The organism is Haemophilus sp. SZY H53, assembly GCF_054332375.1.
Window position 1 is genome coordinate 1 of sequence record NZ_JBTGNV010000012.1, and the last position, 57,671, is coordinate 57,671.

The 57,671-nt window shown below is 40.7% G+C and carries 43 protein-coding genes (1 of these 43 running past the window's edge); 23 read left to right on the plus strand and 20 right to left on the minus strand.

What is annotated here, in order from left to right; translation table 11 throughout:
* The 5 genes from ACXVWB_RS10035 to ACXVWB_RS10055 all read left to right on the plus strand — a co-directional run.
* On the plus strand, positions 1 to 4,626 hold a 4,626-nt coding region (locus ACXVWB_RS10035; RefSeq protein WP_458485349.1), incomplete at its 5' end, for an Ig-like domain-containing protein.
* A 215-nt stretch (positions 4,627 to 4,841) separates the two neighbouring features.
* On the plus strand, positions 4,842 to 5,171 hold the full coding sequence (locus tag ACXVWB_RS10040) for a DMT family transporter (RefSeq protein ID WP_014064309.1): 330 nt from the start codon (positions 4,842 to 4,844) through the stop codon (positions 5,169 to 5,171).
* A 131-nt stretch (positions 5,172 to 5,302) separates the two neighbouring features.
* Positions 5,303 to 6,967 (plus strand): bifunctional metallophosphatase/5'-nucleotidase, encoded by a 1,665-nt coding sequence (locus ACXVWB_RS10045; protein ID WP_289902507.1) that lies wholly within the window; start codon positions 5,303 to 5,305, stop codon positions 6,965 to 6,967.
* A 163-nt stretch (positions 6,968 to 7,130) separates the two neighbouring features.
* Positions 7,131 to 7,802, plus strand: coding sequence for a ribulose-phosphate 3-epimerase (gene rpe / locus ACXVWB_RS10050; RefSeq protein ID WP_289902506.1), 672 nt, complete (start codon positions 7,131 to 7,133; stop codon positions 7,800 to 7,802).
* 12 nt (positions 7,803 to 7,814) lie between these two features.
* Positions 7,815 to 8,489, plus strand: coding sequence for a phosphoglycolate phosphatase (locus ACXVWB_RS10055; RefSeq protein WP_126469826.1), 675 nt, complete (start codon positions 7,815 to 7,817; stop codon positions 8,487 to 8,489).
* A gap of 79 nt (positions 8,490 to 8,568) precedes the next feature.
* On the opposite strand, the gene ACXVWB_RS10060 is transcribed toward ACXVWB_RS10055, so the two are convergent.
* Both ACXVWB_RS10060 and ACXVWB_RS10065 read right to left on the minus strand, forming a co-directional pair.
* A complete protein-coding gene (locus tag ACXVWB_RS10060; RefSeq protein WP_458473277.1) occupies positions 8,569 to 9,591 on the minus strand; it encodes a transferrin-binding protein-like solute binding protein in 1,023 nt (340 codons plus the stop codon).
* A 243-nt stretch (positions 9,592 to 9,834) separates the two neighbouring features.
* Positions 9,835 to 10,632, minus strand: a complete 798-nt coding sequence (locus ACXVWB_RS10065; protein ID WP_289902504.1) for an SAM-dependent methyltransferase — start codon at positions 10,630 to 10,632, stop codon at positions 9,835 to 9,837.
* A 174-nt stretch (positions 10,633 to 10,806) separates the two neighbouring features.
* Here ACXVWB_RS10065 and purL point away from each other — a divergent pair, with 174 nt between their 5' ends.
* The 3 genes from purL to ACXVWB_RS10080 all read left to right on the plus strand — a co-directional run bounded on the left by purL (position 10,807) and on the right by ACXVWB_RS10080 (position 16,678).
* Positions 10,807 to 14,700, plus strand: coding sequence for a phosphoribosylformylglycinamidine synthase (gene purL / locus ACXVWB_RS10070; RefSeq protein ID WP_289902503.1), 3,894 nt, complete (start codon positions 10,807 to 10,809; stop codon positions 14,698 to 14,700).
* A gap of 187 nt (positions 14,701 to 14,887) precedes the next feature.
* Complete coding sequence (locus ACXVWB_RS10075; protein ID WP_005639071.1) at positions 14,888 to 15,517, plus strand: YkgB family protein; 630 nt, start codon at positions 14,888 to 14,890, stop codon at positions 15,515 to 15,517.
* Positions 15,518 to 15,787: 270 nt separating this feature from the next.
* Positions 15,788 to 16,678: a hypothetical protein gene (locus tag ACXVWB_RS10080; protein WP_289902502.1), complete on the plus strand. Its 891-nt coding sequence runs from the start codon at positions 15,788 to 15,790 to the stop codon at positions 16,676 to 16,678.
* 113 nt (positions 16,679 to 16,791) lie between these two features.
* On the opposite strand, the gene glpQ is transcribed toward ACXVWB_RS10080, so the two are convergent.
* Positions 16,792 to 17,877, minus strand: a complete 1,086-nt coding sequence (gene glpQ / locus ACXVWB_RS10085; protein ID WP_289902501.1) for a glycerophosphodiester phosphodiesterase — start codon at positions 17,875 to 17,877, stop codon at positions 16,792 to 16,794.
* Positions 17,878 to 17,971: 94 nt separating this feature from the next.
* Positions 17,972 to 19,411 (minus strand): glycerol-3-phosphate transporter, encoded by a 1,440-nt coding sequence (gene glpT / locus ACXVWB_RS10090; protein WP_297568287.1) that lies wholly within the window; start codon positions 19,409 to 19,411, stop codon positions 17,972 to 17,974.
* Between the two features lie 291 nt (positions 19,412 to 19,702).
* Here glpT and glpA point away from each other — a divergent pair, with 291 nt between their 5' ends.
* The 4 genes from glpA (at position 19,703) to ACXVWB_RS10110 (ending at position 25,124) form a co-directional block, all read left to right on the plus strand.
* Complete coding sequence (gene glpA / locus ACXVWB_RS10095; RefSeq protein ID WP_458485350.1) at positions 19,703 to 21,394, plus strand: anaerobic glycerol-3-phosphate dehydrogenase subunit A; 1,692 nt, start codon at positions 19,703 to 19,705, stop codon at positions 21,392 to 21,394.
* Entirely contained in the window at positions 21,384 to 22,673 is a 1,290-nt protein-coding gene (glpB, locus tag ACXVWB_RS10100) for a glycerol-3-phosphate dehydrogenase subunit GlpB (protein ID WP_329505822.1), read from the plus strand. The genes glpA and glpB overlap by 11 nt, the downstream gene beginning before the upstream one ends.
* Before the next feature lie 9 nt (positions 22,674 to 22,682).
* The gene (glpC, locus tag ACXVWB_RS10105) at positions 22,683 to 23,960 is read left to right on the plus strand and encodes an anaerobic glycerol-3-phosphate dehydrogenase subunit GlpC (RefSeq protein ID WP_458485351.1); all 1,278 of its coding nucleotides are present in this window, start codon (positions 22,683 to 22,685) and stop codon (positions 23,958 to 23,960) included.
* A gap of 72 nt (positions 23,961 to 24,032) precedes the next feature.
* Complete coding sequence (locus ACXVWB_RS10110) at positions 24,033 to 25,124, plus strand: ElyC/SanA/YdcF family protein (RefSeq protein ID WP_289902496.1); 1,092 nt, start codon at positions 24,033 to 24,035, stop codon at positions 25,122 to 25,124.
* A gap of 137 nt (positions 25,125 to 25,261) precedes the next feature.
* Here ACXVWB_RS10110 and ACXVWB_RS10115 read toward each other — a convergent pair whose 3' ends face one another.
* Complete coding sequence (locus tag ACXVWB_RS10115; protein ID WP_128786807.1) at positions 25,262 to 25,645, minus strand: hypothetical protein; 384 nt, start codon at positions 25,643 to 25,645, stop codon at positions 25,262 to 25,264.
* A gap of 99 nt (positions 25,646 to 25,744) precedes the next feature.
* A complete protein-coding gene (locus tag ACXVWB_RS10120) occupies positions 25,745 to 28,057 on the minus strand; it encodes a Tex family protein (RefSeq protein WP_289902495.1) in 2,313 nt (770 codons plus the stop codon).
* 106 nt (positions 28,058 to 28,163) lie between these two features.
* Here ACXVWB_RS10120 and greB point away from each other — a divergent pair, with 106 nt between their 5' ends.
* Entirely contained in the window at positions 28,164 to 28,640 is a 477-nt protein-coding gene (greB, locus tag ACXVWB_RS10125; RefSeq protein WP_289902494.1) for a transcription elongation factor GreB, read from the plus strand.
* Positions 28,641 to 28,709: 69 nt separating this feature from the next.
* On the opposite strand, the gene deoD is transcribed toward greB, so the two are convergent.
* The 5 genes from deoD to trpS form a co-directional block, all read right to left on the minus strand.
* A complete protein-coding gene (gene deoD, locus ACXVWB_RS10130; RefSeq protein ID WP_049362431.1) occupies positions 28,710 to 29,426 on the minus strand; it encodes a purine-nucleoside phosphorylase in 717 nt (238 codons plus the stop codon).
* Positions 29,427 to 29,554: 128 nt separating this feature from the next.
* Complete coding sequence (locus tag ACXVWB_RS10135; protein WP_289902493.1) at positions 29,555 to 30,802, minus strand: NupC/NupG family nucleoside CNT transporter; 1,248 nt, start codon at positions 30,800 to 30,802, stop codon at positions 29,555 to 29,557.
* 105 nt (positions 30,803 to 30,907) lie between these two features.
* Positions 30,908 to 31,696, minus strand: a complete 789-nt coding sequence (locus ACXVWB_RS10140; protein ID WP_289902492.1) for a 4Fe-4S cluster-binding domain-containing protein — start codon at positions 31,694 to 31,696, stop codon at positions 30,908 to 30,910.
* A gap of 32 nt (positions 31,697 to 31,728) precedes the next feature.
* Positions 31,729 to 32,019 (minus strand): YfcZ/YiiS family protein, encoded by a 291-nt coding sequence (locus ACXVWB_RS10145; protein WP_065243613.1) that lies wholly within the window; start codon positions 32,017 to 32,019, stop codon positions 31,729 to 31,731.
* Positions 32,020 to 32,074: 55 nt separating this feature from the next.
* On the minus strand, positions 32,075 to 33,079 hold the full coding sequence (trpS, locus tag ACXVWB_RS10150; RefSeq protein ID WP_369866741.1) for a tryptophan--tRNA ligase: 1,005 nt from the start codon (positions 33,077 to 33,079) through the stop codon (positions 32,075 to 32,077).
* A gap of 140 nt (positions 33,080 to 33,219) precedes the next feature.
* On the opposite strand from trpS, the gene hflD reads away from it, so the two are divergent.
* Positions 33,220 to 33,843 (plus strand): high frequency lysogenization protein HflD, encoded by a 624-nt coding sequence (gene hflD / locus ACXVWB_RS10155; RefSeq protein WP_289902490.1) that lies wholly within the window; start codon positions 33,220 to 33,222, stop codon positions 33,841 to 33,843.
* A 16-nt stretch (positions 33,844 to 33,859) separates the two neighbouring features.
* Positions 33,860 to 35,227, plus strand: coding sequence for an adenylosuccinate lyase (purB, locus tag ACXVWB_RS10160; protein WP_369866740.1), 1,368 nt, complete (start codon positions 33,860 to 33,862; stop codon positions 35,225 to 35,227).
* 78 nt (positions 35,228 to 35,305) lie between these two features.
* Here the strand turns inward: purB and ACXVWB_RS10165 are convergent, their stop codons facing one another.
* The 4 genes from ACXVWB_RS10165 to murJ form a co-directional block, all read right to left on the minus strand.
* On the minus strand, positions 35,306 to 35,380 hold the full coding sequence (locus ACXVWB_RS10165) for an IS3 family transposase (RefSeq protein ID WP_354669545.1): 75 nt from the start codon (positions 35,378 to 35,380) through the stop codon (positions 35,306 to 35,308).
* 294 nt (positions 35,381 to 35,674) lie between these two features.
* Positions 35,675 to 38,500: an isoleucine--tRNA ligase gene (gene ileS / locus ACXVWB_RS10170; protein ID WP_369866739.1), complete on the minus strand. Its 2,826-nt coding sequence runs from the start codon at positions 38,498 to 38,500 to the stop codon at positions 35,675 to 35,677.
* A gap of 32 nt (positions 38,501 to 38,532) precedes the next feature.
* On the minus strand, positions 38,533 to 39,459 hold the full coding sequence (gene ribF / locus ACXVWB_RS10175; protein WP_289902487.1) for a bifunctional riboflavin kinase/FAD synthetase: 927 nt from the start codon (positions 39,457 to 39,459) through the stop codon (positions 38,533 to 38,535).
* A gap of 50 nt (positions 39,460 to 39,509) precedes the next feature.
* Positions 39,510 to 41,084 carry a murein biosynthesis integral membrane protein MurJ gene (gene murJ / locus ACXVWB_RS10180; protein WP_289902486.1) on the minus strand — a complete coding sequence of 525 codons (1,575 nt, stop codon included), beginning with the start codon at positions 41,082 to 41,084 and terminating at the stop codon, positions 39,510 to 39,512.
* Positions 41,085 to 41,350: 266 nt separating this feature from the next.
* On the opposite strand from murJ, the gene rpsT reads away from it, so the two are divergent.
* The 3 genes from rpsT to rlmB all read left to right on the plus strand — a co-directional run bounded on the left by rpsT (position 41,351) and on the right by rlmB (position 44,943).
* Positions 41,351 to 41,614, plus strand: coding sequence for a 30S ribosomal protein S20 (rpsT, locus tag ACXVWB_RS10185; protein ID WP_005695217.1), 264 nt, complete (start codon positions 41,351 to 41,353; stop codon positions 41,612 to 41,614).
* A gap of 163 nt (positions 41,615 to 41,777) precedes the next feature.
* Positions 41,778 to 44,123, plus strand: coding sequence for a ribonuclease R (rnr, locus tag ACXVWB_RS10190; protein WP_289902485.1), 2,346 nt, complete (start codon positions 41,778 to 41,780; stop codon positions 44,121 to 44,123).
* Between the two features lie 79 nt (positions 44,124 to 44,202).
* Positions 44,203 to 44,943, plus strand: coding sequence for a 23S rRNA (guanosine(2251)-2'-O)-methyltransferase RlmB (gene rlmB, locus ACXVWB_RS10195; RefSeq protein WP_289902509.1), 741 nt, complete (start codon positions 44,203 to 44,205; stop codon positions 44,941 to 44,943).
* A 66-nt stretch (positions 44,944 to 45,009) separates the two neighbouring features.
* Here rlmB and brnQ read toward each other — a convergent pair whose 3' ends face one another.
* Positions 45,010 to 46,311 carry a branched-chain amino acid transport system II carrier protein gene (gene brnQ / locus ACXVWB_RS10200; RefSeq protein WP_289902484.1) on the minus strand — a complete coding sequence of 434 codons (1,302 nt, stop codon included), beginning with the start codon at positions 46,309 to 46,311 and terminating at the stop codon, positions 45,010 to 45,012.
* Between the two features lie 211 nt (positions 46,312 to 46,522).
* On the opposite strand from brnQ, the gene nhaA reads away from it, so the two are divergent.
* Positions 46,523 to 47,707, plus strand: coding sequence for a Na+/H+ antiporter NhaA (gene nhaA, locus ACXVWB_RS10205; protein ID WP_458485352.1), 1,185 nt, complete (start codon positions 46,523 to 46,525; stop codon positions 47,705 to 47,707).
* Between the two features lie 59 nt (positions 47,708 to 47,766).
* Here the strand turns inward: nhaA and ACXVWB_RS10210 are convergent, their stop codons facing one another.
* Entirely contained in the window at positions 47,767 to 48,225 is a 459-nt protein-coding gene (locus ACXVWB_RS10210) for an Lrp/AsnC family transcriptional regulator (RefSeq protein WP_126469775.1), read from the minus strand.
* A 123-nt stretch (positions 48,226 to 48,348) separates the two neighbouring features.
* Here ACXVWB_RS10210 and rarD point away from each other — a divergent pair, with 123 nt between their 5' ends.
* From rarD to ACXVWB_RS10225, 3 genes are all read left to right on the plus strand, one after another.
* A complete protein-coding gene (gene rarD, locus ACXVWB_RS10215; protein ID WP_289902482.1) occupies positions 48,349 to 49,233 on the plus strand; it encodes an EamA family transporter RarD in 885 nt (294 codons plus the stop codon).
* A gap of 134 nt (positions 49,234 to 49,367) precedes the next feature.
* The gene (locus ACXVWB_RS10220) at positions 49,368 to 50,537 is read left to right on the plus strand and encodes an EmrA/EmrK family multidrug efflux transporter periplasmic adaptor subunit (protein ID WP_289902481.1); all 1,170 of its coding nucleotides are present in this window, start codon (positions 49,368 to 49,370) and stop codon (positions 50,535 to 50,537) included.
* A gap of 8 nt (positions 50,538 to 50,545) precedes the next feature.
* Positions 50,546 to 52,072, plus strand: coding sequence for a DHA2 family efflux MFS transporter permease subunit (locus tag ACXVWB_RS10225; RefSeq protein WP_289902480.1), 1,527 nt, complete (start codon positions 50,546 to 50,548; stop codon positions 52,070 to 52,072).
* A 55-nt stretch (positions 52,073 to 52,127) separates the two neighbouring features.
* Here ACXVWB_RS10225 and uvrA read toward each other — a convergent pair whose 3' ends face one another.
* Complete coding sequence (uvrA, locus tag ACXVWB_RS10230) at positions 52,128 to 54,959, minus strand: excinuclease ABC subunit UvrA (protein WP_289902479.1); 2,832 nt, start codon at positions 54,957 to 54,959, stop codon at positions 52,128 to 52,130.
* 162 nt (positions 54,960 to 55,121) lie between these two features.
* On the opposite strand from uvrA, the gene ACXVWB_RS10235 reads away from it, so the two are divergent.
* Positions 55,122 to 55,589: a single-stranded DNA-binding protein gene (locus ACXVWB_RS10235; RefSeq protein ID WP_005698907.1), complete on the plus strand. Its 468-nt coding sequence runs from the start codon at positions 55,122 to 55,124 to the stop codon at positions 55,587 to 55,589.
* A gap of 92 nt (positions 55,590 to 55,681) precedes the next feature.
* Here ACXVWB_RS10235 and ACXVWB_RS10240 read toward each other — a convergent pair whose 3' ends face one another.
* Together ACXVWB_RS10240 and ACXVWB_RS10245 are read right to left on the minus strand one after the other, a co-directional pair.
* Positions 55,682 to 57,229: a multicopper oxidase family protein gene (locus ACXVWB_RS10240; RefSeq protein ID WP_003783725.1), complete on the minus strand. Its 1,548-nt coding sequence runs from the start codon at positions 57,227 to 57,229 to the stop codon at positions 55,682 to 55,684.
* Between the two features lie 12 nt (positions 57,230 to 57,241).
* A protein-coding gene (locus ACXVWB_RS10245) for a DUF411 domain-containing protein (protein WP_005612095.1) crosses the window boundary here: on the minus strand, positions 57,242 to 57,671 show its 3' portion. Its footprint extends 26 nt past the window's final position; only the last 430 of its 456 coding nucleotides appear in the window; its start codon lies beyond the right edge, outside the window; the stop codon is at positions 57,242 to 57,244.

The window sequence follows — 57,671 nt, forward strand, 5'->3', positions numbered from 1 at the left end:
ACCAGCGAACCGAAAAAAGTCACAGTAGACACAGGCATCCCAGGCGATGTTGATAACAACGGTGAAGCAAGTAATGGTGACACTGATAACAACACTAAAGATGGCGCACCAATCGTAACCATCACAGATGGTAACGGTGACGAGTATATCAATGCGAAAGAACTTGAAGATGGTGTTACAACAAAAGTCACTATCCCTGCAAATACCGAAGTGGGCGATGAAATTACATTAACGGTAACCGATCCAGAAGGTAATAAGTCAGAAGTTACGCATAAAGTAACTAAAGATGATATTGATAATGGCTCAGCGGAAGTTACTATTCCTAAAGATAAGGTACCGAGTGAAGGTGATTATACAGTAACAGCGAAAGTGACCGATCCAGCAGGTAACAGCAGTGCGGAAAGTACCCCAGCAGGATTTACTGTGGACAAAACTGCACCAGCAACACCAACAGTGACAGCGAATGATGATGGCTCAATGACCATTACACCGCCAGCAGATAAAGATACCAAAACGGTTGAAATTACTTATACAGACGAAGATGGTAACGAGCATCCTGCAACATTAACGAAGGGTGATGATGGTAAATGGAAATCAGATAATCCAGATGTTGTTGTCAATGAAGACACAGGTGTTGCAACTATTGATAAAAATAAAGTTCAAGATGGTTCAGATGTAACAGCAAAAGCAAAAGATAATGCAGGCAATACAAGCGATGAATCGAAAGATAGCGCAAAAGATGATGTGGAAAATCCACCTAGCATTGCGATCGCAGAAGCTGAAGATGGCTATGTTAATGCAAAAGAATTATCTGATAATGTACAATCAGTCGTAACCTTACCTGAGGGAACTGAGGCAGATGCAGTAGTTACTGTAACGATTACCTCAAAAGATGGTACACCAAGCCAAGTAACGCATACTGTTACTGCTGAAGAAGCAACAGCAGGTAAAGTAAACCTAGATTTACCGAAAGAGAACTTTGGTACTAATGGTGAATATACAGTTGGCGTAGCAATTCAACCGGCTGGTAGCACATCAAGTGTTAAAGGTAATAATGTAAACTTTACCGTAGATAAGAGCATCCCAGGCGATGTTGATAACAACGGTGAAGCAAGTAATGGCGACACTGACAACAACACCAAAGATGGCGCACCAATCGTAACTATTACAGATGGTAACGGTGACGAGTATATCAATGCGAAAGAACTTGAAGATGGTGTTACAACAAAAGTCACTATCCCTGCAAATACCGAAGTGGGCGATGAAATTACATTAACGGTAACCGATCCAGAAGGTAATAAGTCAGAAGTTACGCATAAAGTAACGAAAGATGATATTGATAATGGCTCAGCGGAAGTTACTATTCCTAAAGATAATGTACCGAGTGAAGGTGATTATACAGTAACAGCGAAAGTGACCGATCCAGCGGGTAACAGCAGTGCGGAAAGTACACCAGCAGGATTTACTGTGGACAAAACTGCACCAGCAACACCAACAGTGACAGCGAATGATGATGGCTCAATGACCATTACACCGCCAGCAGATAAAGATACCAAAACGGTTGAAATTACTTATACAGACGAAGATGGTAAAGAGCATCCTGCAACGTTAACGAAGGGTGATGATGGTAAATGGAAATCAGATAATCCAGATGTTGTTGTCAATGAAGACACAGGTGTTGCAACTATTGCCAAAGATAAAGTAAAAGATGGTTCAACTGTGACTGCAAAAGCAAAAGATAATGCAGGTAACACAGGTGATGATGCTTCAGCAGAAGCAAAACCAAATAGTGATGAACTAAGTGGTAAACCTGAGCTTACTATTGCTGAAGCGGACGATGGTAAAGTGACGGCGACTGAATTAAATGATGGTATCCAAACGGAAGTGAAATTACAGACCAATTCTAAAGCCGGGGATGTAGTTACATTAACCATCACAAATCCAGATAACACAACGAAAACCATTGAGCATACTGTAACTGAAGATGAAGCAACTGCAGGTAAAGTAGCCGTTACTATTCCTAAAGAAAATGTAACAACAGATGGTTCTTATAGCGTCTCAGTAAGTCAATCACGTGATGGTAATGCAACAGAAGGTAATAAAGAAACCTTTACTGTTGATGCTCGTGTACCTGGCGATACAAATGGCGATGGTGAAACTGATGATGCAGGTAAACCAGTTGTACATATTGAGGATAATGATGATGAAATCATCAATGCTTCTGACTTAAACGGTGAAGGTAAAGCCACAGCGACTATTACATTCCCTGAAAATGCAGGCTACAGCGCAGGTGATACGTTAACTGTCACTTATCCAGATGGACAAACTGAAGATATCGTATTAACTGAAGCTCAAATTAAGGATGGCGTAAAAGTGACATTCACTCCGCTTGCCGCGGGTGAAAGCAATGAAGTGAAAGCTATCGTTAAAGATCCACAAGGTAATAGCTCGAAAGAAGGAATCGATACAGCTAAGACTGAGGAGGCCGAAGTTCCACCAACGAAAATTGTGGTGGAAGTGAAGGATGATTTCACTGATGAATATAAAGGTGCAAAAACTCGTTCCGAAGGAACTGAAGCAAATGGTCTATTATCAGGAAATGGTGGCTTAGATAACTATGAAGGTGTAGTTGGTGCTAATGGTAAAACCATTGATGCAAGTGATGCGACGAAATTACAAGCAATCAAAACACTTGCAGATGGTTTAACAAATGATGCAACCCCAACTGTCACTTTCACGTTGGATAATAAAATTACTTCTGCACAAAATATGGTGATTTACCGCGAAACCGTAACAAAAGATGGTGACGTCTTCAATAAAGAAGTACTCACCGATAAATTTACGGTAAGTGCGGATGGTAAAACATACTCTTTCACTGATGCATTGCCAGAAACCTTTGGTACTCAATATCGCTATACTGCAGAAGTACAAAATCAAGCAACGAAGGCAGTAGAACTCACGACTCGTCAAGATATTTATTTAGATACTCAAGTTGAATCGATGGAAGTGACTGCGATGGCAAACAATAAAGAGGGTAACTTAACGTCTATTACGTTCAGCATTACAGATCGTTCAGAAGTGGATGCGGATGTTAAGATTAGCTACCCGAATACTGCAGGTACAACATCAACCACTACAGCAGTGAATAATGGAGATGGCACTTACACCGTTAATTTTGCTGACAACTTTAACCGCTATTCAACTGACGGTATGCAAGTCACAGTGATTGATGCAGCAGGTAATATTGCTTCAACGAAAACCATGTATATTCGTAACCTATTTAGCAATATGAATACTGAAATGGGGCCAGATCCATCGCAAGCACGTAAATTTAACGTTGGGTTAATTACAGATATTATTAACCGTCAAGCAACGAATGAAAATGGCTTGAAATTCACGGATGATAATGATCACCTCGTGGTTGGTTTAGATGAATATGCACGTAGCTCGGGTGTAAATGGTAACATGGCGTCCATGGTTGGTGGCGGAGAATTGAATGTGGATACCGGTGCGGGTGATGACCATATTCAATTACGTGGCAATTTACAGTCATGGCGAGGTGGCTCGTTAAAAATGGGTGAAGGTAACGATAAACTGACCTTCGATACAGCAGAAATTGCAACTGGAGGCCAATATAATATTGACTTTGGTAATGGTAACGACCGCTTAGTGATTAATGGTGCGGTTAATACCCAAACAACGATGAATGTCTCCTTTGGTGAAGGTAATGACAGTATGTATGTGAAGAGCAACCTTGATGGCTCAGGCAGCGGACGTTATGACTTTGGCAACGGCGACAATAGCCTAGAAGTGGGTGGTTATGTCACAAAATCACAAACATTCCTCTTCGGTAATGGGTCAGATTCATTCGTAGTTGCAGGACACGTTGACTATGCGACAGTAAGCATGGGTGCAGGTAACGACGTGTTTAAAGTAGGTAGTAACTTACGTCATGGTGCAAACGTTAATATGGGGGAAGGCGACGATGTACTCGTAGCTGGCGGTATTAATAATGCTCTTGACGCTCAAACAGTCACTGTTGATATGGCTGAGGGTAATGATACTGCAACATTTACCAGCATTAATGGTGGTAAAGTTGACATGGGTACGGGCGATGACGTATTAAATATCTCTACCCTTTCAGGTGGTACAATTAATCTTGGTGCAGGCGATGATATTGTTAACTTCAGTGATCGTGTAACTGGTGGTACAGTTGATGGTGGCGAAGGTAATGATATTGCCGTATTAAAAGAAGTCGGTCATAGCTATGAAATGTCTAACTTCAAAAATGTTGAAATCTTTGATTTAACAGCAGATGGTCGTCAAGACATTAACATTAGATTATCAGACTTACAACAAGATGGTGATACGCTTGCGAAGGTCTACATCCGTGGTACATCATTAGATACTGTCGATTTAGGTAATAACAATAACTATGACGATACAGCACAAAACTTGAAAGATACCTCTAAAGGTATCGCAGGTTCAAATGTGGGTACATGGGCGAAAGGAGCCGAAGAGACTGTAGATGGTGTTACCTATGATGTGTATTCTTACACCAGCGGTAATACAGGTACGATTACGACTGAATTAGTTTATATTGAACAAGGTATTCAAGTAATCTAACTTATCTAAGATCGTTATAATCAAACACCCCTCTATGAGGGGTGTTTTTTTATGTAATAAAATGAACCTAATTCACATAATTATGTATGTGCCTCTTACCGTTATTTCTTTGAACAAACGGCACCTTATATGCAAGCCATGGCGCGCCAAATTCGGTTACATCCATCAGTCGCTTAAGGTAGAATAGTGTTTTTCTATTTTACTTTTTGATTTATATGAATCCTTGGACATTACTTGCTATCTCTATTTGCCTTGAAATCGTGGCAACGAATTTATTAAAAGTCAGCGATGGCTTTACCAAACTTTTACCTACAATTGGCTCATTAACCTTGTATGCCATTTCGTTTTATTTTGTCTCCCTTGTATTCCGTACCCTTTCCGTGGGGTTGGTTTACGCCATTTGGTCGGGTGTTGGCATTGTTTTGACGGCCATTGTGGCGTATTTCGCTTTTGGTCAGAAAATTGATACTGCTGGGCTGATTGGTATGGCATTGATTATCAGCGGTGTTTTAGTGATTAACTTGTTTTCTCAAACAGGACATTAATCCTCCAAATGAAATGTGATCACGCTCACAAATTTTATTTTTCTTCAAAATAAAATTATGTTGGTAATCAATTCATCGCTATAATTCTCCCGCATTTTTAACCGCACTTTGTGCACTTTAAAGGAAATTTTATGAAAAAATTACTTTGCTCATTATTTGCGCTTTCTGCTGTGAGTACAGCAATGGCACAAGAAGTAAATATTAAAATATTGGGTACCTCTGATATTCACGGTCGCGTTGTACCTTGGAGCTATGGCGCAGACGTAGATGACAAATCTGGTTCTTATGCGCAAATCGCAACTTATGTGAAAGATGTGCGTAAAAACAACAAAAACGTGGTGTTAGTGGATGTGGGCGATGCGATCCAAGATAACCAAGTCGATGTGTTCGCAAAAGATAAAAAATATTACAAAGATCACCCAATTCCAAAAGTATTAAACGAAATGAAATACGATGTTTTCGTACTTGGTAACCACGAGTTTAATTTTGGGATGGAAGCATTAGATGAAATCTTAAAAGACATCAAAGCAAAAAAATTAACCGCAAACTTCTATTATAAGAAAAACGACAAACGTTATATTGATGCGACAACCATCATTGAAAAAGATGGCGTGAAACTAGGGATTATCGGTTTAAGTACCCCAATGTCAGCAAAATTTGAAGAAGACACAGGCAACTTAAAAGACATGAAATTTACTTCACCAACTGAAGAAGCACGTACACAAGTTGAGAAGTTAAAGGCGAAAGGTGTTGATGCAATTATTGTGATTGCTCACATGGGTATCGACAATGAAAACAAGATTCCAGACACCGGTATGCGTGATGTGATCAATGCAGTAGACGGCATTGATGTCGTTATCGCGGGTCACATGCACAAAGATGTACCAAGTGAAACCATTAAAAATACCCTTATCACTGAACCACACCGTTACGGTACCGTAGTATCTGAAGTGGATCTCACTTTTGATATCAACGATAAAAAAGAAGTGAAATTGGTGAAGAAAGAATCCAAAACCGTTCCAGTTAAAGCACTTGAAGCAGATAAGAAAATTGCGGAAATCTATAAACCTTACCACGAGAAATTACGTGAATTAAACAACGTGGTGATTGGTCAAACCGAAAACGAAATGGTGCCACAAGAGACTAAACACGGTGTATCAGCGGCATTCTCAAAAGATACCGGTTTATCTTCATTCATTAATGATGTTGAACAACATTACAGTGGTGCAGATGTGGTGACTTTCTCTTTTGACCACCAAAAAGCACGCATGAATAAAGGCGATATCAAGAAAAAAGACATCATCTTTAACTATCGTTATGCGGGCGGTGATGTCACCGTTTATGAACTGACCGGTAAACAATTGAAAGAATATATGGAATGGTCAGCTAACTACTTCGATACCATCCAACCAAGTGACACTGAATACCGTTACAATGCGGAACGTAAAAAATCAAAATATGTGACTTACGACATTTTTGGTGGCGTAAATTACAAAATTGACTTACGTAATCCACAAGGCAGCAAAATCGTTGATTTAACCCTTGCTGACGGTAAACCGGTAACGGATGATATGAAATTAAAAGTGGGTATGAACTCATATCGTTTCGCTCAGTTAAACGGTAAAGGTGGGATTTGGGAAGGCCAACAAATTCCGGTACTTTGGGAATCTAAAGTGGCAATGGGCCGTGAAAAAGGCACGATCCAAAATATGATGATCGATTACATCACCAACGTGAAGAAAGGCAAAATCGATGGTCAATCTCACAACCGTTGGGAAATCATTGGATTAAACTAATCGGTCTTTTTAAAATACGATAAAAAACAACCGCACTTTGAGGCAATTGAATCAAGTGCGGTTATTTTTTTCTTTGTTTTCAGCTAAAACTTGTAAATAATCAAGGTAAAATTGAGCTCAACGTAGTAAACTACAAGCACTTTGATCCTTTAGGAGATGACAAATGAAACCTTATTTAATCGCCCCTTCTATCCTTTCTGCAGATCTTGCTCGCCTTGGTGATGATGTGCAAAACGTATTGAATGCTGGTGCGGATGTCATTCATTTTGATGTAATGGATAATCACTATGTGCCGAATTTAACCTTTGGCCCAGCGGTGTGTAAAGCTTTACGTGATTATGGTATTAAAGCACCGATTGACGTGCATTTGATGGTGAAACCGGTCGATCGTATTATTCCTGATTTTGCCAAAGCCGGTGCGGATTACATTACCTTTCATCCTGAAGCCAGTGAACATATTGACCGCTCTTTACAGCTCATTCGTGATCACGGCTGTAAAGCGGGTTTAGTGTTTAATCCTGCGACACCATTAAGTTATTTGGATTATGTATTAGATAAAGTGGATGTGATTTTGTTAATGTCCGTGAATCCAGGATTTGGTGGACAATCTTTTTTACCTTCAACATTGAAAAAATTACAACAGGCACGTCATCTGATTGATGAAAGCGGTTTAGATATCCGTTTAGAAGTTGATGGTGGGGTAAAAGTGGATAATATTGCAGAAATCGCCGCAGCGGGTGCAGATATGTTTGTGGCAGGCTCAGCGATTTTTGGTAAACCAGATTATAAACAAATCATTGATCAAATGCGTACGCAATTAGCGTCTGTAAAATAAAAGGTAGTAGTAATGAAGACTCAATTTAAAGTTATCGGTTTTGATTTAGATGGTACGCTTGTGAATAGCTTGCCGGATTTAGCATTATCCGTGAATTCAGCATTAGCGGATTTTGGTTTTGCCCCTGCATCAGAAGCACAGGTTTTAACTTGGATCGGTAATGGCGCACCTGTATTAATTGCACGTGCTTTAAAATGGACTGAAGAGCAAACGGGTAAAACATTCTCTGAGGCTGAAATCGAGCAAGTGAAAGAGCGCTTTAATGTGCATTATGCTGAAAATCTTTGCAATGTGAGTCGTTTATATCCAAATGTAAAAGAAACATTGGAAACCTTAAAGGCTCGCGGTTATACCTTAGCCGTGGTAACGAACAAACCAACTCGTCACGTTCAGCCGGTATTAGCCGCATTTGGTATCGATCATTTATTCAGTGAAATGCTTGGTGGACAATCATTACCCGCGATTAAACCACATCCAGGCCCATTGTATTATTTATGTGGTAAATTCGGTGTAGAGCCTCGCCAAGTGTTGTTTGTTGGTGACTCTCGAAATGACATTCTCGCTGCACATTCAGCAGGTTGCCCGGTTGTGGGATTAACTTACGGATACAACTACAACATCCCAATTGCAGAATCAAATCCAGATTGGGTGTTTGATGACTTTGTGAAGTTATTAGAGATTCTTTAATTTATTACATTATCCATGTTTATTTTATAAAAATAAAGCAAGCACAAGGCTTGCTTTATTAATTTTAGATTAAAACTAATTATTGTTTTTGAGCGCCGAATACCCCAAGGTAAGAGGCTTTTTCATTTACATAGCTACCAGCTAACTCACTAGCGTTATTTCCGTAGAAACGACCGACAGCTTCTGTACCTTCAGCAGTTTTACCGTGGAATTGGTTACCATCAATTTTTGCAGAAAGTTTAACCTCGTTGATATTGCCAAATGCTTTTCCATCATCTGGAGTAATAGAACCTTCAAATGATTTATCAGCAAAATTTACATTAAATTTTGCGTTACTTAAGCGATACGTATCAATAGCTGAATCACTATCTGCATAACCGTGTACACCTTGTCCAACATAGGTAGCGTTACCGCTAGTTGGCATGTCGGTTGTAGGATTGATACCGTAAGAGACTAAGTAATAATTATTTAAGCCATCCTCTGTAATTAATCCCCAACGTACATTTTTATATAATGAACCGTTAACTATGCGGGTAATATTGTTTGCCGTGATTTTGAGAACCTTTCCATTCCCCATTCCGGCAGGAATTATATCAATACTTTTACCTTCAACATCTAGCACATAAAGATCTGGATTACCAGAAATGGATGCGGTGTGAATAGTTCCACCTTTTTTAGGTATGACGAAACTAGCATGTTTATCTGTGAGTGCTCGATTAGTATTACCACTTTGAGTATTAGGGGTTGATGGTTGAGCCACATTTTCAGTTGGAGTAGATTGGCTTGATGCTGTCTGATTGTTTGTAGATGTAGTAGTACTTGGTTGCTGAGTCGTATTATTGGCAGTAGTACTTGGTTGCTGAGTCGTATTATTGGCAGTAGTACTTGGTTGCTGAGTCGTGTTATTGGCAGTAGTATTTGGTTGCTGAGTTGTATTATTGGTAGTAGTACTTGGTTGCTGAGTTGTATTATTGGTAGTAGTACTTGGTTGCTGAGTCGTATTATTGGCAAGTAGTACTTGGTTGCTGAGTCGTATTATTAGCAGTAGTACTTGGCTGACTTTGCTTAGTCTGATTGGTTGAAGCTGAAACATCTGGGGCATCACTACCACCGCCGCTGCTACCACACGCAGATAATACTAAAACGGCTAATGCTGTAGTACCAAATTTTAAAACATGATTTAAAGAAAACATACTAATATTCCTTATTGAAAAAGTAGACATAAAATACCTTCAGAGGTATCAGACTGGACTGTATCATTAGAAATTTAATTTGTCTATAAGTTAGTTAATTTTATAAGGTTAAGTGTTTTAATTTAAAAGTAAATTACAATACTTATATTTTGTTAAACCTCCCACCAAATCAACGCCCATTTGCGTTGTCCGTGCTTTATCGGTTCATTATGTATTTGTTTTTGTTGATAGAATTGGGCTAAATCTTGTTTTTCTTTTTCGGTGAGATTGCCGAGAGAAAACGCCACGGAGTTTAATAAATCCTCAAAGGTTTCACCTTGGAAATAGCCCGACTCCGTTTCAATAAAACTCACATTGGCGTGAATGCCTTTTTGGTAAAGGCGATTAACTAAATAAATATAAGTTGGGAAGCCTACATCATCACGGCCAATAGCTTCAAATACGCCTTCATCGAGAAAATGGCGTTGTGTCACCGAGGTTAAAAAGACCCGCTTTTTTGCCTTACTTTGCAGCTTTTCAATCATGTCATCCAAATCATCGACAAGCGTCGAGCGAGAGGCGAGAATTACATCCGCTTGAGGTACATCATCCCAGTTATCTGACCATGATTTATGTAGAAGCGTAATATTATTCAGTTGATGCTTTTCTTTATATTGTTGCACCATCTCTAACATGCCTTGGCTGTAATCGAGGGCATACACAGCTTGGCATTGTTGGGCTAAAGGAATCACAAACGTGCCGGGGCCACAGCCGATATCTAATACAGTTTCATTGGGTTGCACATTCATGGCTTTAAGTAAGATCTCGTTATAACGGCTTGGTTTGCCCACTAAGTTCTCAGCCATTTTAGAGGCTTTTTTATCCCATTTTGTCGGTGGAAGATTATAGTGATTACAGGCTTTTAGATGTTGTTGATAGAGATCGTTGAAATTGATGTCATTGATGATCATAGTGACGCCCCAAAGTGCGGTTAGTTTTAGGATTGTTTTAAATTGCTTGATGATTATATGCTTTCTCCCATTGAAAATCATTTTAAAATGATTGACGCAAACGTTTTCGTTTTGGTGTTTTTCCTTTATAATAGCCTGCGATTTTCATCTCAAACACAACTCAAAGGTACCCGTATGTTTCAAACTTTTCGTGGCTCACCCGCCCTTTCTGAATTTCGTATCCAAGGCTTAATGCAAAAATTCCAACAAAATCAATTACCGGTAAAATCGGTTTATGCGGAATATTTGCATTTTGTGGAATTAAATCGACCGCTTGTTAGCGAGCAGGAAGCTAAGTTAAAAGCATTGTTACATTACGGCCCAACCTTGGCTGAACACGACGCCAAAGGAGAAACTTTTATCGTGATTCCACGCGTTGGCACGATTTCTTCTTGGTCTTCTAAAGCGACCGATATTGCGCATAACTGTGGTTTAAGTGAAGTGGAGCGTATTGAGCGTGGTTTGGCGTATTATTTTGAGTTAAGCCAACCGCTTGATGAAAAAACAACTGAAAAATTGACCGCACTTTTACACGATCGAATGATGGAAACCGTGGTGCGTCGTCCTGAAGATGCAGAGATCTTATTCCGTCATCAAGATCCGAAACCGTTCAAAACGGTGGATATTTTAAAAGGTGGACGCGAAGCTTTGGTGACAGCCAACGTAGAATTAGGTTTGGCACTGGCAGAAGATGAAATTGATTATTTGGTGGAAAACTTCACCCAATTAGGGCGCAATCCACACGATATTGAACTTTATATGTTCGCACAAGCCAACTCTGAACACTGCCGCCATAAAATCTTTAATGCCGATTGGATTATTGATGGCAAAAAACAGGATAAATCCCTGTTTAAAATGATTAAGAATACCTTTGAGAAAACCCCTGATTTCGTGCTTTCAGCCTATAAAGATAATGCTGCAGTAATGGAAGGCTCAAAAGTCGGCCGTTTCTTTGCGGATCAAGATGGGCAATATCGTTACCACAATGAAGATGCGCATATCTTAATGAAAGTGGAAACCCATAATCACCCGACCGCAATTTCGCCATTCCCGGGTGCCGCAACTGGTTCGGGCGGTGAGATTCGTGATGAGGGGGCAACAGGTCGTGGTGCAAAACCAAAAGCAGGTTTAACCGGTTTCTCCGTATCAAACCTTATCATTCCAAACTTTGAACAACCTTGGGAAAATCCGCTTTCTAAACCAAACCGTATTGCTTCAGCCTTAGATATTATGATTGAAGGCCCATTAGGTGGCGCAGCATTTAACAACGAGTTCGGTCGCCCTGCGTTATTAGGTTATTTCCGTACCTATGAAGAGAAAGTCAACAGCTTCAACGGCGAAGAAGTGCGTGGTTATCACAAGCCGATTATGTTAGCGGGTGGTATCGGCAATATTCGTGGCGAACATGTTCAAAAAGGCGAAATCCCCGTTGGTGCGAAATTGATCGTATTAGGTGGCCCAGCCATGAATATCGGCTTAGGTGGTGGCGCTGCTTCTTCCATGGACAGCGGGAAATCAAAAGAAGATTTAGATTTTGCTTCTGTTCAACGTGAAAACCCAGAAATGGAACGCCGTTGCCAAGAGGTGATTGACCGTTGCTGGCAATTAGGCGATGAAAACCCAATTCTCTTTATCCATGACGTGGGGGCGGGTGGTTTATCCAACGCAATGCCTGAATTGGTACACGATGGCGAACGTGGCGGTAAATTTGATTTACGCTCTATCCTTTGCGATGAAAAAGGCATGTCACCATTGGAAATTTGGTGTAACGAATCGCAAGAACGTTATGTATTAGCGGTTGCACCAGAAAAACTCGAATTATTTACCGCACTTTGTGAACGTGAGCGTGCACCGTTTGCGGTCATTGGCGAGGCAACGGAAGAGAAACATTTAACCTTACACGATAGTCATTTCGATAATAACCCAATTGATTTACCGATGAATGTGTTATTAGGCAAAACGCCGAAAATGACGCGTGAGGTTTCGTTAAAAACTGTCGAAAATCGACCGCTTGCAACGGAAAATATTCAATTAAAAGAAGCCTTCCATCGCGTATTACGCTTACCGGTGGTGGCAGAAAAAACCTTCTTAATTACCATTGGCGACCGTTCGGTAACTGGTATGGTGGCACGTGATCAAATGGTCGGCCCATGGCAAATCCCCGTGTCTGATGTGGCTGTCACAACCGCTTCATTAGACAGCTATCATGGTGAAGCCATGGCAATGGGCGAACGTGCACCCGTGGCATTATTAGACTTTGGCGCTTCTGCACGTTTAGCGGTGGCTGAATCCATTACCAACATTGCGGGCACCAATATTGGCGATATTAAACGTATCAAACTGTCTGCAAACTGGATGTCTGCAGCGGGCCATGGCGGTGAAGATGCCGGCTTATATGAAGCGGTTAAAGCAGTCGGTGAAGAGCTTTGTCCTGCATTAGGCATTACCATTCCAGTGGGTAAAGACTCTATGTCGATGAAAACCACTTGGGAAGAAAATGGCGAGAAAAAATCAGTAACAGCGCCGCTTTCTTTAGTGATTTCATCTTTTGCGCGCGTGGAAGATGTCCGCAAAACCGTGACACCTCAATTACGTACAGACAAAGGCGCAAGCCGTTTATTGTTGATTGATTTAGGCGAAAGAAAAAATCGCTTAGGCGCGACCGCACTTGCGCAAGTGTATAAACAATTAGGTGATAAACCTGCCGATGTGGTGAATGTAGCCAAACTGAAAAACTTCTTCGATGCAATGCAATCATTAGTAGCAGAACGTAAATTATTGGCTTACCACGACCGTTCAGACGGTGGTTTAATTACCACGATTGCAGAAATGGCATTTACGGGTAACTGTGGCGTGGATGTGGATATTTCAGCCTTAGGCGACAATGATTTAGCCGTGTTATTCAATGAAGAATTAGGTGCGGTGATCCAAGTCTCTGAAAACGAATTAAGCGCCGTGCGTGAGGTATTAAAAGCCCATGACTTGCTTGGCTTAACTTATGAACTCGGTTCTGTTAGCTTAGAAGATCGTTTTGAAATCACACGTGGCAGCAAAAAACTATTAAGCGAAAAACGCTCTGAATTACGCAGTATTTGGGCAGAACTCACTCACCAAATGCAACGCTTACGCGATAATCCAGAATGTGCTGACCAAGAATTTGAAGCGAAAAAAGCCACAGACAACAAAGGATTATCAGCTTACTTAACTTATGACGTGAATGAAGATATTGCTGCGCCTTACATCAGCAAAGGCGTGAAACCAAAAGTGGCAGTATTACGTGAACAAGGCGTGAATAGTCATGTTGAAATGGCAGCAGCTTTTGATCGTGCAGGCTTTGCCGCGATTGATGTTCACATGAGCGATTTAATGACAGGTCGTTACAACTTAAACGAATTCAATACGATGGTGGCCTGTGGTGGTTTCTCTTACGGTGACGTATTGGGCGCAGGTGGCGGCTGGGCGAAATCCATTTTATTCAACCCACAATTACGCGATCAATTCAGCCAATTCTTCGCCAATGAAAACACCCTTTCATTAGGCGTATGTAACGGCTGTCAATTTATCTCCACCCTGGCAGAAATCATCCCAGGTGCGGAAAATTGGCCACGTTTCGTGCGTAATAAATCAGAACGTTTTGAAGCACGTGCTGCGATGGTGAAAATCAACGACACCAACTCATTGTGGTTTAAAGGCATGGCAGGTTCCCATATGCCGATTGCGGTTTCTCATGGTGAAGGACGCGTAGAATTTAAAACACCTGAGAATTTGATCGCACTTCAAGCGCAAAACTTGATTGTGGCACAATATATCGACAGTCATTTAAACGTGACTGAAACCTATCCAGCTAACCCGAATGGCTCAGCATTAGGTATTACTGCCATTTCTAACGTCGATGGTCGTATTGCCGCGATGATGCCACACCCAGAACGTGTATTCCGTGCGGTGAGCAACTCATGGTACCCAGAAGATTGGTCTGAAGATGGTGCTTGGATGCGAATTTTTAGAAATGCGAGAGTGAATTTCAAATAATGTGAAATTGATCACGGAAAATTAATTAAAAATAAGAGATACTAAGCAATTGGTATCTCTTTTTTATTGCATAAATTTTAGTAATAAAAAATACCAACAATATTAGAGAGTAATATTGTTAATGTTTATATAAAAATTCTTGGGCATTATGCCCGTTATATCCATTGAACTATATGAGGAGTTCTTAATGAGTAGTTTAGTTACATTGCTAGCTAATATTGTTGCGCCATTGCAACGTCAATTTATTAACTTTATCCGCATTGCGATTTGTGTGGTGATGGTTTGGATTGGAGGTTTAAAAGTTTGCCAATATGAGGCCGATGGTATTGCACACTTTGTGTCAAATAGTCCTTTCTTAAGCTTCCTTTACAAAAATGGAGCGAACATGGTAGAAAATGATAAGGGTGTTTTAGTAAAAGAATATACCTTATACAAAAACCCTGAAGGCAAAATGGTCGCAAAAAATATTGAATGGCATAAAGCTAATGGCACCTATACTGCATCTTATATTATTGGTGCGATGATCGTGACCATTGGTATTTTAGTATTAGCGGGAATTTGGTCTCCAACGCTCGGTTTATTTGGAGGCTTGCTCACCTTTGGCATGTCGATAGTCACACTGTCGTTCCTGATATTTACGCCAGAAACCTGGGTGCCGAATTTAGGAGGGGACTTCCCAACACCTAATTATGGCTTCCCATATCTCTCAGGTGCCGGCCGACTCGTGATTAAAGATATTATTATGATGGCAGGCGGCTTAGTTGCTGCAGCAGAATGTGCGAAACGCTATTTAGAGAATAAAAAACAATTTGCTTAATTTTTTTATTTTAAAAGGCTTGCTGGGATAAAAGGCAAGCCTTTTTGTTACTATAAATATAGAAAGAAACTTAATAACAGAGAAGAGATTAATAGTATTTATAAGGTAATTGTCGTGATAATTTCTCCAGATCTTGTACTCAGTGTCATAACTGATGCATAGTATCTAAGATGATTGAGCTGAATATAGCGATTAAATAGTAATTTTTATGAATGCGAGTGTTGAATTTTAACGATATATGTTTTTGTATAAAATAATAGAGGTTATTTTATGTCTATAAAGGAAATTATTATTAAAGCTTTAGTAGCATCAGCTTTTAGTGCAATAGGGTTCTTTGGTGGTAGATATTTTGAGCAGAAAGACAAGCAACAAGTATTTGTAGAGCAAATATATAAGGGATTATATGATAAAAACTCTGAAGTGTTTAATAAGATACAAGATGCTTACTCGAATTATCATCAAATACTATCAGAAAAATATGGATTAACTTCTTATCAACTTAAAGAACCAACTGAAAAGTTTAAAGATGCAATAAATGATTATTCTAAATATTTTGGGGAGCTGGAACGTTTTGGTAATTCAGGTCAAATAGAGGTTGCCAAGAGCTTATATAATTGGCTAACACATATTTATTCAGAATACGAAATGCAATATTCTGTATCGGAAATGTATCAACGTAACATAAGTAACTTATTATACAGTTCCTCAGATTTAGATGATGAAGAATTAAAAAAGCAATTAAAATTATTAGATGTGGAATTAGATAGGTTAATTCAGAGTGAAAATAGGATGTATTATGAAGTTAGTTTATATGAGTATCCGATGGTTAAAGGATTAGAGCAATATTTAAACTACCAGTTTCGTGATGCGATAGGGCTAGGAATAACAAAGAATATAGAGGAATCTATAAATAATTTATCAAAAATGAAATCCTCTAAAAAAGCAAATGAGTATGTAGAGAGTGATTTACCTTTCGGACTTGCAAGAAGTAGGAGATATTCATCTCCTACGATTAAATTTGAAGGTGATTTATCAAATTTAAAGATTATAGAAGAATTAATAAAAGAAGAGATCAGGGGAAAGTTTATAATTCAAGTAATAGAAAATGATGAAAATCTAAAAAAATTATTAGAGACTAGAAAGAAACAAAACAAAAAGTGAAGCCTTATAGTAGTTACGTAGATATCTTTCATAGATAGACATTCAGAATAAGAAAAAGCGGCCAAAAATCATAACGAATTTTGACCGCTCTTTTTATTACTTTTGCTTATGTATTATTTTTGTTTTTTCAAAAATTCAACGCCTGTATCTGGGAAGTCGGTGAATACACCGGTTGCACCAGATTTATTCAATAACGCATCGTACATTTGATTTACATCAGTGAAGAATTCAGGTAACGCATCTTTACGCACAGTGTATGGGTGTAATTCCACTTTGTATTGTGCGAGTTCTTTCACTAATGGGGTGTACACGATGTTGCCTGGTTTAGATTTTTCTTTATCCACTAACATGTACCAGCCTGGACCAACGCCGTCAGCATATTTCACGACTTCAGCCATTGCACCTGGTTTGAACATCCAATCGTAATCGTAGTTCACCCATTTGCCTTTCGCATCTTTTTCTTCAGTTTCATGCCAATCGGTGTATGCCACTAATTGAACAAGTTTTAAATCCATACCCATTTTTGGTAGCAATTCGTTTTTAATACGTTTTAACTCATTGAAGTCGAAGGTTTGTAAGTAAACCATGTCAGATTTCTTGTCATAACCGTATTTTTTCAACACTTTAAGGGTTTCAACTGCAATGTCTTTGCCGTTTTGGTGGTGGAACCAAGGCGCTTTGATTTCAGGATAGATACCCACTTTTTTACCAGTCGATTTTTCTAAACCTTGGATGAATTCGATTTCATCTTCAAAAGTGTGAATTCTGAAATGTGATTTCCAAAGTGGGAAACGTCCTGGGTAAACTTGAGTTTGTTTGCCATCTTTAGTTTCAAAGTTTTCAGTCATATTTAAACTTTGAATTTCTTTTAAGGTGAAGTCGATTACATAGTAACGACCATCTTTACGATGACGATTTGGGAATTTTTGCGCAACGTCAGTTAAACCGTCTAAGAAGTGGTCATGGATAACCACTAAACGACCATCTTTTGTCATCGCTAAGTCTTGTTCTAAGTAGTCTGCATGTTGTGCGAATGCAAGCGCTTTAGACTCAAGTGTATGCTCTGGTAAGTAACCACTTGCACCACGGTGAGCAATGATAATTTTGTCTGATTTCATCGTGTCCACAGAAGAGTGTGCGCTACATCCTGCAAGTACGCCTGCAGCTAATAAAGAAAGCGCTAAAGTTTTGAGTTTCATAAGCATTTCTCCTTGAAAGTGCGGTTAAAAATTCAGTTGTTTTTTTGTAATAAAAAAGGCGACAAGCCTTCGCCTGTCGCCTTTAACTTATAGATTATTTACCGTAGGTATCGCCTAATTTCGCTTTGTGTTTGCCTTCTTCAACCATTACTATGAAGAGTAATAACACCGCTAAGACACCACCACCGATCATGACGTAGAAACCGCCGTCCCAGCCATAGTGTTGTGCTGCCCAACCGATAACAGCTGACGCTGATACAGTACCACCTAAGTAACCGAATAAACCGGTGAAACCTGCTGCTGTACCTGCTGCTTTTTTCGGTGCAAGCTCAAGCGCGTGTAAGCCGATTAACATTACAGGACCGTAGATTAAGAAGCCGATTAAGGTCATTAAGATGAAGTCAGTTAATTGATATGGGTTTTCATACCAAGCTGCATAGTTTGCAAGCTCTGCTTCAGGTGTAGCTGGGTTCATCCAGTATGCCACTACAGCTGCTGTAGTTAAGATCATGAAGATGAAACCGGTTAAACCACGTTTACCTTTGAAGACTTTATCTGATACCCAACCACATAATAATGTACCTGGAACCGCTGCTAATTCATAGATTGTGTAGGCCCATGCGGTACCTTTGATGTTGAAGTGTTTCACTTCACTTAAGTAAACCGGAGACCATTTTAATACACCGTAGCGGATTAAGTATACGAATACGTTAGCAATCGCAATGTACCATAACAATTTGTTTTTCAATACATAAGTGACGAAGATTTCTTTTGTGCTTAAATCGTTTTCGTAAGTTTTTTCGTTATAGTCATCTGGGTAGTCATTACGCCATTTTTCGATTGACGGTAAACCACAAGATTGTGGCGTGTCACGCATGACGAAGTAAACAGGAATTGCGCAGATCATTGCAGCAATACCCGGATAGTAGAGAGATTGTTGCCAAATGTCTTTTGCTTGTGCTTCAACGCCGTGAGTGCTGAAGAAGATAGCACTTGCTAATAGCACCATTGCACCTGGCATCATACCACCGATGTTATGCGCGGTATTCCAGATAGATACGATAGTACCGCGTTCTGATTTAGACCACCAGTGTACCATTGTACGACCACATGGAGGCCAACCCATACCTTGGAACCAACCATTTAAGAAGATCATTACCCACATGATGGCAATGCCTGAAGTTGCCCATGGGAATAAACCCATCATGGTCATACAAAGACCAGAAAGCAATAAACCAAATGGTAAGAATACACGAGGGTTCGAACGGTCAGACATACCTGCCATGACGAACTTAGATAAACCGTAGGCAAGACCGGCTGCTGAGCCGATAACACCTAATTCCGCTTTTGAGTACAAGCCGGCTTGAATTAAACCAGGTTGTGCTAAGTCAAAGTTTGCACGTACAAAATAGTAAGCGGCATAACCAAAGAAGATCCCTGCAAACACTTGCCAACGTAAGCGTTTATACGTGGAATCAATTTTCTCCGCAGGAAGTTCCGCAATATGCGGTGCGGGTTTAAATGGTCCAAACATAATTTTCTCCAAAATCATTTTAATTATGAGTCCACCCCCATGCTGGGGATAGCGTGCATAATAAAATAAAAATAGAAATTAAAAAGGGAAATAATTCAAAAATGTGATGAATTTCACAAAATATTTTTTGATAAATGAGCGAATTCGAAAATTGTGTGATCTATCTCACAAAACAGCTTTCTTTTTCGCTCAAAATGTTGTGAATTTAACCGCTCTCCCATACAATAACCTTAGACTTAATGTCTGTTTGTTTATTTTCCTTTTTTATTCATTTTGGGCTGGAGGGAAACAATGGGATTATCACCTAATATGTATCGCGATGTGGGCGATTTTTCACCTATCTCGACGGATGTGATTATCATTGGTGGTGGTGCAACAGGTGCGGGGATTGCTCGTGACTGCGCATTGCGTGGAATTAACTGTATTTTATTAGAGCGTCGTGATATCGCGACAGGTGCAACAGGTCGTAACCACGGTTTGTTACATAGTGGGGCGCGTTATGCCGTAAACGATCAGGAATCCGCAGAAGAATGTATTAAAGAAAATAAAATTCTGCGCAATATCGCCCGTCACTGTGTGGATGAAACAGAAGGTTTATTTATCACCTTACCTGAAGATTCCCTTGATTATCAAAAAACGTTCATCGAAAGTTGTACCAAATCCGGTATTGAAGCTGTTGCCATTGATCCTAAACTTGCCCAGATTATGGAACCATCAGTAAACCCTGATTTAGTGGGTGCAGTAGTTGTGCCAGATGGTTCAATCGATCCTTTCCGTTTAACAGCCTCAAATGTGATGGATGCTACCGAAAATGGCGCGAAAATGTTCACTTATTGCGAAGTGAAAAACTTAATTCGCGAAGGGGGCAAAGTAATCGGTGTGGATGTTTACGATCACAAAAATCGTGTAAAGCGTAAATTCTTTGCGCCATTAGTCGTCAATGCAGGTGGTATTTGGGGACAAGGCATTGCAGAATATGCCGATCTCAAAATCAAAATGTTTCCAGCCAAAGGCGCATTACTTGTCATGGGGCACCGCATCAACAAAATGGTCATTAACCGTTGTCGTAAACCAGCGGATGCGGACATTCTTGTGCCGGGTGATACCATTTGTGTTATCGGTACAACCTCTAGCCGTATTCCTTACGATCAAATTGATAATATGGAAGTGACTCCAGAAGAAGTGGATATTCTTTTCCGTGAAGGGGAAAAACTTGCGCCGAGCTTGCGTCATACTCGCGTATTACGTGCTTATGCAGGCGTGCGTCCGTTGGTGGCGACAGATGATGACCCATCTGGTCGTAACGTAAGTCGTGGTATTGTGTTACTTGACCACGCAGAACGTGACGGCTTAGACGGCTTTATCACCATCACGGGTGGTAAATTAATGACTTATCGCTTAATGGCAGAATGGGCAACGGATCTTGTTTGTAAAAAACTCAATAAGACAGCACGCTGTACAACCGCTGAGCGTCCATTACCGGGTTCAAGTGAAAGCCGTGCAGAAACCAATCAGAAAGTCATTTCTCTTCCAAGTACGATTCGTTATTCAGCGGTGTATCGTCATGGTTCTCGTGCCACTCGCTTATTAGATAAAGAACGTCTTGATCGTTCAATGGTGTGTGAATGTGAAGCGGTGACAGCAGGTGAAGTACGTTATGCCGTGGATGAATTAAATGTCAATAACTTAGTGGATTTACGTCGCCGTACTCGTGTGGGGATGGGGACTTGCCAAGCTGAGCTTTGCGCATGCCGTGCGGCGGGTTTAATGAACCGTTTTGACGTGGCAACACCTCGCCAATCTACTACACAATTAACCTCTTTCATGGAAGAGCGTTGGCGCGGTATTGAGCCTATTGCATGGGGTGAAGCGATTCGTGAAGCCGAATTTACTTCATGGATGTATGGCAGTGTGTTGGGCTTAAATGATGTTCAACCGCTTGAAACTGACAAACAGCAAGGGACGGATAACAATGAATTTTGATGTAGTGATTATTGGTGGTGGCCTTGCAGGTTTAACTTGCGGCATCGCCCTACAAGAACAAGGCAAACGTTGTGTCATTATTAATAACGGCCAAGCGGCGATTGATTTTGCATCCGGCTCATTAGATTTATTAAGCCGTTTACCAAATGGTGCGTTTGTTAAAAATATTTCTGAAAATTTGACCGCACTTTCCGCTCAATTATCACAACACCCCTATAGCATCATGGGGGCTGAACGTGTATTAGCGAAAGCACAAGATTTCGAAAAATTAGCGGAATCGTTAAATTTAGATTTAATTGGCTCAAGTGCAGAAAATCATCTTCGCGTAACGGGTTTAGGTAGCTTACGTGGTGCATGGCTTTCACCAAATAGTGTGCCAACTGTACAAGGCGAAACACCATTCCCGTATAAAAAAATTGCGGTTTTAGGCATTGAAGGCTATCACGATTTCCAACCAGAATTATTGGCGGATAACCTTACACTCAATCCACAATTTGCTCATTGTGAAGTGAAAACAGGCTTTTTAAATATTCCTGAATTGGATCAGTTACGTGCAAATTCGCGCGAATTCCGCAGTGTAAATATTGCACAAGTTTTAGAATATAAACTGAAATTTGATGATCTGGTGGCTGAAATGAAAGAAGCAGCCAAAGGCACTGAAGCAATTTTCCTACCAGCTTGTTTCGGTTTAGAAAATCAAGAGTTTATGGAATCACTTCGCAAAGCAACTGGCTTGCCATTATTTGAATTGCCAACTTTACCACCTTCTTTATTAGGTATGCGTCAACGTATTCAATTACGCCATCGTTTTGAGAAATTAGGCGGACTCATGATGAATGGTGATAGCGCATTAAAAGCACATTTTCATGGCAACAAAGTTCGTGCTATTCAAACGCGTTTGCATGAAGAGGAAGAAATCACGGCTGAGCATTTTGTCTTAGCTTCCGGCAGTTTCTTCAGTAAAGGTTTAGTTTCTGAATTCGATAAAATCTACGAGCCCGTATTCCATTCTGACATCATCGGTGTTGAAGGCTTTAACGATACCGATCGCTTTACTTGGACAGATCACCGTTTCTCAAATCCACAACCATACCAATCTGCAGGCGTGGCGATTAATGCGCAATGCCAAGTACAAAAGAGCGGTCAATTTTTAACGAATTTATATGCGGTGGGTAATGTGATTGGTGGTTTTAATGCGCTAGAACTCGGTTGTGGTTCAGGCGTGGCAGTGGTAACAGCGCTTGCTGTTGCGGATGAAATTCTTCACAACATACATTAAGGAGGCGTTATGAACATTCAACAATTAATTGAAAATGCAAAACAATCCCTTAATGCACCACAACATCATGATGCTTTTGATGAAAGTTTTGAGAGCTGCATTAAATGTACAGCTTGTACAGCGGTATGTCCGGTTTCGCGTCAAAATCCAAACTACCCAGGTCCAAAACAATCGGGGCCGGATGGTGAGCGTTTACGCCTAAAATCAGCTGAGCTTTATGATGAAGCATTGAAATACTGTACTAACTGTAAACGTTGTGAAATTGCGTGTCCATCTGATGTAAAAATTGGTGACATTATCGTTCGTGCAAGAAACAAATACCTTGCTCAACAACACAAGCCAACCGTGCAAAAATTACGTGATGCGATTTTAAGTAACACCGATATTATGGGTTCGCTTAATACACCACTTGCGCCGATTGTGAATACCATCACTGGTTTGAAAGCGACAAAATTTGTGTTGGAAAAAGCATTGAAAATTAGCCGCCATCGTACGTTACCAAAATATTCCTTTGGTACGTTCCGCAGCTGGTATATGAAAAAAATGGTGGAAAGCCAACAAAAATTTGAACGCAAAGTGGCCTATTATCACGGTTGTTATGTGAACTACAATAATCCACAATTGGGTAAAGAATTTATTCAAGTGTTCAATGCTATGAATATTGGCGTGGTGTTATTGGAAAAAGAAAAATGCTGTGGCTTGCCATTAAGCGTGAACCAATTCCCAGAACGTGCGAAGAAAATAGCGCAATTTAACACCGATTACATCAGCAAAATGGTGGATGAAAATGGCTTGGATGTGATCAGTGAAGCATCAAGTTGTACCTTAAATTTACGTGATGAATATCATCATATTTTAGGTATCGATAATGCGAAAGTTCGTCCGCATATTCACATGGTGACACCCTTCTTATATCAACTCTTTAAAGAAGGTAAAACCTTACCGCTTAAACCATTGAAATTGCGTGTGGCTTATCACACCGCATGTCACGTGGATAAAGCGGGTTGGGCACCATACACCTTGGAAGTGTTAAAACAAATTCCAGGTTTAGAAGTGGTGATGTTGCCATCACAATGTTGTGGTATCGCAGGGACATACGGTTTCAAAGCAGAAAACTACGAGGTTTCCCAATCTATCGGTAAAAACTTATTCGATAACATCAATGCAGGCGGATTTGATTACGTAATCTCTGAATGCCAAACTTGTAAATGGCAGATCGATATGTCATCTAACGTGACTTGTATCCATCCATTAACATTATTGTGTATGTCAATGAATCAAGTTTAGTGAAAAGAGCGGAAACTGATAAAAAAAAGTGACCGCTCTTTTTGTTATTCAATCCAATATGGAGAATTAATTATGCAAAAAATCTTCAAAGTTTCCTTACTTGCTGTGCTTTCATCCCTTGCGGTCAACAGCTTTGCCAGCACGGCAGAAGTGAAAGTGCTTGAGCCTCAATTAAATTACCAACAACTTCTTACTCAAAGACAGGTTGTGGATGAGTTGCTTGAACAAGCAGTGAAAATCCAAAACTCGCCGGCTCGTGTGTCAAATGCAGGTTTTACGGCGAAACTTCCTTCTAATATGGAGCGTATTGCGGATCTTTTATTGGAAGCGTATAAGCTTGAGCCTTATCGTGTGGATTTTTTGTTTGGCGCAGCGAATGCCAATATTTATAACGGTAATACAGATAAAGCCATTGAGCTTTACCAAAAAGTGCTTGATGTGGCGCCAGATGATGTGAAAGCACATACTTACTTGGCAGCATGGAATCGTTTTAAAGGCAACCAAGCGGAAGCGACAAAACATTTAGAACGCTTAAAACAACTTTCCCCAGAAAGCGCAAGCAAATTAGAAAAAGTTTTTGCCGTGATTGATAAAGCGGCTAATCAACCAATTACCGATAAACTCGAAACCAAGTTACCGGCGCAATCGGCGATTATTACATTGGGTTACGCTTTAAATCCAGATGGCAGCATGCATGATATTTTAGTGCAACGTTTAGAGAAAACCTTAGAAATTGCGAATCAAAATCCAGATGCGTTAATTATTGTGACAGGCGGTGTGCCACAAAACAATAAAACCGAAGGGGATTTGATGAAGCAATGGTTGATTGAGAAAGGCATTGATGCAAGCCGTATTTATTCGGATAACTATGCACGTTCAACAGTCGAAAATGCACTTTTCTCTCGTTACTCTTTAGCGAAACACAAAATCAAACATGCCGTGTTAATTAGCTCAGGTAGCCATGTTCGTCGTGGACAAGCGTTATTTGAAATCGCGACGCAAGAATCTGGTCCACAAGGTCTTGTGATTGAAACGGTAGCAGCATTAGATAAACCGTTAGATCAGTTACAAAAAATCACGGAGAAAGACTTACTGGGTATTTATCGTGACAGCTTAAAAACCATGGGATTGCCGATGTTTAATAGTGGACTATTACAAGATTAATCTCTCTCAAAGAACAAAAATGCGGTCAAACTATTTTCTATTTAGAACCGCACTTTTGTTGGTGCTAACGGCAATTATCACAAAATATTATTTTAATATTCTAAGTATTGAACATGTTTTAGTTTCATTTTGATCAATTAACTATATTGCTGTCGATACTTCTCTAAATTATCTTGAAAATGCTGAATGTAGTATTCGATATCTTTTTCTCGGTAGCCAAGAATTCGTCCAATTTCACGTTCCACTTTTGGATCGAAACCATTCACAATGCTTGCAGGAAGTAACACTTCCATTTGTTCAGCGAGTGCAAGAGATTGGGGTAAATAGACAATAAAATCAGTTAAGCAAACATCATTAATATGACGCTGCACCGTTTTTGAATGAAGCATTCCTTGCTCAAGATAAGGGATAAAGGCATCAGGAATACCAAGCTCCTGATTGAATAATGCCACTTGCTTTTCGCCCCTTAACATTAATTCCAGCTCCTTGCCTTCATGCGGCCCAAGAATACCTTTTTTCATAAGCATATTCCTTTTGAAATAAAAAAGGGGATTGGATGATTGACCAGATCCCCTTTATTGTACGCCTATTTGGCCACAATGTTCATCTAAATGACGAAATTATTTTTTCCAATTTTTCAACGCATCGGCAAAGGCATTACCCATTGCACTATTTCCTCTTGGATTGCGATCTTGGCGAGGTGCATTACTTCTTGGTTTGGCACTTAAAGTGCGGTCAGATTTGCCGTCATTTTTGACCGCACTTTCATCTAATCGCATTGTCAACGCAATACGTTTACGTGGCACATCCACTTCTAAGACTTTCACTTTCACGATATCGCCAGTTTTCACCACTTGATGTGGATCTTCTACGAATTTATCGCTTAATGATGAAATATGTACTAAACCGTCTTGGTGAACACCAATATCAACAAATGCGCCGAAGTTAGTCACATTGGTGACGGTACCTTCTAAAATCATACCTGGTTTTAAATCGGTGATTTCTTCCACACCTTCTGCAAATACAGCAGTTTTAAACTCACCACGCGGATCGCGCCCTGGTTTTTCCAACTCTTTGAAAATATCTTGGACGGTCGGTAAACCAAATTGCTCATCAATAAATTGTTTTGCATCAAGCTGACGTACCACACCGGCATTACCCATTAAATCTTGAATAGATTGCGCGGTGGTTTGCAATATTTTTTCGACCACAGGATAAGCTTCTGGGTGAACACCAGAGGCATCAAGTGGATTTTTACCTTCAGCAATACGCATAAAGCCCGCACATTGCTCAAAGGCTTTTGGCCCTAAACGAGGCACTTTTTTCAATTCGCTGCGGCTTTCAAAACGCCCATTTTCATCACGGTATTCCACAATGTTTTGCGCTAAGGTTTTTGTCATACCAGCTACGCGAGCGAGCAATGGCGCGGATGCCGTATTCAAATCCACACCTACTGCGTTTACACAGTCTTCCACCACCGCATCGAGTTTACGCGCAAGTTGAGTTTGGTTTACATCGTGTTGATATTGCCCTACACCAATGGCTTTCGGTTCGATTTTCACTAATTCCGCCAATGGATCTTGTAAACGGCGGGCAATAGATACTGCACCACGTAAAGATACGTCTAAATTCGGGAATTCATTTGCGGCAAATTCAGAGGCGGAATAAACCGATGCGCCCGCTTCACTCACCACAACGGTTTGCGGTTTATTTTCTTTAATTTCTTTAATCACATCTTTCGCAAAACGTTCTGTTTCACGAGAAGCGGTACCGTTACCAATGGCAATTAACGCTACGTTATGTTTGCGGATCAAGCTGAAAATCGCCACTTGCGCTTCAGCTTCACGCCCCGTGTGTGGATAAATGGTGGTGGTATCTAATAATTTACCTGTGTTATCCACCACCGCAACTTTAACACCTGTACGTAAGCCCGGGTCCAAGCCCATAGTACTTTTCGCGCCAGCGGGTGCCGCCATTAAAAGTGCGGTCAGATTTCGGGCGAAAACATCAATAGCTTCCTCTTCCGCTTTTTCACGTAAACTTGCCATTAATTCCGTTTCTAAATGCAACGAAACTTTAATTTTCCATGTCCACGCAATCACTTGCTCACGCCATTTATCCGCAGGCTGACCCGTGAAACGTACATCTAAATAATCACGAATAATCTCTTCACAATAGCTTTGGCGACTTCCCTCTTCCGCATCAGGATCAGCATTTAAGCTTAATTGTAAAATGCCCTCATTACGTCCACGGAACATGGCTAATGCACGGTGAGAAGGCACATTTTTCAATAATTCTTGGTGGTCGAAATAATCTTGGAATTTTGTCCCTTCCGTTTCTTTTCCTTCGATCACTTTCGATACAATAACCGCATTCTTCGCTAAATAATCACGGACTTTCGCTAATAAACCCGCATCTTCAGCAAAACGCTCCATTAAAATATAGCGTGCACCATCAAGCGCGACTTTGGTGTCTGTTACGCCTTTATCAGCATCAACAAAGGAAAGTGCGGTTGATTCTGGATCATTTTTTGGCTCGTTCCAAAGTAAATCAGCTAATGGCTCAAGACCGGCTTCAATCGCAATTTGCCCTTTCGTACGGCGTTTAGGTTTGTACGGCAAATACAAATCTTCTAATTCAGTTTTGCTTTGTGTCGCATGGATTTTGTCACGCAATTCATCGGTCAATTTCCCTTGATCTTCAATAGATTTCAAAATGGTTTGACGACGATCTTCTAATTCACGCAAATAAATTAAACGGGTTTCAAAATGACGAAGTTGAGTGTCATCCAAGCCACCTGTGGCTTCTTTACGATAACGGGCGATAAATGGAATGGTGTTACCATCATCTAATAATTGAATAGCCGCGAGGATTTGTTGGGGTTGAACGGTTAATTCTGCCGCAATAATTTGGCTAATTTGTTGATTTAACATTGTCATACTTCTTTGTTATTAAAGGATTCGATAAAAACGGGAATAGAATACTGGTTTTAGGCAACAGGCTCAAATATAATTCAAAAAAATTTCTTTTATTTTCATTATGGCAAAATCAAATTACATTACTCGTCAAGGCTGGCTTGCACTTGACCAAGAACTTAAATTTTTATGGAAAGAAGAACGCCCTAAAGTCACACAAGCCGTTTCAGATGCCGCCGCGCTTGGTGACCGCAGTGAAAACGCGGAATATATTTATGGCAAACGTCGCTTACGTGAAATTGATCGCCGCGTGCGTTTTCTTTCCAAACGCTTAGAAGTGCTACAAATCGTGGATTACCATCCGAAACAAGAAGGCAAAGTATTTTTCGGTGCGTGGGTTGAGCTAGAAGATGAAGAAGGCGAAGTGAAGCAATATCGCCTTGTCGGCTGCGATGAATTCGATCCTGCTAAAAACTGGATCTCCATTGATTCTCCCGTCGCGCGTGCTTTAATTGGGAAAGGCGTTGATGCTGAAATCCATGTTGAGACCCCCTCTGGCAAAGTCGTGCTCTATGTGAACCGAATTTGGTATGAGAAATAGTAAGCATAGAAAACAAAAGAGCGGTCAGATCAAACTTGACCGCACTTTTTATTCTATCAATCAGACAGATTATGCGTTATCACCAATTAATACAGATTCTAACGCAATCTCAATCATATCATTGAAGGTTAATTGACGTTCTTCTGCAGTGGTTTGCTCGTGTGTACGAATATGATCTGAAACGGTACAAATACAAAGTGCTTTTGCACCATATTCTGCAGCTACACCATAGATACCGGCTGCTTCCATTTCTACGCCTAAGATGCCGTATTTTTCCATCACATCAAACATGTCGAAATCTGGCGTGTAGAATAAGTCTGCAGAGAAGAGATTCCCTACGCGAACTTGTTTACCTTTTTCTTTTGCTGCTTGAACCGCAGCTTGTGCCATATCAAAATCAGCAATTGCAGCAAAATCGTTATCTTTGAAACGAATACGGTTTACTTTTGAATCGGTACATGCACCAAGGCCGATGATGACATCACGTACTTTAACATCCATACGTACAGCGCCACAAGAACCAACACGGATGATTTTCTTCACACCGTATTCAGTAATTAATTCTTTCGCATAAATTGAGCAAGATGGGATACCCATACCGTGACCCATAACAGAGATACGACGACCTTTATAAGTACCGGTATAACCCAACATATTGCGAACGTTAGTCACTTCTTTCGCATCTTCTAAGAATGTTTCCGCAATATATTTTGCACGAAGCGGATCGCCTGGCATTAATACAACATCTGCAAATGCGCCTTCAGGAGCGTTAATATGTGGAGTCATTGTTTTTTCCTCTTATTGATAAATAAAAAATCATTTAAGCAAACGTTTTCGCCTGCTTTAAAGTACAACACCACGAACAATTCGTGGTGTTGAGAGATAAAGTGCGGTCAAATTTCACCACAGTTTAATTACATTGCTACGCCGCTTAACTCGATGAATAAACCTGCGATAGTTGCACTCATTAAGTTAGCTAATGTACCTGCAACAACTGCTTTTAAACCTAAGCGAGCCACATCACCACGACGATTTGGTGCCATACCACCGATACCACCGATTAAGATTGCGATAGAGCTGAAGTTAGCGAAACCACATAATGCGAAAGTAATGATGGCTTTGGTTTTTTCACTTAATACTACCGCTGTATCTGGTTGTAAATATTTCGCGAACTCTAAGTAACCTACGAATTCGTTCACGGCTAATTTCATACCAATCATTTGACCCGCAATTGCAGATTCATCCCAAGATACACCGATTAAGTAGGCTAATGGTTTGAAGATCCAACCAAAGATTGATTGTAACGTTAAATCACCGTAACCGAACCAACCGCCTACGCCACCTAAGATACCATTAATTAAAGCGATTAAACCCACGAAAGCGATTAACATCGCACCTACGTTTAACGCTAATTGCATACCGGCACTCGCACCGCCTGCCATTGCTTCAAGCACGTTAGTCGGTTTTTCGCTATCATCCGTTTCAGGTTGTTTATCGGTAAATTGTTCAGTTTGTGGGAATAAAATTTTCGCAAATAATAAACCTGCTGGTGCAGCCATGAAAGAGGCGGCAATTAAGTAAGTCAACGGCACGCCCATTCCTGCATAACCCGCCATCACTGAACCCGCGATAGAAGCTGTACCACCCGCCATAATAGCGAACAATTCAGATTGGGTCATGTTTTTAATGTAAGGACGAACCACTAACGGTGCTTCAGTTTGGCCAACGAAAATATTCGCTGCTGCAGACATTGATTCTGCTTTAGATGTGCCCAATGCGGCTTGCAATGCACCGCCAATCACTTTGATGACAACTTGCATAATGCCTAAGTAATAAAGCACAGAAATTAAACCGGAGAAAAAGACGATGATTGGTAACACTTTCACCGCAAAGATAAAGCCGACATTTGAAGGATCTGCTAGTCCACCAAAGATGAAGTTAATCCCTTCATTACCATAGGCAATAACATTTGACACTCCATTTGCTGTCGCTTGTAATGCATCACGGCCAAACGGTACATACAAAATAAGGGCCGCAAATCCGATTTGGATCGCCAAAGCCCCTAATACAGTGCGTAAATTAATCGCCTTACGATTATTAGAAAATAAGACGGCAATGATCAGTAATACGACAATGCCTAAAATGCTACTTAAAATGCCCATTTTTCCCTCTAGATTGGTTCTATAAGTAAGTGAATAAAATTATCCCATTTTACTTGTTTTTCAGTAAAAAGTTGGAATATTTTTGATACTTTTCGATATGTTTGCTTATAAAATGGTCACAATTTTGGTCAAGCCACAAAATTTTGCATATTTTTCAAGCGCTTGTGTCTGTTCAACGGTTGGAACATAAGGGGTGAGTCCTTCGGCGTCTCGCGCACCTTTTGTGTGCATTCGGATAATTTTGAACAAAACATCCGGATAATTTTTCAATAAGGAAGCGACTTTTTCCACCAACTTTTCTACATCAAAAAAATTTGCCACATAAACTAATCGCACTTCTTCCACTTTATTTAATGGCAATAATTGTGCCAAGTTCTTCAAATTGCGATCTAAATTTTCTTGCTTGATATGTTGATGAGTAGGAATGATGTTTTGAGGGACAATGCCTTGGCGATTTTGTCTATCAAAGCACAAACTTTGTAAGCCAAGCCCTTCTCCTTTCAGGTCAAAGAGAAATTTGTCTGTCACATCAATTAAAGGTCGAATTGCTTCAAACTCAAAGAAACCACTGCTATCTAAATAGCAAGTTAGCCCTTCCTCACGTAGTTTTTGAAACAATGGAACGAGCTTTTTGTGGTGAATGGTGGGTTCTCCGCCTGAAACCGTCACACCACGAATGAAAGGCACAGCCTCCATCACTTGTTCATACAAATATTGTAAACTGACTTGATTAGCCCCTTCGGCATAACGAGGAATCGTTTCTGGATTATGGCAATAAAGGCAGTTTAGCTTACAGCCTTGTAAGAAAATACTGGTACGATTCCCCTGCCCTTCTACATTAGAAAAAGGAATAATACGATGCAGGGGAACATAAATATCAGAAAGTGCAGTCACAAAAAACGCTGTTTTCTAGAGTAAGTCATCACTTACGAAAGTTTCATTTGGAAAATCACTAATTCCGCTTGGCAGCAAAATGTGAAAACCGCTTTAAGCACATATCCTTCTTCAACCTGTTGAATTTCAGACTGAATTTGGCAAGGCTCACTTTCGATATCACGCGCTTTTAACGTGAAATATTCCAATGCACCTTCCGCATCTTGACGAGTGGCGTAAAACTGTTCGATAGGTAAACTACAATCGCTGTTATCAAACAATGATTTCATATCGAAAGTATTACAACCTACACATTCAATTGGTTTTTCAGTTTGAATAGCCATATTTTTCTCCTTATCTAAAAAAGCCGTGACATAACACGGCTTATTAAGTTTAAAATTATTTTACTGCAACAAAGCCTACAGCTTCGTACACTTTGTCAAGGGTTGCTTTTGCTCTTACACGGGCTTTTTCCGCACCTTGACGTAAAATTTCGTCTAAAAGTGCTTCATCGTTACGATATTGATAGAAACGTTCTTGTAAACCGGCAAGTAAGTTTGACACTTCGTCAGCCACCGCTGTTTTTAAGTGGCCGTACATTTTGCCTTCAAATTCTTTTTCAAGCTCTGCCACGGATTTATCGGTTACTGCAGAAAGAATATCTAATAAGTTAGATACGCCAGCTTTATTTTGCACATCATAACGTACAACAGGTGGCTCATCAGAATCTGTTACCGCACGTTTGATTTTTTTCGCTACCGATTTTGGATCTTCAAGCAAGGTCACCACGTTATTACGGTTATCATCTGATTTTGACATTTTTTTGTCAGGATCTTGCAAAGACATAATACGCGCGCCTGCTTTGCCTAAGAAGATTTCAGGGATCGTGAAAATATCACCGTAAAGGGCATTAAAACGAGCCGCAATATCACGGGTGATTTCTAAATGTTGTTTTTGGTCATCCCCTACCGGTACGCTTTTCGCTTGGTAAAGTAAGATATCTGCCGCCATTAAAACTGGATAATCAAATAAACCCACGTTAATATTTTCGGCATAACGTGCTGATTTATCTTTGAATTGAGTCATACGGCTCATCTCGCCGAAATAGGTATAACAGTTCAACACCCAGCTTAGTTGAGTATGCTCTGGTACATGAGATTGTACGAAGATCGTGCTTTTATTCGGATCAATGCCACAAGCCAAGTAAAGGGCAAGTACATCAAGCGTGGCTTTGCGAAGTGCTGCAGAATCTTGACGTACAGTGATGGCGTGTAAATCCACCACGCAGAAAATACACTCATAATCTTCTTGCATTTTCACCCAGTTGCGAAGTGCGCCTAAATAATTCCCGATAGTTAATTCGCCGGAAGGCTGCACGCCACTGAATACAATTGGTTTTGTCATTGGTTATCCTTTCATTCTGTAAACTGAATTGGCGCTATGATAACAAAAGATAGGGCGTTTTTTAATGATTGAGTTCAAAACAATGTGTAAAAATGCTATATTACGCCCAAAATTTCTACAGCTTACAATCTATAGTCCCAATGAAAAATTATAATGATATGGCTCTGGCACTTGCCGGTGTTTGTCAATCTGTCTTATTAATCAGTCAATTAGCACAAAAAGGCGAAGTTGATCATCAAGATGCATTCCAAACTACCATTCATTCTCTTCTCATCACTCAACCTGAAAATACATTAGCCGTATTTGGCGGTGATGTTCAACATCTTAAAGTGGGATTAAACACACTTATCGAGCAACTCACTCAATTAAACGACAAAAATTTGTTGAATTATTGGGGCAGCCTGTTAGCGTTAGAGAGCAAATTAAACAAGCAACCTGAAATCAAACAAGAACTTGGTCGCCGTATTGCTCGTTTACCAGAACAACTTTCTTATCACAACAATCAATTTGATGATGAGATGTTTTCAATCATGGCAAACATTTATGTCGATACAATTAGCCCTTTAGGCAAACGCATTCATATTATTGGTTCGGCATATCATTTACAGCAACAAAATGTGCAAGACAAAATTCGTGCGTGTTTGCTAGCCGGCATTCGCTCTGCCGTCTTGTGGCGTCAGGTCGGTGGCAGCAAATGGCAACTGTTGTTTCATCGTAAAAAATTAGTGCAAGCGGCACGACAACTCTACTCAACTTTAAATTAATCCTTGGAGAACTCTTATGCAACTTTCCGCATTAACCGCTCTTTCCCCGATTGACGGTCGTTATCAAGATAAAGCCACCGCATTACGTGGTATTTTCAGTGAATTTGGCTTGCTCAAATTCCGTGTCACCGTGGAAGTACGTTGGTTACAAAAATTGGCGGCGACCGCTGAAATCCAAGAAGTTTCTTCTTTATCTAAAGAAGCAAACGATTACCTTAATAAAATTGTGGAAGAATTCAGTCTTCAAGATGCTGAACGTATCAAAGAAATTGAGCGCACCACGAATCATGACGTAAAAGCGGTTGAGTATTTCTTAAAAGAAAAAAGTGAAGCCTTACCAGAGTTAGCCAAAGTCTCTGAATTTATTCACTTTGCTTGTACCTCTGAAGACATTAATAACCTTTCTCACGCTTTAATGTTAAAAACAGCACGTGAAGAAGTCCTCTTACCTGAATGGCAAAAACTGATTGATGAAATCACCTGTTTAGCGAACGAATACAAAACCATTCCATTACTTTCTCGTACACACGGCCAACCTGCCTCACCAAGTACTGTGGGTAAAGAAATGGCGAACGTGGTTTACCGTTTAAAACGCCAATTCAAACAACTCCAACAAAATGAAATCTTAGGGAAAATTAATGGTGCTGTGGGTAACTACAATGCGCATTTATCGGCTTATCCAAATATCAACTGGCACAAATTTAGCGAAGAGTTTGTCACCTCATTAGGTTTAGATTGGAACCCATACACCACGCAAATTGAACCTCACGATTACATTGCTGAATACTTTGATGCCGTGGTACGTTTTAATACCATCATCATCGACTTCGACCGTGATTTATGGGGCTACATTGCATTAAATCACTTTAAACAACGCACTATCGCGGGTGAAATTGGTTCATCTACCATGCCACACAAAGTGAATCCAATTGACTTCGAAAACTCAGAAGGTAACTTAGGTTTAGCCAATGCTGTGATGACTCACCTTGGTCAAAAATTACCGATTTCTCGCTGGCAACGTGATTTAACCGACTCTACTGTATTGCGTAACTTAGGTGTGGGTTTAGGTTATTGTTTAATTGCGTATGCTTCAACCCGTAAAGGTATCAGCAAATTAGAAGTGAACGAACAACATCTCCGTGATGAACTCAACCAAAACTGGGAAGTTTTAGCTGAGCCAATTCAAACGGTGATGCGTCGCTATGGTATTGAAAAACCATACGAAAAATTAAAAGAACTCACTCGTGGTAAACGCGTTGATGAAAAAGCAATGCGTGAATTCATCGAAAAACTGGATATTCCAGCTGATGAAAAAGCACGTTTACAACAACTCACCCCTGCCACCTACATCGGTGCAGCCATTGAGTTAGTAGAAAAACTTTAAGAAATAAAAGGGCGTTTTATAATGCCTTTAAAAAATCAAAGTGCGGTCATTTTGAACTGACCTCAAAAAGTTGGACTGTTATTTAAAGGATTGTTTTCGATATTGTATCGGACTCAATCCTTTTAATTTTAGTTGAATCCGTCGATGATTCAAATGATCCCTTGCTTCGGTATTAAACGTTGGATTTTCTTATAATTGATACCTGGTAAACAAGCGTAAACCCATCGGTAACCATAATTAGGGTGCTTTGCTTTAATCTGGATATTGTAAAAGGAACGGCTTCTCGAATGCTCATTTTTCCTTTTAGGATAGGTTGAAGAACCTGTAATTTAAATGCTATTGTGTTGTGTTTACCCATAAAAAATCTGCACCTCAATTGTTGGTTGTTTAGTCCAACTGTTGGGGTGCAGATCAATTTCACCGCACTTTTTCTTTATGAGATTAAGCTTATGCGAACTGACGTACTTCGCCGTTACCCGCTACGTTTTCCACACAACGTGGACAAAGTGTAGGATGTTCAGGATTCACGCCGATTTTGTCAGAATAATGCCAACAACGTGGGCATTTTTCACCGTTAGAACGTGCTACGCTTACCGCAATTCCCTCTAACTCACCCACAGCCACATCCGCAGGTTTGTCTGCTAATGCTTTCACTTCTGCTTTTGAGGTAATTAACACGAAACGTAATTCATTGCCTAATTGTTCTAACAATGCACGATATTCATCGTTAGCATAAACCGTTACTTCTGCTTCTAAACCACCACCGATCACTTTATCGTTACGCGCGATTTCTAATACACGGTTCACTTCAGAACGAACTTTAATCAGCTGTTGCCAGTAAGCATCATCTAATTTTTCATTCTCACCTAAGCCAAATAAGCCTTCATAGAATTCTTCAGTAAAGACGAATTCTGCACGTGCAGTCGCGGTTTGTGGTAAGTAACCCCAAATTTCATCTGCTGTGAATGACAGGATTGGTGCCATCCAACGCACTAAAGCTTCTGCAATGTGCCATAACGCTGTTTGGCAGCTACGACGCGCAAGGCTGTCTGCTTTGGTGGTATATTGGCGGTCTTTAATAATATCAAGGTAGAACGAGCCCATCTCCACAGAACAGAAACGCATTAAACGTTGTACTACTGTGTGGAATTGGTAGTTATCGTACGCGTCTTTAATTTCTTTTTGTGCATCTAAGGCACAAGCTACCGCCCAACGATCCAAGCTAATCATGTCTTCCGGTTTAACCGCATCACGTTGCGGATCAAAACCATTTAAGTTCGCTAATAAGAAACGTGCGGTGTTACGAATTCGACGATAGCTATCCGCTGCACGTTTTAAGATCTCATCAGAAACGGTCATTTCACCGGTATAGTCGGTAGATGCCACCCATAAACGTAAAATGTCACCACCAAATTTATCCATGACTTCTTGTGGTGTCACGATGTTACCGATAGATTTTGACATCTTACGGCCTTGACCATCCACGGTGAAACCATGGGTTAATACTTGTTTGTATGGTGCTTTGCTGTCTGTTGCCGTAGAAAGCATTAAAGAAGACATAAACCAACCACGGTGTTGATCAGAACCTTCTAAATACATATCGATATCGTGACCGTTAAATTCTGGACGATTCGCCACAACAGAAGAATAGGTTGATCCTGAGTCAAACCACACGTCAAGAGTATCAGGCACTTTTCGATAGGTTTCTGCATCCGCACCTAATAATTCTTTTTCGTCTAAATCCCACCATGCTTGAATACCGGCTTTCTCTACACGTTTCGCCACTTCTTCAAGTAACTCTAAGGTACGCGGATGAAGTTCTTCGGTTTCTTTGTGCACGAATAAGGTCATCGGCACGCCCCAAGTACGTTGACGGGAAATACACCAGTCAGGGCGGTTTTCAACCATTTTCTCGATACGTGCTTGACCCCAATCTGGAATCCAGCGAACTTGTTTGATTTCGCCTAATGCTTGTTGGCGTAAACCCTGTGTTTCCATGCCGATAAACCATTGCGGAGTCGCACGGAAAATAATCGGGGTTTTGTGACGCCAGCAGTGTGGGTAGCTGTGTTTGATTTTCTCAACTTTTAATAAGTTGCCCACTTCTTGTAATTTTTCAACAACCAATGGATTGGCTTCAAATACACCTTTGCCTGCAAAGAATTCAGTTGTTGAAATAAATTTACCGTCATTAGATACAAGACCCGCCATCGGTAAATCATATTGTTTACCCACGACAAAGTCGTCTAAACCGTGATCTGGTGCGGTATGTACTAAACCCGTACCACCATCAGTGGTCACGTGATCACCTAAAATCACTGGCACCGTGAAATCATAGAACGGATGGTTAAAGCGTACTAACTCAAGTGCTTGACCTTTTACTGAACCTAAAATTTCAACTTGTTCTACGCCCACGGCTTTCGCCACAGACTCCACTAATTCAGCGGCTAAGATCACGCGCTCATCGCCAAGCTGTACTAAGTTGTATTCTAAGTCTGCATTTACCGCAATCGCACGGTTAGATGGCATTGTCCAAGGTGTGGTTGTCCAAATCACCGCAGATAATTTGCCATAGCCTTTGCCTACTGCGTTAAATTTCTCTTCAATTTCAACCGCACTTACTGCTGGGAAACGAACATAGATAGACGGAGAAACTTTGTCTTCATATTCCACTTCTGCTTCTGCTAAAGAAGAGCCACAATCCAAACACCAGTGCACTGGTTTTGAACCTTTGTATAAGTGGCCATTCGCAATCACTTTACCGAGTGTACGGATGATGTTTGCTTCGGTGTCGAAGTTCATCGTTAAATAAGGATTATCCCAATCGCCCAACACACCTAAACGGATAAAGTCTTTTTTCTGCCCTTCTACTTGTTCTGCGGCATATTCACGACATTTTTGACGGAATTCAGCTGCCGTAATTTTCTCGTTTGGTTTGCCCACTAAACCTTCTACTTTTAATTCAATTGGCAAGCCATGACAGTCCCAACCTGGGATATAAGGCGAGTCAAAACCTAATGCAGTTTTAGATTTAACAATAATATCTTTCAGAATTTTATTAACGGCGTGACCGATATGAATATTGCCGTTCGCATACGGAGGGCCATCGTGCAAAATAAAGGATTTTTTACCTTTCGTCGCTTGGCGGATTTTTTGATACAACTGTTTGTCATACCAATTTTTTAACATTACAGGTTCGCGTTTGGCTAAATCGCCACGCATAGGGAAACCTGTTTCAGGTAAATTTAACGTGTTTTTGTAATCAACTGTCATGTTATTTTCCAATTTTATATTTCAATATAATTCTATTTTGCAAAAAATGCTTTTGCTGTTTTTACGTCTTGTTCAATTTGAGCTTTCAACGCCTCAAAAGAAGGAAACTTTATCTCATCTCGAATCTTCTGGCAGAATTCCACTTCGACCATTTGCCCATAAATATTCTGAGAAAAATCAAATAAATGGACTTCTAATAATTGTATCGTACCGTTAATGGTTGGGCGTTTTCCCATGTTAGCGACGCCGTTAAAAATCTCGCCTGATTTTAACCGCACTTTCACCGCATAAACCCCTTTTACGGGATTCACTTGGCGATGTAAGCGAACATTCGCAGTAGGAAAACCAATGGTTCGGCCTAATTTATTGCCGTGGATCACACGACCGAAAATACGATAAGGCTTGCCGAGTAAATTTTGCGCATGCTGTAAATCATCTTTAGCCAATGCTTCACGAATAGCGGTGCTACTAATACGCAACTCATCTAAACAGAAGGTGCGGCTGTCTTCTACTTCAAACCCAAACCGCTTTCCGGCTTGTTGCAACATCGCAAAATTGCCTAAACGTTTCGCACCAAATTTGAAATCATCGCCAATGCTGAGAAACTTTACATTTAATTTGCACACAAGCCAATCTTCAATAAATTGTTCTGCCGGAAGATCAGCAAAAGTGCGGTCAAATTTCGCGACGATGACCACATCCACACCCGCCTCAGCTAAATAATGCAACTTATCTCTTAATCGCATTAAGCGCGCGGGCGCTTTGTCGCCCATAAAATATTCGCGCGGTTGTGGTTCGAAAAGCATCACCGCCATAGGTAAATTCAGCGCATTCGCTTTCTGACGAAGATGACGCAAAATCGCCTGATGCCCCAAATGCACCCCATCAAAATTGCCAATGGTTAATGCGCACCCTGACAAATATGGCTGTGAATTATGAAGCCCACGAATTAATTGCATTACATCTTATTCCAAAAAACGAAAAATAATCGGTGCATTATAGCGGTAACTTAATGTTTTGTCAGTAAATGGTGTTTACGAACACCTAATAGCACCAATACGCCTAAATAAACGACCGCAGCCAGTCCAATTAACCAAACCAACCAATAGATACGCATTAAAAATGTCATGGCTGCCCATTCTTGAATCGGTGGGCAGTTATACCAAACCAAACCGCCCATGGCTAAGGCTGCACCTAAAACTTTCAGAAAAAAGACCGCACTTTTACGTGAAAAATGGTATACATCCTCTTTAGCTAAACCACGATAAAGCAAATAAGTATTTAAGGTTGCTGACATGGCAGAAGCAATCGCCAAGCCCACATAACTAAATGGAATCGCCAATACATTAAAGCCCATATTACTCACCATAGCGATGATCCCGATTTTCACGGGGGTTTTGGTGTCTTGGCGTGCGTAATAACCGTTAGCCAAGATCTTAATCAGCATAAAGCTAAGCAAACCGGCATTGAATGCCCATAAAGAATAAGAGGCTGCGTGCACATCTGTTAAGGTAAAACTACCACGCATAAACAATACCAGTAACATCGGTTGGGCTAACACGGCAATACCAATTGCAGCCGGCACACCAAGTAATAAAATCATTCGTACGCCCCAGTCCATGGTGTTGCGAAAATCAACCGCACTTTGGGAAGAATTATCTTCTCGATTCACATGATGGCGAGCAAGTGTCGGTAAAATCACCGTGGAAATTGCGATACCAAATAGCCCAAGTGGAAACTCTAATAGACGATCAGAATAATAAAGCCAACTAATAGATCCCGTCATTAAGAAACTAGCAATGACCGTATCAAGCAATAAGTTGATTTGACTCACTGAAACCCCGAACAAGGCAGGAATCATCAATCGACGGATTTTGGCTACCCCTTCATCATGCCATGCCCATTTTGGCTTGACGAGCAAGCCTGCTTTCTTCAAAAAAGGAATTTGGAATAAAAATTGTAATAAACCACCTAAGAAGATCCCGATAGCAAGGGCAAGATCGGGATTGTCTAATCTTGGTGCGAGGAAAAGTGCGGTCGCAATCATCGCGATATTGAGTAAAACAGGCGAAAACGACATCACGCCAAATTTGCCTATCGTATTTAAAATCGCCCCAGAAAGTGCCACGAAGGTGACAAACCATAAATAAGGAAAAGTAATTTTTAAGAGTAAAGACGCTTGTTCAAATTTGTGCGCATCCGGTCCGTCATTTAGCCAATCGGTAAACCAGCCCATCCCAAAGATCGCCGCCACAACAGGTGATCCCACCATAGCAAGCAAGGTGACAATACTGACTAAACCGCCTAGCGTACCTGATACTTTCGCAATAAATTCACGGGTTTTAGAAAGATCGCCCGATTTTTGATATTCAGCTAATACGGGGACGAAAGCCTGAGAAAATGCCCCTTCCGCAAATAAACGACGTAAAAAGTTTGGGATACGGTTAGCGAATAAAAACACGTCTGCCGCCGCGCCTGCACCGATCAAATGTGCTATTACCACATCGCGGACTAGACCTAACACACGGGAGACTAATGTCATCCCACTCACGATAATACCGGATTTTAAAAGTCGTTTACTCAAAATAGGGGGCTCTTCAAAAAAATTTGCCTTAATTGTATAGAATTTTTGTTTTTACGCTATATTCCAACGAAAAAAACTGATAAAATCCTGCCCACATCGTTTGTGTGAGCCAATAGAAAGCGCTTTTTTTAAATAACGATGCTTACTTTCGGTTGTGTCTCACCGAAATCAACACAAATTATTCATTGACAAAAGTATAAAAAATCGGCATATTCTACGCCCTTATTTTGTCATAATCATCTAACAGAAATTTTAGGAGTTTGACCTTGGCTAATATCAAGTCAGCAAAAAAACGCGCGGTTCAATCTGAAAAACGCCGCCAACACAACGCAAGCCAACGCTCTATGATGCGTACTTACATCAAAAAAGTATATGCTCAAGTAGCAGCAGGTGAAAAAGCAGCAGCTGAAGCAGCATTCGTTGAAATGCAAAAAGTTGTTGACCGTATGGCTTCTAAAGGCTTAATCCACGCTAACAAAGCAGCAAACCACAAAGCTAAATTAGCTGCTCAAATCAAAAAATTAGCGTAATTAAAGCATTAAAACAGCTTAAAAATAAACCGCACTTTAGTGCGGTTTTTGTTTGCCGTAAACCGTCCTGCCACAAACGCCCTATAACGAGCTTGCATTCCCCCCTTTAACCTGTAAACTACCCCACAACTTAAAAAATTAATCATAAAATAAACTATAATAAATGACCAAAAAATCTTTTAAAAAAGCGGATCCGAATTATCAAAAAGAATTAGCCAAATATGGTAATCCGATCCCAAGCAGAGACTACATTCTGCAAATTATTCGTGAAAATAATGCCCCGATGAGTCGGGAAGAAATTTTGACCGCACTTTCAATTAAAAGTGACGAACAACAAGAAACCATGCGTCGTCGCTTGCGTGCCATGGAGAATGATGGACAGTTAGTTTTCACTAAACGTAAACGCTATGCCTTGCCTGAAAAATTAGATTTATTCAAAGGCATAGTTATTGGCCATCGCGAAGGCTATGGTTTTTTACAAGTCGAAGGCAAAAAAGAGGATCTCTTTATTCCTAATCACCAAATGCAACGCGTAATGCATGGTGATTTTGTATTAGCCCAACCTGCAGGCGTGGATCGCCGTGGTCGTCGTGAAGTCCGTATTGTTCGTGTACTTGAAAGTCGTAAAAAACAAATTGTCGGCCGTTTCTTCTTAGAAAATGGTTTTAGCTATGTGGTGCCTGATGACAGTCGTATCGGACGAGATATTTTAGTCCCTAATGAACATCGCAATGGGGCCCGAATGGGGCAAGTTGTCGTGGTTGAATTGCAGGAACGCTCTGCCTCCTTTACTCAACCAGTTGGCATCATCACCGAAATTCTGGGTGACAATATGGCAAAAGGAATGGAAGTGGAGATTGCTCTTCGTAATCATGACATTCCTCACCAATTCCCAAGTGCGGTCGAAAAATACGTTAAAAAATTCACGGAAGAAGTGCCTGAAGAAGCAAAAAAAGGCCGTGTAGATTTACGCAATCTGCCACTGGTGACCATTGATGGCGAAGATGCACGCGATTTTGATGATGCCGTATATTGCGAAAAAAGTGGTAAAGGCTGGAAGCTTTGGGTAGCAATTGCCGATGTCAGCTATTATGTGCGTTTGCGTTCTGCACTAGACACAGAAGCTTATAATCGAGGTAACTCCGTTTACTTCCCAAATCGTGTCGTACCAATGCTACCGGAAATTTTATCCAACGGATTATGTTCACTGAATCCACAAGTTGATCGCTTGTGTATGGTGTGTGAAATGCACATTTCTGCCAAAGGTAAACTCACGGACTATCGTTTTTATGAAGCGGTGATGAATTCTCATGCACGTTTAACCTATACAAAAGTCGCGGCGATTTTAGACGGCGATGATGAGCTCCGCACCCGCTATCAAGGGCTAGTACCACATTTAGAAGAATTACATCATCTCTATCAAGCATTACTCAATGCCCGTAAACAACGTGGTGCGATTGATTTTGAAACCATTGAAACCAAATTTATTTTCAATGCCATGGGACGAATTGATCGCATTGAACCTGTTGTGCGAAATGATGCGCACAAAATCATTGAAGAATGCATGATTCTTGCGAATATTGCAGCGGCAAACTTTATGGAAAAACATAAAGAGCCTGCACTCTATCGTATTCATGCCACACCAAGCGAAGAAAAACTGACATCTTTCCGTGCATTCTTAAGTGAATGCGGTTTAAGCCTTGAAGGCGGCATGAAACCGACCACAAAAGATTATGCGAAATTGTTAGAACAAGTGAAAGATCGCCCGGATCACGAACTCATTCAAACTATGTTACTTCGCTCATTAAGCCAAGCGGTTTATCATGCGGATAATATCGGTCACTTTGGTTTGGCTTTAGAGGAATATGCACACTTTACTTCCCCGATTCGTCGTTATCCAGATTTAACTCTTCACCGTGGAATTAAGTATTTATTAGCAAAAGAAAAAGGCGCTAAACGTAAAACGACGGATACTGGCGGCTATCATTATTCCTTTGATGAAATGGATTTATTAGGCGATCACTGCTCGATGACAGAACGCCGTGCCGATGATGCCACTCGTGAAGTAGCAGATTGGCTGAAATGTGAATATATGCAAGATCACGTGGGTGCTGAATTTAGCGGAGTGATCTCATCTGTAACGGGCTTTGGCTTATTCGTTCGTTTAGATGATTTATTCATTGATGGCTTAGTCCATATTTCTACTTTAGATAACGACTACTATCAATTTGATGCGGCAAAACAACGTTTGATCGGTGAAAATAGTGGTATGATTTATCGCCTTGGCGATAAAGTCAAAATTCGCGTAGTCGCTGTTCATTTAGAACAAAAAATGGTGGATTTCAGTTTAGTCGAAAGTGCGAGAAAACCTCGTCGTGTGGGAAAAACAGCTAAACAAAAATCGAAAAAAGTCTTTAAGGAACTGCCACCTAAGGCGTCAAAGAAACGTAAAAGTGCGGTCAAAAATAAAGATGTTTCGAAGAAACCGACTAGAAAACGGAAGAAATAATATTTTTACCCAATCTCCCCAGGCCCCTCTTTGCTAAAGAGGGAGGATAATGACAAAAAATAATAAACAAGAGAACCCTATGTCAGAAAATATCTATGGTATCCATGCTGTAAACAGCATTTTAGCAAATAGTCCTGAACGTTTAATTGAAGTTTTTGTACTGAAAGGCCGTGAAGATAAACGCCTGCAACCCTTACTCAATGAGCTCTATGCTTTAGGTATTGCGGTGCAATTTGTAAACCGTCAAACATTAGATAAAAAATCCAACGGTGAAGTGCATCAAGGTGTGATTGCTCGTGTGCAAGAAGCAAAAGAGCTGAATGAACATGATCTGGATGAACTTCTTACTCGTAAACAAAATCCTCTTTTATTGGTGCTTGATGGTGTGACGGATCCCCATAACCTAGGAGCCTGTTTACGTACTGCGGATGCAGCTGGTGTGAGTGCTGTTATCGTACCAAAAGATAAATCCGCTCAACTCACTTCTATCGCACGTAAAGTGGCTTGTGGTGCTGCGGAGACTGTGCCATTAATTCGCGTCACTAACTTAGCGCGTACTTTGCGAGATCTACAACAAAACCATAATATTTGGGTGGTGGGTACAGCTGGCGAAGCAACAGAAACCATTTACCAAAGTAAACTCACGGGTTCTCTAGCCTTGGTGATGGGAGCCGAAGGTGAAGGGATGCGTCGTCTCACGCGTGAACATTGTGATCAACTCATTAGTATTCCAATGGTGGGTTCTGTTTCATCTCTGAATGTTTCCGTTGCGACTGGCGTATGTTTATTTGAAATTGTGAGACAACGTCTTGCCGCCTAAAAACGCGTGAAAAAATGACCGCACTTTAATATAAAAAATGCCGACAAATCATTGTCGGCATTTTTGTTATTTTGAACTCGTTTTCCCAAATATCATGGAAAGCACTAAAGTACATAATGCAGGTACAAGCCATGCGAGCCCTTGTGAATAGAGCGGGAAATGAGTCATTATTTGATGCACGCCTTCCGGGAGCATGTCTAAGTTTTTTAAACTATCAACTAAACTAAAACAAACTGTTACTAAAATAGTGACATAATAACTCAATCGGATAGAAGATAGCTTATTACGCATAAGTTGTAAAATCACCAACATAATCGCCATTGGATAAATTAACAACAATGCTGGAATTGTCACACGAAGTAATTTAGTTAAACCATACTGTGAAATAATTATCGTCATCGTTGTGAAGAAAACAATCCAGAATGGATAAGAAAAACGCGTAGAGAATTTAGAGAAGTAATCGCCACAAGCACTGGTTACACCGACTAATGTGGTTAGACTTGCTAAAGTAATAATACCCGCCATAATCCAGGTTCCCGCCGTGCCAAATAAACTGTTCACATAACGAGAGAAGATTTGGCCACCATTTGTTGCACCCTGTGCCACAGCATCAGAAGTCGCCCCTAAGTAGAATAAGGCAAAATATAGACAAGCTAATAAAATGACAGATACAAAACCCGCTAAAATCGTATATTGAACAATCTTTTGTGGATTGGTCACATTTTTTGCAGACAACGCCCGTGCAACAATGCCACCAAAGGCAATCGCAGCCAGTACATCCATGGTTTGATAACCACTAATTAATCCTGTGGTTAATGCTGAATTCTCGGCATAAGTCTGCGACGGAGCAACAATGTCAGAAAGAGGTGAAACAAAAACCGTGATCCCAACAACGAGTAATAATACCAACAATGCCGGCGTCATCACTTCACCTACTGTTGAAATAATGGTACTTGGGCGAATCATGAATCCCATGGCGATAATATTAAAGATCACAGAGAAAATAAGACGTGTCGTCGCACTATCTTCAACGAGCCCCAATGGTAACCATGCCATTTCATAAGCGACATTAGTAATTCGAGGCATTGCAAAGGTTGAACCGATGACTAAATAAAGAATAGTTAAAAAGGATACGCCTGCCCACTTGGGTAAATCCTTTGTTAGCTCTTCACCACGTCCTAATACCGATACCACAACTAAGGTGATAAATGGCATTAACACACCAGTTATTATAAACCCCATGGAGGCTGTTGCCCATTGGTTACCCGCGGTGTAACCTTCCATCGGAGGAAAAATGATATTTCCTGCGCCTAAAAATAAGGCAAAAATCATCATACCTAATACGATAATATCTTTTTTTGAAAACATAAGCAGTCTCGACGAATAAATGAATTTTGAATTCTACTCTAAATGACGATTAACTCCAAATGTGGAAGCAAAAATATGCAAAAAATCATCGTTTTAGCTAAATAAAGAGCTCGATTAACGAATATTTACGGATAGCATTTCCCAAAAATCAGTAAATTTATGATAGTATCCAAACTGTATTCGTTTTTTATTATTTTTTAGGAGAGAATAAATGCATAAACTGAGTTTGACTCAACAAATTCAGCGTTTTTTCAAATTGGAATCAGCTGGCGGAATTTTATTACTTTTATCAGCAGTGGTCGCAATGCTTTTGGCCAATTCACCACTCAATCAAACCTATAATGACTTTTTAAATTTACCTGTTAGCATTAAAGTCGGATCTTTTTCAATTGATAAAACTTTAATCCACTGGATTAATGATGGTTTTATGGCTGTATTCTTTGTTTCAGTCGGAATGGAAGTCAAAAAAGAGTTATTTGAGGGGGCTCTTTCAAGCTATCAACAAGCCATTTTCCCAGCTATTGCAGCCGTGGGAGGCATGGTTATTCCAGCATTAGTTTACGTTTTGATTACTCAACAAGATCCCACTTTAGCCGATGGTTGGGCAATTCCAATGGCAACAGACATTGCCTTTGCACTTGGTATCATGGCACTATTAAGTAAACAAGTACCGCTCCCATTAAAAATCTTTTTACTTGCTTTAGCCATTATTGATGACTTAGGTGCGATTGTCGTCATTGCACTATTTTTCTCACACGGATTGAGTGTACAGGCACTGATCTTTGCTGCGATTGCTATTGTTGTGCTTATCGCATTAAATCGCTTAAAAGTGACCGCTCTTTGCGCCTATATGGTAGTAGGAACCATCTTATGGGCTTCCGTATTAAAATCAGGCGTACACGCAACTCTTGCGGGTGTTATTATCGGATTTTGCATTCCATTGAAAGGTAAAAATGGTGAAACTCCATTACATGATTTTGAGCATATTCTTGCCCCTTGGTCATCCTTTGTTATCTTACCATTATTTGCGTTTGCCAATGCAGGGGTAAGCTTTGATGGTATTGATTTCAGCATGCTGACATCACCATTATTGCTTGCGATTTCTCTTGGATTACTTCTAGGAAAGCCTCTTGGCGTATTTGGTTTCAGTTACCTTTCCGTTAAACTTGGTATTGCAAAACTTCCACAAGGCATTAACTTCAAACAAATTTTTGCTGTAGCCATTTTATGCGGTATTGGTTTTACTATGTCTATGTTCTTAGCAAGTCTTGCATTTAATGCGGATGCGGGAGAAAGCATTAATTCCCTTTCTCGCTTAGGCATCTTATTAGGTTCTACTGTTTCTGCGATTTTGGGATATATCACATTGAAAAAAACAACAGCATTACCAAGATAATCGCGCTTCTTAAAAATCCTTTGCTAAGCTTAGCAAAGGATTTTCTTTAATTCTTACACTTACAATAAGATCCCACTCTCTGCTTTAGTAAAGTTCATCACAAATAAGCTTTTATAAGTTCGAACATGATATTCACCGGTTAGGACACGGCGGGTAAATGAATGGTAACTTTCCATGCTTTCAGCATGAATAAGCAACATAAAATCATAATCACCAGAAATCTCATAACAGCTCACCACATCGGTTTCTTGGCGCATTTTTCGCTCAAATAATTCTTGAAAGCAGGAATGTTGGTTATCCATTTCCACCATCACAAAAACACTAATACCTCTACCTACTGCCTTTGGCGATACGATCGCAACTTGTTTAGTAATTACACCTTTCTCTGTCAGTAATTGAATTCGACGCTGGCAAGTTGCTACCGAGCTATGAACCTCTTCAGCGAGCTCTTTTAATGGTAAGGTTACGTCTTGTTGGAGAATATTCAAAATATCTCGATCTAATTTATCTAGTTCCATTTTTTATCCTTGAAAATAAATACTAAAGAACACTAAAACTTGAGAAAAATAATCGTAAATTATTCTATATTGAGAAAATTTACCACGCCAGACTTTTATAATGATGTTATTCAACGTAAGAAAATGATAAAAATGGCTCAAGGTATCTTTCTAGGAATCATCTCACAATTTTTATTTGGCCTGCTGTATTTATTCAGTTTATGGCTACAGCCACTTAGCGGCACAGATGTGTTTGCTTGGCGAATGGTGATGATGGTCTTCGGGTTATTTTTAATTATCTTCCCTACAGTGGGTTGTCGTTCATTATCAAAATTAGTCAATGAAACCTTAGGCAAAGACAAAAAACGTTGGATGCTGTTTTTGCTTGGTACACTCGATGCAGGTAGCCAATTTTGGTTATTTATGTGGGCACCCGTTAATGGCGAGGGAGTGAATATTGCGATGGGATATTTTCTATACCCATTAGTTATGGCATTACTTGGTCGACTCTGGCTGAAAGAAACACTTTCGATTATTCAAATTATTGCATTATGTATTGCAGCGTTGGGTGTGATACATGAGTTATGGCACAACCAAACCTTTTCATGGAGTAGCCTTTGGGTATGTTTAATTTATCCCTATTATTATTTAAGCCGTAAAGCAATGAGAATACCTCCCTTACAAGGCATTACGCTAGATACATGTATTATTGCCGTTCCCTGCCTTATTTATTTGATCATACAAGAACAGCAATTTTCTTTTGTGATGAATGAAAGTCGATATTGGTATTTATTACCTGCATTAGGTTTAGTCAGTGCAATTGGCTTATCTGCCAATTTAAAATCGAGCCAACAAATTCCCATCAGTATATTTGCTGTACTCAGTTATCTGGAACCCACCTTGCTTTTTTTAATTGCAATATTCTGGCTTAATACGCCAGTTTTCCCATCTGATTACGTCACTTATGTACCTATTTGGATAAGTTTGATTTTGCTTGGAATAAATGGCTTAATGAAAAAACATCACTAAATTTGACCGCACTTTGTGTGCTAAAGTAAGGTCATTCTTGAAATAATTCTAATTCACGTTCATAATGAACAAACATTCATATTTTATAGACTGAAGCCTTTTTACTTCAGCATTTTTCCGATAAGGCTTGCATTATGTCCGATCAACAAACAGATACACAAAACTCTTCAAATAATAAATCTCAACAACGTAAAAAAGGGCTTTCTATTTTTATTCTTTTGCTTCTTTTGATTTCGATCGGTTCTGCCGCTTATTGGTTTTTCTTTATTAAAGGCTTTGAAGAAACGGAAGATGCCTATGTCAGCGGTAATCAGGTGATGGTATCAGCACAAGTAGCGGGGAATATTTCGAAAATTAATGTCGATAATATGGATCCCGTACAAGCTGGTGACGTGTTATTAGAACTGGATGATACCAATGCCAAATTGAGTTTTGAGCAAGCCAAAAGCAATTTAGCCAATGTGGTTCGCCAAGTTTCGCAACTAAATTACACCGTAAAACAATTAAAATCGGCCGTTCGTGCGAATGAGATTACCCTTGCTCAAGCACAAGGAAACTTGAACCGTCGTGTGCAATTAGTGAAAGATGGGGCGATTGATAAAGAATCTTTCCAACACGCCAAAGAAGCGGTTGAGCTCGCCAAAGCAAACTTAACGACTTCACAAAACCAACTTGAGGCCAATCAAGCCTTATTGCTAGACGGGCCTTTAAGTGAACAGCCGCAAATTCAAAGTGCGGTCAGTAATTTGAAACAAGCTTGGTTGAATTTAGAACGTACAAAAATCCGCAGCCCAATTAAAGGCTATGTGGCTCGTCGCAATGCACAAGTGGGGCAAGCGGTTTCTGTTGGCGGGGCATTAATGGCAGTGGTGACTACCGATCAAATGTGGTTAGATGCTAACTTCAAAGAAACACAATTAACTCATATGCGAATTGGTCAACCGGTTAAAATTCACTTCGATCTCTACGGAAAAGATAAAACTTTTGATGGAAAAGTGGTGGGAATCGAAATGGGTACAGGCAGTGCATTCTCATTATTACCCACTCAAAATGCGACGGGTAACTGGATCAAAGTGGTGCAACGTGTGCCGGTACGAATTCAATTAGATCCGCAACAGCTGGCTGAAAATCCATTACGCATTGGGCTCTCTGCCACCGTAAAAGTGAATATTAGTGATAGCCAAGGTGAAACCTTGCGTAACCAAGCGCCAGCGACAACGCTTTATTCTACGAATGTGCTGCAATATGATGAAAGAGCAGTCAATAATTTGATCGAATCTATTATTCGCAATAATAGCTATTAGGTTCTGGTATGCCACAATCTCATTTTAAGCCACTACAAGGCGGAGCGTTGGCAATCCTGACATTGGCACTCTCCCTTGCTACTTTTATGCTTGTGCTGGATTCAACCATCGCCAATGTCGCCATTCCTACCATCGCAGGTGATTTAGGTGCCTCGTCTAGCCAAGGTACATGGGTGATTACCTCGTTTGGTGTGGCCAATGCGATTTCGATTCCGATTACAGGCTGGCTGGCAAAACGTTTTGGTGAAGTGCGGTTATTTTTAATCGCGACGCTATTATTCGTGCTAGCCTCTTGGCTTTGTGGTATTGCGAATAGCTTGGAAATGCTGATCGTTTTTCGGGTCCTTCAAGGTGCGGTAGCCGGCCCAATCATCCCCCTTTCTCAAAGTTTATTATTAAATAACTACCCGCCTGAAAAACGCGGAATGGCATTGGCATTTTGGTCAATGACGATCGTCGTCGCCCCGATTTGTGGGCCTATTTTAGGCGGTTGGATCAGCGATAATATTCATTGGGGTTGGATTTTCTTTATCAACGTCCCGATTGGGCTTGCCGTTGTCTTAATCAGTTGGAAACTTTTAGAAGGCCGAGAAAGTAGAATTTCTCATCAACCAGTTAATACTATTGGGCTGATTTTGTTAGCACTCGGTGTAGGTGCGTTGCAATTGATGCTGGATCAAGGTCGCGAGCTAGATTGGTTTAACTCCACTGAAATTGTGGTACTCACCATTATCGCAGCAGTAGGTTTAATCGCCCTCATCATTTGGGAACTCACAGACGATAATCCAGTTGTGGATGTCTCCTTATTCAAATCCCGAAATTTCACCGTCGGTTGTGTTTCGACTAGCCTTGCTTTCTTGGTGTATTCAGGAACGGTCGTGCTCATCCCGCTTTTGCTCCAACAGGTTTATAACTATACCGCCACCTGGGCGGGGCTTGCGGCTGCACCAGTGGGATTATTGCCGATTCTACTTGCACCGATTATCGGGAAATTTGGCAATAAAATTGATATGCGGATTTTAATCACCGTCAGTTTTATGGTTTATGCGCTCACCTTTTATTGGCGAGCCGTGACCTTTGAACCTGAAATGACCTTTATGGATGTCGCATTACCGCAATTTGTGCAAGGGTTAGCGGTCGCCTGTTTCTTTATGCCGTTGACAACCATTACCCTTTCAGGTTTACCGCCCGAAAAAATGGCTTCAGCGTCGAGCTTATTTAATTTCCTACGAACCCTTGCCGGCTCAATAGGCACATCTCTCACGACATTTATGTGGTATAACCGCGAAGCCGTACATCACACGCAGCTCATGGAAGTCATTAATCCATATAATCCGATTTCCCAACAATTCTTCCAAACGATGGGAAGTGTTGGTTTAAGCGAAGAACAAACGGCATCATATATTGCCAGACAAATCACCGCTCAAGGCTTTATTATGGGTGCCAATGAAATCTTCTTAATTTCTGCGATAACATTTATGTCCTTGGTTGTCGTAATTTGGTTTGCCAAACCACCGTTCAGTAGCAAGCGTTAAAAACATCCAAAAAATAACCGCACTTTGATGATGTTCAAAAGTGCGGTTAATTTTTCTAGCCTTTTGTTAAGATGTCTTTTAAGAATCTCGCAGTGTGCGAACCTTTAACTTTGGCGACCTCTTCCGGTGTGCCTGTCGCGATGATTTGACCGCCGCCACTGCCCCCTTCTGGACCAAGATCCACAATCCAGTCTGCGGTTTTAATCACATCTAAGTTGTGTTCAATCACCACGATAGTATTGCCTTGATCGCGCAAGCGATGTAACACGTCGAGGAGTTGTTTAATATCGGCAAAATGCAGACCAGTTGTCGGTTCATCCAAAATATAAAGGGTTTTACCTGTATCGCGTTTTGAAAGCTCTGTTGCTAACTTAACACGTTGTGCCTCACCACCTGAAAGTGTGGTAGAAGACTGACCTAAACGAATATAAGACAAGCCGACATCCATTAGGGTTTGCAATTTACGTGCAATCATTGGGATCGCGTCAAAAAACTCGCGTGCTTCTTCTACTGTCATATCTAATACTTGGTGAATAGTTTTGCCTTTATAGCGGATTTCCAAGGTTTCACGGTTATAACGTTTACCTTTACATTGATCACAAGGCACATACACATCCGGTAAGAAGTGCATTTCCACTTTTAGCACGCCATCACCTTGGCATGCTTCACAACGACCACCACGTACGTTAAAGCTAAAACGGCCTGGGTTATAACCGCGCGCACGCGCTTCTGGCACGCCCGCAAATAATTCGCGAATTGGCGTGAATAAACCGGTGTAAGTCGCCGGGTTAGAACGAGGTGTACGACCGATCGGACTTTGGTTAATATCGATCACTTTGTCGAAATATTCCAAGCCTTCAATGGATTTATAAGGCGCAAAATCCGTTTTTTCCGCACGATTTAAAGCATTTTGTGCCAATGGGAATAACGTATCATTAATTAGCGTTGATTTGCCTGAACCTGACACCCCTGTGATACAAGTAAATAATCCCACTGGAATTTCTAAATTCACGCCTTTCAGGTTGTTCCCTGTCGCACCTTTTAATTTTAAAAGTTTGCTTTTATCAAGTGCGGTTCGTTTTTTCGGAATTTCGATTTTTTCTTCACCCGATAAGAACTTACCCGTAATCGAATTTTGGTTCGCCATGATTTCTTTGGCTGTGCCTTGTGCAATCACTTGGCCACCGTGTACACCTGCTCCAGGGCCAATATCAATAATATGATCGGCTTCTCGAATGGCATCTTCATCATGTTCCACTACGATCACGGTGTTGCCCAAATTACGCAAATGAATCAGCGTATTTAACAGACGCTCATTATCGCGTTGATGCAAACCGATAGAAGGCTCATCCAACACATACATGACGCCCACTAAGCCCGCACCGATCTGACTCGCAAGACGGATACGTTGCGCTTCACCGCCCGAAAGGGTCTCGGCTGAGCGAGAAAGGGAAAGATAATTTAAGCCTACATTCACTAAAAATTCTAACCGCTCTCTGATCTCTTTCAGGATTTTTTCTGCAATTTGTGCTTTTTGACCGGTTAAAGTAAGCCCTTGGAAAAACTCAAGGCTTTCACCAATGCTTTTCTCTGAAATTTGTGGCAAGTTAATATTACCGATATACACGTTTCGAGCTTCTGGACGAAGACGCGAGCCACCACAATCTGCACAAGGGCGGTTGCTGATATTTTTCGCCAACTCTTCGCGTACAGACATGGATTCCGTTTCTTTGTAACGGCGCGCCATGTTATTCAAAATCCCTTCAAAAGGATGTTTGCGAATCACCACATCACCACGGTCGTTCATGTATTGGAATTCAATTTCTTCCTTGCCTGAACCGTGCATCACAATATCTTTAATTTTTTGTGGCAAATCTTCGTATGGCGTTTCAATATCAAATTTATAATGTTTCGCCAACGAGGTAAGCATTTGGTAGTAATAGAAATTGCGACGATCCCAACCTTTCACCGCACCGCCTGCGAGGGAAATGCTTTCATTTTGCACCACTCGGCTTTCATCAAAGAACTGCTGAACACCTAAGCCATCACAAGTTGGACACGCCCCTGCTGGGTTATTAAATGAGAATAAGCGAGGCTCTAATTCTGGTACAGAATAGCCACAATGCGGACAAGCAAAGTTTGCCGAGAAAACTAATTCTTCAGCTTTAGGATTATCCATATCAGCCACAACCGCTGTACCACCAGAAAGCTCCAAAGCTGTCTCAAAGGATTCAGCCAAACGTGTGGCTAAATCTGACCGCACTTTAAAACGGTCCACTACCACTTCAATGGTATGTTTTTTCTGTAAAGCAAGTTCAGGCGGATCAGATAAATCACAGATTTCACCATCAATTCTTGCACGAATATAACCTTGTGCCGCTAAGCTATCTAACAGCTTAACATGCTCACCTTTACGGTTTTTCACCACAGGCGCAAGCAGCATCATTTTGCTTTCTTCAGGCAAGCTTAGGACTTTATCTACCATTTGACTGATGGTTTGCGCGGTTAATGGCACATCATGCTCCGGACAACGCGGCTCCCCTACGCGAGCAAACAGCAAACGCAAGTAATCATAAATTTCTGTGATCGTGCCCACTGTTGAACGCGGGTTATGAGAAGTGGATTTTTGCTCAATAGAAATCGCCGGCGACAATCCCTCAATCGAATCCACATCCGGTTTTTCCATCAAAGAAAGGAATTGACGCGCATAAGCAGAAAGCGATTCCACATAACGGCGCTGCCCTTCTGCATAAAGCGTATCAAATGCTAAAGAAGATTTGCCCGAACCGGACAAACCTGTAATCACAATTAATTTATCACGCGGAATGGTTAAATTGATGTTTTTAAGGTTGTGAGTTCTAGCCCCACGAATGTCGATAGTATCCATAAAAAAAGCGATTGCCTTAAGAAAATAAATTCAAAAATTGCGATCATTATCGCATATTTCAATATCTGTGCAAATATCCAGTTAATTTTTATGGATCTTTTGTTTCTTTTAAGGCAAAATAGCCAAAAATTTTCACCTTATTTCTAAAATATAGAGGATTCTATGGCAGGTATTAATAAAGTAATCATCGTGGGTAATTTAGGTAATGATCCTGAAATCCGCACAATGCCAAATGGCGAAGCGGTAGCGAATATCAGCGTGGCAACAAGTGAAAGCTGGACAGATAAAAACACAGGCGAACGTCGTGAAGTGACCGAATGGCACCGTATCGTGTTATATCGTCGTTTAGCGGAAATTGCGGGGCAATACTTACGCAAAGGTTCGCAAGTTTATGTTGAAGGCCGCTTAAAAACCCGTAAATGGCAAGATAACAACGGCCAAGATCGTTACACCACTGAAATCCAAGGTGATAACTTACAAATGTTAGGTGGACGTAATCAAGAGATGGGCGGTTATGCACCAGCACAATCAGCACCACAACCAAGCTATCAATCTCGTCCAGCACAATCTGCGCCAGCTCCACAAGCTGAGCCACCAATGGACGCATTTGATGATAACATTCCATTCTGAATTGTATTGGTACAAGATTATCAATACGCAGTGGGATTTTCGCGATTTACAAATTTTCACGAAAATCCCTCTATTTTTATGGTTAGATACCACTATTCCACTTTAAACATCCCCATCATACCGAGATTTTCATGTTCCAAAATATGGCAATGGTACATTTTCAACCCAGTGTGTCCTTGCTTAAAGCGAATAATCACTTTTTCATAAGGGCGCAAATTGACTACATCTTTTAACGCCCTGCCTTCTGGCTTGAAGGTTTTGCCGTTTAATGTATGTTGAATCACTTCAAATTGAGTGCCGTGCAAATGGAACGGATGATCCATATGGCTTTCATTGAAAATTTCCCACTGTTCCACTTCATTCAATTTGGCAACAAAATCAATACGGTTCATATCAAAGGTTTGACCGTTGATTAAGAACATACCATTCATCATTGGTGGAATAGGGTTGTCCGTTGGTGTTGTAGTAGCGTGATGTGTACCGTGATTCATCATTGGCATATTCGTATGGTTCATCATTTTTTCACTAAAGCGAATTTGGCGAACCTGCTTTGGCTCATCCCAGTTAGGGAAGGACCTTAAGCTTTCAGGTAACTGAACAGGTTCTGATTTCACCTGAATTGTGGCTAAAGTGAGATCTTTAGGCTGTTCTTGCACCATCATCTTACGGCGATCATAATAACCGCTTTGTAAATTGACTGTTCCTTGCGTTTCACCCACCATAATCACTTCAACGCGTTCGGCTGGTGTAAGTAGCAGTTCATCAACAGGCGAGCGAGGTTTTTCAAGTAAACCACCTTCGGTACCCACCACAATCCATTTCACCCCTGGAATGTTTAAACGAAAATAACGAGCGCTAGTGGCATTCCAAAGACGGATTCTTTCATTCGTTTTCACTTGAATCTGGGGCTGATATTGACCGTTGATTAACACAAATTCACCCTCACGACCGTTCATCCAATCTAACATCGTGTTTGCTGGAATGGTGCCATCGGCATTTAAACGCAGATCGGAAATCACCCAATGTTGTTCAGGAAGGTGTGCAAGCGGATCATTTTTCGCTTTAACAACGAAAGTGCCTGCTAAGCCTTTATAGACTTGTTCGGAAACATGGTCATGTGGATGAGGGTGGTACCAATATGTCCCAGCACTGCCTTGAGGTAGCGTAAAGCGATAGACTTTTTTCCCTTGCGGTTCAACCATATCCATCGGGTTACCATCCGCTTCATTTGGTACATCTAAGCCGTGCCAATGTACTGTTGAGGGTTGTGGTAGGTGATTGATAAATTCAATTTCTACGGCATCGCCTTCAAATACTTCAATTTGTGGCCCTGGTAGTTGTCCGTTATAAGCCCAAAATTCCGTTTCTTTATTGTCTGCGAGGCGAATTTTAATTGGCTCTGCTTTTAAAGTGGCTTTGAACAGTCCAGCTTGAGTCGATTGATTAGCAAGTTTTGGTAATATCCCATTAAGCGATAAACCTGAAGGCATTGCCTCAGTTGGCATTAGGCCAGTAGGTACTGAATGCATCATCGCCATATTGCCATGTTGTGCGTGGTTCATCATATTCGCAAGGCTATAAAGCGAGCTACTGGCTAAGCTAATTCCAATTCCATAACGTAAAAAATCTCGACGTTTCATTCTTTCCCCCCCCTATTGGTTATAGGATTTAAACACTTCACTTTCACCGTTTTTCTTAATCAAAACAACATCATAAGGATCTTTGCGTCCGCCGTATGCTTCACCGTCCATACCTGGTGAACCAATTGGCATTCCCGGTGCAGACAAGCCTATTGCATCGGGTTTTTCTGCGAGTAAACGTTTGATATCCTCAGCAGGTACATGTCCTTCAATCACATAGCCATCAATCACGGCTGTGTGGCAAGAAGCATGTTCATATTTAATGTTAAAGCGCTTATGAGCATCATAATTGCCTGTTTCGTTGACTTTAACCTCAAAACCGTTTTTCTGCATATAGCTGATCCATTCATTACAACAGCCACAAGTCGGGCTTTTCCACACTTCCATAGAAAGTGTTTGTGCTTGAGCAAAAGCGGTTATGCCTAAACTTAAAAGCAACAAT

Excerpts from the sequence above, each read along its gene's own strand:
- glpC (WP_458485351.1), top strand. The coding sequence starts at position 22,683 with ATGAACATTCAACAATTAATTGAAAATGCAAAACAATCCCTTAATGCA.
- hflD (WP_289902490.1), top strand. The coding sequence starts at position 33,220 with ATGAAAAATTATAATGATATGGCTCTGGCACTTGCCGGTGTTTGTCAA.
- trpS (WP_369866741.1), bottom strand. The coding sequence starts at position 33,079 with ATGACAAAACCAATTGTATTCAGTGGCGTGCAGCCTTCCGGCGAATTA.
- ACXVWB_RS10135 (WP_289902493.1), bottom strand. The coding sequence starts at position 30,802 with ATGGGCATTTTAAGTAGCATTTTAGGCATTGTCGTATTACTGATCATT.
- rpe (WP_289902506.1), top strand. The coding sequence starts at position 7,131 with ATGAAACCTTATTTAATCGCCCCTTCTATCCTTTCTGCAGATCTTGCT.
- nhaA (WP_458485352.1), top strand. The coding sequence starts at position 46,523 with ATGCATAAACTGAGTTTGACTCAACAAATTCAGCGTTTTTTCAAATTG.
- deoD (WP_049362431.1), bottom strand. The coding sequence starts at position 29,426 with ATGACTCCACATATTAACGCTCCTGAAGGCGCATTTGCAGATGTTGTA.
- rnr (WP_289902485.1), top strand. The coding sequence starts at position 41,778 with ATGACCAAAAAATCTTTTAAAAAAGCGGATCCGAATTATCAAAAAGAA.
- ACXVWB_RS10235 (WP_005698907.1), top strand. The coding sequence starts at position 55,122 with ATGGCAGGTATTAATAAAGTAATCATCGTGGGTAATTTAGGTAATGAT.
- glpT (WP_297568287.1), bottom strand. The coding sequence starts at position 19,411 with ATGTTTGGACCATTTAAACCCGCACCGCATATTGCGGAACTTCCTGCG.
- purL (WP_289902503.1), top strand. The coding sequence starts at position 10,807 with ATGTTTCAAACTTTTCGTGGCTCACCCGCCCTTTCTGAATTTCGTATC.
- greB (WP_289902494.1), top strand. The coding sequence starts at position 28,164 with ATGGCAAAATCAAATTACATTACTCGTCAAGGCTGGCTTGCACTTGAC.
- ACXVWB_RS10210 (WP_126469775.1), bottom strand. The coding sequence starts at position 48,225 with ATGGAACTAGATAAATTAGATCGAGATATTTTGAATATTCTCCAACAA.
- ACXVWB_RS10225 (WP_289902480.1), top strand. The coding sequence starts at position 50,546 with ATGCCACAATCTCATTTTAAGCCACTACAAGGCGGAGCGTTGGCAATC.
- ACXVWB_RS10060 (WP_458473277.1), bottom strand. The coding sequence starts at position 9,591 with ATGCCCCAGATGTTTCAGCTTCAACCAATCAGACTAAGCAAAGTCAGC.
- uvrA (WP_289902479.1), bottom strand. The coding sequence starts at position 54,959 with ATGGATACTATCGACATTCGTGGGGCTAGAACTCACAACCTTAAAAAC.
- ACXVWB_RS10045 (WP_289902507.1), top strand. The coding sequence starts at position 5,303 with ATGAAAAAATTACTTTGCTCATTATTTGCGCTTTCTGCTGTGAGTACA.
- ileS (WP_369866739.1), bottom strand. The coding sequence starts at position 38,500 with ATGACAGTTGATTACAAAAACACGTTAAATTTACCTGAAACAGGTTTC.
- glpQ (WP_289902501.1), bottom strand. The coding sequence starts at position 17,877 with ATGAAACTCAAAACTTTAGCGCTTTCTTTATTAGCTGCAGGCGTACTT.
- brnQ (WP_289902484.1), bottom strand. The coding sequence starts at position 46,311 with ATGTTTTCAAAAAAAGATATTATCGTATTAGGTATGATGATTTTTGCC.
- ACXVWB_RS10240 (WP_003783725.1), bottom strand. The coding sequence starts at position 57,229 with ATGAAACGTCGAGATTTTTTACGTTATGGAATTGGAATTAGCTTAGCC.
- ACXVWB_RS10040 (WP_014064309.1), top strand. The coding sequence starts at position 4,842 with ATGAATCCTTGGACATTACTTGCTATCTCTATTTGCCTTGAAATCGTG.
- ACXVWB_RS10110 (WP_289902496.1), top strand. The coding sequence starts at position 24,033 with ATGCAAAAAATCTTCAAAGTTTCCTTACTTGCTGTGCTTTCATCCCTT.
- glpB (WP_329505822.1), top strand. The coding sequence starts at position 21,384 with ATGAATTTTGATGTAGTGATTATTGGTGGTGGCCTTGCAGGTTTAACT.
- ACXVWB_RS10145 (WP_065243613.1), bottom strand. The coding sequence starts at position 32,019 with ATGGCTATTCAAACTGAAAAACCAATTGAATGTGTAGGTTGTAATACT.
- ribF (WP_289902487.1), bottom strand. The coding sequence starts at position 39,459 with ATGCAATTAATTCGTGGGCTTCATAATTCACAGCCATATTTGTCAGGG.
- ACXVWB_RS10055 (WP_126469826.1), top strand. The coding sequence starts at position 7,815 with ATGAAGACTCAATTTAAAGTTATCGGTTTTGATTTAGATGGTACGCTT.
- ACXVWB_RS10115 (WP_128786807.1), bottom strand. The coding sequence starts at position 25,645 with ATGAAAAAAGGTATTCTTGGGCCGCATGAAGGCAAGGAGCTGGAATTA.
- glpA (WP_458485350.1), top strand. The coding sequence starts at position 19,703 with ATGGGATTATCACCTAATATGTATCGCGATGTGGGCGATTTTTCACCT.
- ACXVWB_RS10080 (WP_289902502.1), top strand. The coding sequence starts at position 15,788 with ATGTCTATAAAGGAAATTATTATTAAAGCTTTAGTAGCATCAGCTTTT.
- ACXVWB_RS10120 (WP_289902495.1), bottom strand. The coding sequence starts at position 28,057 with ATGTTAAATCAACAAATTAGCCAAATTATTGCGGCAGAATTAACCGTT.
- ACXVWB_RS10075 (WP_005639071.1), top strand. The coding sequence starts at position 14,888 with ATGAGTAGTTTAGTTACATTGCTAGCTAATATTGTTGCGCCATTGCAA.
- ACXVWB_RS10065 (WP_289902504.1), bottom strand. The coding sequence starts at position 10,632 with ATGATCATCAATGACATCAATTTCAACGATCTCTATCAACAACATCTA.
- purB (WP_369866740.1), top strand. The coding sequence starts at position 33,860 with ATGCAACTTTCCGCATTAACCGCTCTTTCCCCGATTGACGGTCGTTAT.
- ACXVWB_RS10220 (WP_289902481.1), top strand. The coding sequence starts at position 49,368 with ATGTCCGATCAACAAACAGATACACAAAACTCTTCAAATAATAAATCT.
- rlmB (WP_289902509.1), top strand. The coding sequence starts at position 44,203 with ATGTCAGAAAATATCTATGGTATCCATGCTGTAAACAGCATTTTAGCA.
- rarD (WP_289902482.1), top strand. The coding sequence starts at position 48,349 with ATGATAAAAATGGCTCAAGGTATCTTTCTAGGAATCATCTCACAATTT.